54 protein-coding genes and 1 pseudogene (1 of these 55 running past the window's edge) are annotated in these 57,671 nt (G+C 37.9%); 24 read left to right on the top strand and 31 right to left on the bottom strand.

The window, feature by feature from the left end; all coding sequences use genetic code 11:
* Positions 1 to 114: 114 nt before the first annotated feature.
* The 5 genes from SOP96_RS10805 to SOP96_RS10825 form a co-directional block, all read right to left on the bottom strand.
* Positions 115 to 672 carry a DUF4256 domain-containing protein gene (locus SOP96_RS10805; RefSeq protein ID WP_326320947.1) on the bottom strand — a complete coding sequence of 186 codons (558 nt, stop codon included), beginning with the start codon at positions 670 to 672 and terminating at the stop codon, positions 115 to 117.
* Positions 673 to 743: 71 nt separating this feature from the next.
* Positions 744 to 1,211 (bottom strand): SRPBCC domain-containing protein, encoded by a 468-nt coding sequence (locus tag SOP96_RS10810; protein WP_326320948.1) that lies wholly within the window; start codon positions 1,209 to 1,211, stop codon positions 744 to 746.
* Positions 1,212 to 1,213: 2 nt separating this feature from the next.
* A complete protein-coding gene (locus SOP96_RS10815) occupies positions 1,214 to 1,537 on the bottom strand; it encodes an ArsR/SmtB family transcription factor (RefSeq protein WP_326320949.1) in 324 nt (107 codons plus the stop codon).
* Positions 1,538 to 1,797: 260 nt separating this feature from the next.
* On the bottom strand, positions 1,798 to 2,127 hold the full coding sequence (locus tag SOP96_RS10820) for a YegP family protein (protein WP_326320950.1): 330 nt from the start codon (positions 2,125 to 2,127) through the stop codon (positions 1,798 to 1,800).
* A gap of 84 nt (positions 2,128 to 2,211) precedes the next feature.
* On the bottom strand, positions 2,212 to 3,534 hold the full coding sequence (locus SOP96_RS10825; RefSeq protein ID WP_326320951.1) for a phosphatidylserine decarboxylase family protein: 1,323 nt from the start codon (positions 3,532 to 3,534) through the stop codon (positions 2,212 to 2,214).
* A 240-nt stretch (positions 3,535 to 3,774) separates the two neighbouring features.
* Between SOP96_RS10825 and map the strand changes: the two genes are divergently transcribed.
* Positions 3,775 to 4,539 (top strand): type I methionyl aminopeptidase, encoded by a 765-nt coding sequence (gene map / locus SOP96_RS10830; RefSeq protein ID WP_326320952.1) that lies wholly within the window; start codon positions 3,775 to 3,777, stop codon positions 4,537 to 4,539.
* Between the two features lie 58 nt (positions 4,540 to 4,597).
* Here the strand turns inward: map and SOP96_RS10835 are convergent, their stop codons facing one another.
* Positions 4,598 to 5,056, bottom strand: coding sequence for a PA2169 family four-helix-bundle protein (locus tag SOP96_RS10835; protein ID WP_326320953.1), 459 nt, complete (start codon positions 5,054 to 5,056; stop codon positions 4,598 to 4,600).
* Positions 5,057 to 5,217: 161 nt separating this feature from the next.
* Here SOP96_RS10835 and SOP96_RS10840 point away from each other — a divergent pair, with 161 nt between their 5' ends.
* The gene (locus SOP96_RS10840) at positions 5,218 to 6,015 is read left to right on the top strand and encodes a Cof-type HAD-IIB family hydrolase (protein ID WP_326320954.1); all 798 of its coding nucleotides are present in this window, start codon (positions 5,218 to 5,220) and stop codon (positions 6,013 to 6,015) included.
* A 126-nt stretch (positions 6,016 to 6,141) separates the two neighbouring features.
* Positions 6,142 to 6,312, top strand: a complete 171-nt coding sequence (locus SOP96_RS10845) for a lmo0937 family membrane protein (RefSeq protein WP_283422814.1) — start codon at positions 6,142 to 6,144, stop codon at positions 6,310 to 6,312.
* A 151-nt stretch (positions 6,313 to 6,463) separates the two neighbouring features.
* On the opposite strand, the gene SOP96_RS10850 is transcribed toward SOP96_RS10845, so the two are convergent.
* Positions 6,464 to 7,453, bottom strand: coding sequence for an aldo/keto reductase (locus SOP96_RS10850; RefSeq protein ID WP_326320955.1), 990 nt, complete (start codon positions 7,451 to 7,453; stop codon positions 6,464 to 6,466).
* A gap of 175 nt (positions 7,454 to 7,628) precedes the next feature.
* Here SOP96_RS10850 and SOP96_RS10855 point away from each other — a divergent pair, with 175 nt between their 5' ends.
* Entirely contained in the window at positions 7,629 to 8,900 is a 1,272-nt protein-coding gene (locus tag SOP96_RS10855) for an NAD(P)/FAD-dependent oxidoreductase (RefSeq protein WP_326320956.1), read from the top strand.
* A gap of 72 nt (positions 8,901 to 8,972) precedes the next feature.
* Entirely contained in the window at positions 8,973 to 10,817 is a 1,845-nt protein-coding gene (locus SOP96_RS10860; RefSeq protein WP_326320957.1) for a chloride channel protein, read from the top strand.
* A 187-nt stretch (positions 10,818 to 11,004) separates the two neighbouring features.
* Here the strand turns inward: SOP96_RS10860 and SOP96_RS10865 are convergent, their stop codons facing one another.
* Positions 11,005 to 11,811, bottom strand: coding sequence for an anti-sigma factor (locus SOP96_RS10865; RefSeq protein WP_326320958.1), 807 nt, complete (start codon positions 11,809 to 11,811; stop codon positions 11,005 to 11,007).
* A 1-nt stretch (position 11,812) separates the two neighbouring features.
* Positions 11,813 to 12,382 (bottom strand): RNA polymerase sigma factor, encoded by a 570-nt coding sequence (locus SOP96_RS10870; protein ID WP_326320959.1) that lies wholly within the window; start codon positions 12,380 to 12,382, stop codon positions 11,813 to 11,815.
* Between the two features lie 279 nt (positions 12,383 to 12,661).
* On the opposite strand from SOP96_RS10870, the gene SOP96_RS10875 reads away from it, so the two are divergent.
* The 4 genes from SOP96_RS10875 (at position 12,662) to SOP96_RS10890 (ending at position 15,389) form a co-directional block, all read left to right on the top strand.
* Positions 12,662 to 13,231: a fasciclin domain-containing protein gene (locus SOP96_RS10875; protein WP_326320960.1), complete on the top strand. Its 570-nt coding sequence runs from the start codon at positions 12,662 to 12,664 to the stop codon at positions 13,229 to 13,231.
* Between the two features lie 88 nt (positions 13,232 to 13,319).
* Entirely contained in the window at positions 13,320 to 14,030 is a 711-nt protein-coding gene (locus tag SOP96_RS10880) for a ferritin-like domain-containing protein (protein ID WP_326320961.1), read from the top strand.
* A gap of 25 nt (positions 14,031 to 14,055) precedes the next feature.
* A complete protein-coding gene (locus tag SOP96_RS10885; RefSeq protein WP_326320962.1) occupies positions 14,056 to 14,859 on the top strand; it encodes a ferritin-like domain-containing protein in 804 nt (267 codons plus the stop codon).
* A gap of 380 nt (positions 14,860 to 15,239) precedes the next feature.
* Complete coding sequence (locus SOP96_RS10890; protein WP_326320963.1) at positions 15,240 to 15,389, top strand: hypothetical protein; 150 nt, start codon at positions 15,240 to 15,242, stop codon at positions 15,387 to 15,389.
* A 137-nt stretch (positions 15,390 to 15,526) separates the two neighbouring features.
* Here SOP96_RS10890 and SOP96_RS10895 read toward each other — a convergent pair whose 3' ends face one another.
* The 6 genes from SOP96_RS10895 to SOP96_RS10920 form a co-directional block, all read right to left on the bottom strand.
* Positions 15,527 to 16,234, bottom strand: coding sequence for a DUF421 domain-containing protein (locus SOP96_RS10895; protein ID WP_326320964.1), 708 nt, complete (start codon positions 16,232 to 16,234; stop codon positions 15,527 to 15,529).
* Positions 16,235 to 16,301: 67 nt separating this feature from the next.
* Positions 16,302 to 17,564 carry an adenosylmethionine--8-amino-7-oxononanoate transaminase gene (gene bioA, locus SOP96_RS10900; protein ID WP_326320965.1) on the bottom strand — a complete coding sequence of 421 codons (1,263 nt, stop codon included), beginning with the start codon at positions 17,562 to 17,564 and terminating at the stop codon, positions 16,302 to 16,304.
* A gap of 48 nt (positions 17,565 to 17,612) precedes the next feature.
* Positions 17,613 to 18,596, bottom strand: a complete 984-nt coding sequence (gene bioB, locus SOP96_RS10905; protein WP_326320966.1) for a biotin synthase BioB — start codon at positions 18,594 to 18,596, stop codon at positions 17,613 to 17,615.
* The gene (gene bioD, locus SOP96_RS10910) at positions 18,593 to 19,246 is read right to left on the bottom strand and encodes a dethiobiotin synthase (RefSeq protein WP_326320967.1); all 654 of its coding nucleotides are present in this window, start codon (positions 19,244 to 19,246) and stop codon (positions 18,593 to 18,595) included. Before bioD ends, bioB begins: the two co-directional genes overlap by 4 nt.
* A gap of 6 nt (positions 19,247 to 19,252) precedes the next feature.
* Positions 19,253 to 20,362 carry an aminotransferase class I/II-fold pyridoxal phosphate-dependent enzyme gene (locus tag SOP96_RS10915; protein ID WP_326320968.1) on the bottom strand — a complete coding sequence of 370 codons (1,110 nt, stop codon included), beginning with the start codon at positions 20,360 to 20,362 and terminating at the stop codon, positions 19,253 to 19,255.
* Positions 20,355 to 20,978, bottom strand: coding sequence for a hypothetical protein (locus tag SOP96_RS10920; RefSeq protein WP_326320969.1), 624 nt, complete (start codon positions 20,976 to 20,978; stop codon positions 20,355 to 20,357). Before SOP96_RS10920 ends, SOP96_RS10915 begins: the two co-directional genes overlap by 8 nt.
* Before the next feature lie 63 nt (positions 20,979 to 21,041).
* On the opposite strand from SOP96_RS10920, the gene SOP96_RS10925 reads away from it, so the two are divergent.
* The 4 genes from SOP96_RS10925 (at position 21,042) to SOP96_RS10940 (ending at position 27,887) form a co-directional block, all read left to right on the top strand.
* Positions 21,042 to 22,538, top strand: a complete 1,497-nt coding sequence (locus SOP96_RS10925; protein WP_326320970.1) for an aminotransferase-like domain-containing protein — start codon at positions 21,042 to 21,044, stop codon at positions 22,536 to 22,538.
* A 49-nt stretch (positions 22,539 to 22,587) separates the two neighbouring features.
* Positions 22,588 to 23,604 carry a ligase-associated DNA damage response exonuclease gene (locus SOP96_RS10930; RefSeq protein WP_326320971.1) on the top strand — a complete coding sequence of 339 codons (1,017 nt, stop codon included), beginning with the start codon at positions 22,588 to 22,590 and terminating at the stop codon, positions 23,602 to 23,604.
* A 69-nt stretch (positions 23,605 to 23,673) separates the two neighbouring features.
* A complete protein-coding gene (locus tag SOP96_RS10935; RefSeq protein ID WP_326320972.1) occupies positions 23,674 to 25,254 on the top strand; it encodes an ATP-dependent DNA ligase in 1,581 nt (526 codons plus the stop codon).
* A gap of 185 nt (positions 25,255 to 25,439) precedes the next feature.
* On the top strand, positions 25,440 to 27,887 hold the full coding sequence (locus SOP96_RS10940; RefSeq protein WP_326320973.1) for a ligase-associated DNA damage response DEXH box helicase: 2,448 nt from the start codon (positions 25,440 to 25,442) through the stop codon (positions 27,885 to 27,887).
* On the opposite strand, the gene SOP96_RS10945 is transcribed toward SOP96_RS10940, so the two are convergent.
* Both SOP96_RS10945 and SOP96_RS10950 read right to left on the bottom strand, forming a co-directional pair.
* Positions 27,888 to 28,391 (bottom strand): GNAT family N-acetyltransferase, encoded by a 504-nt coding sequence (locus tag SOP96_RS10945; RefSeq protein WP_326320974.1) that lies wholly within the window; start codon positions 28,389 to 28,391, stop codon positions 27,888 to 27,890.
* A 54-nt stretch (positions 28,392 to 28,445) separates the two neighbouring features.
* Positions 28,446 to 29,024: a Crp/Fnr family transcriptional regulator gene (locus tag SOP96_RS10950; protein ID WP_326321143.1), complete on the bottom strand. Its 579-nt coding sequence runs from the start codon at positions 29,022 to 29,024 to the stop codon at positions 28,446 to 28,448.
* 87 nt (positions 29,025 to 29,111) lie between these two features.
* Between SOP96_RS10950 and SOP96_RS10955 the strand changes: the two are divergent.
* A pseudogene (locus SOP96_RS10955) lies at positions 29,112 to 29,800 on the top strand (HAD family hydrolase).
* A 12-nt stretch (positions 29,801 to 29,812) separates the two neighbouring features.
* On the opposite strand, the gene SOP96_RS10960 reads toward SOP96_RS10955, so the two are convergent.
* The 10 genes from SOP96_RS10960 to SOP96_RS11005 all read right to left on the bottom strand — a co-directional run bounded on the left by SOP96_RS10960 (position 29,813) and on the right by SOP96_RS11005 (position 43,351).
* A complete protein-coding gene (locus tag SOP96_RS10960) occupies positions 29,813 to 30,559 on the bottom strand; it encodes a hypothetical protein (protein ID WP_326320975.1) in 747 nt (248 codons plus the stop codon).
* A 63-nt stretch (positions 30,560 to 30,622) separates the two neighbouring features.
* Positions 30,623 to 33,025, bottom strand: a complete 2,403-nt coding sequence (locus SOP96_RS10965; RefSeq protein ID WP_326320976.1) for an alpha/beta hydrolase family protein — start codon at positions 33,023 to 33,025, stop codon at positions 30,623 to 30,625.
* Between the two features lie 103 nt (positions 33,026 to 33,128).
* The gene (locus tag SOP96_RS10970) at positions 33,129 to 33,560 is read right to left on the bottom strand and encodes a DoxX family protein (RefSeq protein WP_326320977.1); all 432 of its coding nucleotides are present in this window, start codon (positions 33,558 to 33,560) and stop codon (positions 33,129 to 33,131) included.
* A gap of 68 nt (positions 33,561 to 33,628) precedes the next feature.
* Complete coding sequence (gene era, locus SOP96_RS10975) at positions 33,629 to 34,504, bottom strand: GTPase Era (RefSeq protein WP_326320978.1); 876 nt, start codon at positions 34,502 to 34,504, stop codon at positions 33,629 to 33,631.
* A 126-nt stretch (positions 34,505 to 34,630) separates the two neighbouring features.
* Entirely contained in the window at positions 34,631 to 35,032 is a 402-nt protein-coding gene (locus SOP96_RS10980) for a hypothetical protein (protein ID WP_326320979.1), read from the bottom strand.
* A gap of 243 nt (positions 35,033 to 35,275) precedes the next feature.
* Positions 35,276 to 35,878 carry a hypothetical protein gene (locus SOP96_RS10985; protein ID WP_326320980.1) on the bottom strand — a complete coding sequence of 201 codons (603 nt, stop codon included), beginning with the start codon at positions 35,876 to 35,878 and terminating at the stop codon, positions 35,276 to 35,278.
* Positions 35,879 to 35,885: 7 nt separating this feature from the next.
* Complete coding sequence (uvrA, locus tag SOP96_RS10990) at positions 35,886 to 38,717, bottom strand: excinuclease ABC subunit UvrA (protein ID WP_326320981.1); 2,832 nt, start codon at positions 38,715 to 38,717, stop codon at positions 35,886 to 35,888.
* A 172-nt stretch (positions 38,718 to 38,889) separates the two neighbouring features.
* The gene (locus SOP96_RS10995) at positions 38,890 to 40,764 is read right to left on the bottom strand and encodes a type VI secretion system baseplate subunit TssF (RefSeq protein ID WP_326320982.1); all 1,875 of its coding nucleotides are present in this window, start codon (positions 40,762 to 40,764) and stop codon (positions 38,890 to 38,892) included.
* Between the two features lie 24 nt (positions 40,765 to 40,788).
* Positions 40,789 to 41,229, bottom strand: a complete 441-nt coding sequence (locus tag SOP96_RS11000; RefSeq protein ID WP_326320983.1) for a GPW/gp25 family protein — start codon at positions 41,227 to 41,229, stop codon at positions 40,789 to 40,791.
* A gap of 259 nt (positions 41,230 to 41,488) precedes the next feature.
* Entirely contained in the window at positions 41,489 to 43,351 is a 1,863-nt protein-coding gene (locus SOP96_RS11005; RefSeq protein WP_326320984.1) for an endonuclease, read from the bottom strand.
* Between the two features lie 192 nt (positions 43,352 to 43,543).
* On the opposite strand from SOP96_RS11005, the gene SOP96_RS11010 reads away from it, so the two are divergent.
* The 9 genes from SOP96_RS11010 to SOP96_RS11050 all read left to right on the top strand — a co-directional run bounded on the left by SOP96_RS11010 (position 43,544) and on the right by SOP96_RS11050 (position 51,597).
* A complete protein-coding gene (locus tag SOP96_RS11010) occupies positions 43,544 to 44,683 on the top strand; it encodes an acyl-CoA dehydrogenase family protein (RefSeq protein ID WP_326320985.1) in 1,140 nt (379 codons plus the stop codon).
* 23 nt (positions 44,684 to 44,706) lie between these two features.
* Entirely contained in the window at positions 44,707 to 45,207 is a 501-nt protein-coding gene (locus SOP96_RS11015; protein ID WP_326320986.1) for a DinB family protein, read from the top strand.
* Positions 45,208 to 45,411: 204 nt separating this feature from the next.
* Positions 45,412 to 48,336, top strand: coding sequence for a reprolysin-like metallopeptidase (locus SOP96_RS11020; RefSeq protein ID WP_326320987.1), 2,925 nt, complete (start codon positions 45,412 to 45,414; stop codon positions 48,334 to 48,336).
* A gap of 99 nt (positions 48,337 to 48,435) precedes the next feature.
* The gene (locus SOP96_RS11025; protein WP_326320988.1) at positions 48,436 to 49,131 is read left to right on the top strand and encodes a dCTP deaminase/dUTPase family protein; all 696 of its coding nucleotides are present in this window, start codon (positions 48,436 to 48,438) and stop codon (positions 49,129 to 49,131) included.
* Positions 49,115 to 49,636 (top strand): dCTP deaminase, encoded by a 522-nt coding sequence (dcd, locus tag SOP96_RS11030; RefSeq protein WP_326320989.1) that lies wholly within the window; start codon positions 49,115 to 49,117, stop codon positions 49,634 to 49,636. The genes SOP96_RS11025 and dcd overlap by 17 nt, the downstream gene beginning before the upstream one ends.
* Before the next feature lie 2 nt (positions 49,637 to 49,638).
* Positions 49,639 to 50,223: a hypothetical protein gene (locus SOP96_RS11035; RefSeq protein WP_326320990.1), complete on the top strand. Its 585-nt coding sequence runs from the start codon at positions 49,639 to 49,641 to the stop codon at positions 50,221 to 50,223.
* Position 50,224: 1 nt separating this feature from the next.
* Positions 50,225 to 50,791: a TlpA family protein disulfide reductase gene (locus SOP96_RS11040; protein ID WP_326320991.1), complete on the top strand. Its 567-nt coding sequence runs from the start codon at positions 50,225 to 50,227 to the stop codon at positions 50,789 to 50,791.
* 3 nt (positions 50,792 to 50,794) lie between these two features.
* Positions 50,795 to 51,400 (top strand): DUF4230 domain-containing protein, encoded by a 606-nt coding sequence (locus SOP96_RS11045; protein WP_326320992.1) that lies wholly within the window; start codon positions 50,795 to 50,797, stop codon positions 51,398 to 51,400.
* 11 nt (positions 51,401 to 51,411) lie between these two features.
* A complete protein-coding gene (locus tag SOP96_RS11050) occupies positions 51,412 to 51,597 on the top strand; it encodes a hypothetical protein (protein WP_326320993.1) in 186 nt (61 codons plus the stop codon).
* Positions 51,598 to 51,749: 152 nt separating this feature from the next.
* Here SOP96_RS11050 and leuB read toward each other — a convergent pair whose 3' ends face one another.
* The 4 genes from leuB to SOP96_RS11070 all read right to left on the bottom strand — a co-directional run bounded on the left by leuB (position 51,750) and on the right by SOP96_RS11070 (position 56,301).
* Positions 51,750 to 52,871 (bottom strand): 3-isopropylmalate dehydrogenase, encoded by a 1,122-nt coding sequence (gene leuB, locus SOP96_RS11055; protein WP_326320994.1) that lies wholly within the window; start codon positions 52,869 to 52,871, stop codon positions 51,750 to 51,752.
* Positions 52,855 to 53,460, bottom strand: coding sequence for a 3-isopropylmalate dehydratase small subunit (gene leuD, locus SOP96_RS11060; protein WP_326320995.1), 606 nt, complete (start codon positions 53,458 to 53,460; stop codon positions 52,855 to 52,857). Before leuD ends, leuB begins: the two co-directional genes overlap by 17 nt.
* Before the next feature lie 272 nt (positions 53,461 to 53,732).
* Complete coding sequence (gene leuC / locus SOP96_RS11065; protein WP_326320996.1) at positions 53,733 to 55,109, bottom strand: 3-isopropylmalate dehydratase large subunit; 1,377 nt, start codon at positions 55,107 to 55,109, stop codon at positions 53,733 to 53,735.
* 28 nt (positions 55,110 to 55,137) lie between these two features.
* Positions 55,138 to 56,301 carry a 2-isopropylmalate synthase gene (locus SOP96_RS11070; RefSeq protein WP_326320997.1) on the bottom strand — a complete coding sequence of 388 codons (1,164 nt, stop codon included), beginning with the start codon at positions 56,299 to 56,301 and terminating at the stop codon, positions 55,138 to 55,140.
* A gap of 148 nt (positions 56,302 to 56,449) precedes the next feature.
* Between SOP96_RS11070 and SOP96_RS11075 the strand changes: the two genes are divergently transcribed.
* A protein-coding gene (locus tag SOP96_RS11075) for a hypothetical protein (protein WP_326320998.1) crosses the window boundary here: on the top strand, positions 56,450 to 57,671 show its 5' portion. 323 nt of this gene lie beyond the right edge of the window; 1,222 of the gene's 1,545 nt are visible here — the first part of the coding sequence; it begins with the start codon at positions 56,450 to 56,452; its stop codon lies off the right edge, out of view.

Consider the following 57,671-nt stretch of genomic DNA (forward strand, 5'->3'; position numbering starts at 1 on the left):
ATTCAAAATTAAATCTTGGTAAACACATCAATTTATGGTCCAATACGAAAAAAGAAATTTATATAACCATAGAAGAAACGAAAGCATTTATTTTATACTTTTGAGAATCATGTTTTAAACTTTTAAACAACCTCTGAATCCTCTTGCTGCATAATAAGATTCAGCGCCGTTGTGATATAAAAATACCGTGTTGTACCTTCTGTCACAAAAAACGGCTCCGCCCATTTCCCTGATTTTTTCGGGAGTTTTAATCCAGCTTGAGGTTTTAAGATCAAATTTTCCGAGCTCCTGGAGTTTTCGGTATTGTTCCTCGGTTAGTATTTCGATGCCCATTTCAGTGGCTTTATCGATGGCATTTCCTTCCGGTTTATTGGCTTTTCTGGAATTCCAGGCCTGATAATCGTAACAAAGGCTTCTGCGTTTCGGGCTTTCGGGGGAACAGTCGAAGAACAAAAACTCGGCGGTGGATTTATCAAGACCGATAACATCCGGTTCGCCTTCCGTGATTTCCATTTCATTCAAAGACCACAGTTTTTCAGGGTTTTCGAGCAGCTTTTTTTCTATTGAATTCCATTCCAGATCCTTATGACGGTTCATGTTTTTTAAAAAGCGGTTGCGTAACGTTTCCAATAGTGTTTCTTTCTGTTCTTTTGATAAGTTTTTTTTAGCCATGATATTTGTTTTATAATTCAATAAATCACTTGCACTATTTTGTTATTTATTATTGTTTTATATTGATGTTATTAAATAGATAACAATATAATTTCCTCTAATCTGTTGTGAGCCATGTTGATTCCCTGAGCAAAAGGTAATTTCAGCATCTGGTCTCTGATTTCTAATGATTTATAAATGGTCTGAATGGCAATTTTGCTTTTGTCATCCCTAATTTTTTCAAAAGTTAAAAATTCGATCTGCGCAGGAAAAGGAGTATTTTGCATCTGGAAAGTTCTGATAATCATCTGGTCCGGAATAATATCGTGAATGCTTCCATGTGCTTTGAAGACGACATCTCCGTTTTTATTTCTGGTTTCAAACTGGTAGCCGCCGTGTTGTTTATTTTCTAATTTTAACACATTAGTTCCCATCCATTGACAGATAATTTCCGCATCTGTATATGCTTTGAAAAGAAGATTTAAAGGAATATCAAATTCTCTTTCAATAAAAATTTCCTGTTTACCGTCTGTGGCAGTGATTTTTGTTTTGAGTTCCATATTTATTTGTTGTTCTGATAGTTTTTCATAATATTTTCAAGCGTATTGAACCGGTCGTCCCACATTTTACGGAATGGTTCGATGAAATCGGCAATTTCTTTCATTTTATCGGCATTGAGATGATAAATGATTTCGCGTCCGTTTTGTTCAGGTTTCAGCAGCTCGCATTCTGAAAGAATTTGAAGGTGTTTTGAGACGGTTGGTCTTGCGGTGTCAAAATTGGAAGCAATGGCACCTGCTGTCATAGATTGTGTTGCCAGCAGCATAAGAATTGATCTGCGTGTTGGATCTGCAATAGCCTGGAAAACATCACGTCTTAAATTCATGTGTAGTTATTTGACTACAAATATAAATGAAGTTATTTAACTACACAAATTTAATCTCTTATTTATCAATAATAAATGAGGAATATGAAAGTCCTATAATTTATATTATGTTAAATAGAATGGGTTTCACAATTTTATAAATGTTCTTAAACCCTGAAAGTTTACAAGAAATTAATCTTCATTATAAGTTGTTTTAAGCTTTAATCCAGATTGTTTTTAATAAATAAGACAGCCAGAAAAGCTGTCTTATTTTAATTATTTTAGGATAAATCTTCAATGATTGCATCGGCTGCATAATTTTTAACTATGTCTGTTGCAGCATCTCTGGCATAAGCTGTTGTGTAAATTTCACTTCTCGCCAATAGTTGATAATTATCGGCAATCTGCGTAAAGTATGGCTCATATTTCCTTGCAGTCATTAACATTTTAAAATTTGAAGCCTTCAGGCTTTCTTTGCTAGTTTGTACTCCGTTTAAACAGCTTTCTTTTGAATTATACGTTTCACTTGTTAATAAATTTTCCCCGTTCGGCGCTTTTAAAACCCACCAGTATTTCCCGTCAAAAGATTTGCGGATAATGTACTTTCCCATGCAATAAATTTATATAGTGTTTTGATTATCAATGTAAAATAGATTAAAGGCTTATTCAGCTTGTTTTTAAAACACAATTGTTGGTTATTCAACAACTCCAATTCTTGCCTTTACCGGAATATTGTAGGTATTCAGGCTTGGTGTCTGTCCGTGGAAATCGAAATTAATATGAACTCCCGGACGGAAAATCAGGCAATGTGTGGATCCTCCAAAATGAAACGTTCCGATCGGATCTCCTTTTTTCACATAATCTCCCGGCGCAACGGTAATTTCACAGCTGGAGACTTCAGCCATTCCGATGGCTACAAAGCACATAAGCCCGATTTTTTCATTATCCGATTTAATGAAAATCAATGCACGGGCGGCAAGCTCAGCAATATATCCCTGAGAATCATTCGGTCCTGCAGGATCATATCCTTCAGCCGGAGCTTCAGAATAATACGTTCCCGGAACATTTTGGATGGCTACAATGGTTCCGTCAACCGGACTATTCCACCGATGGTACGTTTTAGCACATAAAAATGCCTGATAAACCGTACTGTTGTCACCGAATTCCTGTGCCAGTTCATGATTATCCATGATATCCAGAAGCGAATACGGCTGTCCTTTCATCCAGAACTTATCTTTCATCATGGCATTCGTAACACAATTATATGGCGCAGATTCGCAGGCATTAACAATTACCGACGGATCTTTGTCTTCTTCACTCACCTCCCGAACGCCGGGATTGAATTCTCGGGTGAAAAAATCGTCCCAGCTTTTATATCCGAAATGCGGTTGGTCTGGCTGGCATTGGTAGTTATAAATAAAGTTTTGCAGTGCGTCATAGGGGTCATTGCCCTGCCCTCTCAACGGATCCATGCTGGCAATAGCTTCCAGCGCTTCTGGTGAGAACCATCCTACAGGAGCGGTATAATCAGGTTGTGGCTGGTCTATAGGACCGTCTACCAGAACATACGTAGAATCCGGAGATTCAAGGAAGTTTTTCCATTCGTTCAGGATCACCTGGAGCTTTTGGTTGACAAGTGTATTGGTAAATGTAAGATAACCGCCTTCCGTACCCATGGCCCAGTCGAGAATAGCATTGATTGGAAATCCTACCAAACCGATCTGATCTTCAATGGTACTGTAGCAAGGGCCTTCTTTAAGAATCTGATTCATAATCTGAAGCATGGTCTCAAAGTTTTTTACCTGATCATTATATCCCTGAGGAATCTGGTCGTACATGCTGGTGAAGCTCATAAAGAGAAGAGCGTCGTTATAAATAGCATTCCTGAGATCTTCTATTGCAGGATTCAGCGGCTGCGGATATGCATTGACCTGGGCTATTTTTTTTTCAATCCATTTGTTAAGGAAATTCCTGTCGGATGGAAGCCATTTTCCTACCCTGTACTTTACGTGATTCATAATATGGTGTTTTTTAGAACCTTACTCGTATGGCTTTTCAGGATACGCCCCGTTTAAATGGTTTCTGGTCTCCATGGTATTAGCATAGGGTAAAATTACACCGGAAACGGGTATGTGATCAACCGTAATTCTACTCAAAATACAATCTCAGTAGTAATACGGAATGGATAATGATTTTGTCATCTTTTGCAATACTGATTACATAATAATAAGTTATTATCTTTGTATTAAATTATAAATATGTCTATAACCAATGAATCAGAACTGATCGGAATGCAAAAAGTAAGCGAAGCGGCGGCTTTTACTTTGAAAGAAATGTCCCGTTTTGCGAAGCCGGGTATGACAACTAAAGAAGTTGACGATTTCGGGGCTGAAATTCTTAAAAGTTTCGGGGCCAGGTCTGCTCCTGCTCTTAGTTATGGGTTTCCGGGATGTGCCTGCATCAGTGTGGATAACGAATTCTGTCATGGGATTCCATCAGATCAGCGGGTATTAAAAGAAGGAGATCTTATTAATATAGATGTTTCTGCGGAGCTTAACGGATTCTGGGCCGACAATGGAAATTCATTTGTTATCGGGAAAGATCTTAATAACCATACAGCGCTGGTAAATGCTTCTAAAGAAATTTTGCATAAGACAATAAGCAATATTAAAGGCGGCGTTAAAATTTCTGATATCGGACTGCTGATGGAAACAGAAGCCAAAAAGCGAGGGTTTAAAGTCATCAAAAATCTTGGGGGACACGGCATTGGAAGAAGCCTGCACGAAGAACCGGATGAACTGATGAATTATAAAAACCGCTTTGATCACAGGCGGTTTAGAAAAAATTCTGTCGTAGCCATCGAAACATTTATTTCTACCTCTTCGCAAATTGCCGTTGAACTGAAAGACGGCTGGACAATGGTTGGAAATAAAGGCGGATACATGGCACAGCATGAACATACCATTATTATTACCGACGGCAAACCAATGATCCTGACGGAAATGAATGAAATTTTTAATTAATACAAAACGGGACATTTCACAATAAGAAACGTCCCGTTTTTTTGAGTTTAAAGATTATTTATTTATTTTTATACTCACTCATTTTGCTGAACTGCTCATACGAATCTTTAATATGTTTTAAATGTTCAGAAACAATGTCGAGGCTTTTCTGGCTAAGTTTTCCGCTGTCGATGGCATTTTGATAAGCTTCAATCGCTGCTTTTTCTCCAAATATTACATTTTCAATGGTAGATTCTTCTTTATTTCCTAAGGTAAATGAATTTTTAATATCAATCCATGTTCTGTGCAGTGCTCCTGCGACGGAAGCTGAATCATCTGCCTCTTCCCCATCTTCCTGGATAAGATCAATCAGTTCATTTTTCATTACTTTGGAAAGTGAATGTAACTTGGCGTACTCCGGTTTTACATCGGGATAGTTTTCCCATACTTTTCCTTCTACTTTAGCAAAACCTTCAATCCTGTCATTGGTAATATGCAGCAGGTCATTCAATACTGATGCTTCTTCCTTGTTGTTCATAATATTGTAATTTGGTGTGCTGAAAGGTCTACAAGAATTATACCTACTGCAAAAATCATCATACCACATTTTAATATTAAATAATGTAAAACAACATTACATCATTCCAAAAATCCAAAAGAATTGTACGTAATTTGTATTTACATTTCACAAAATTCATTATGAGTTCATTAGGAAAACCGAATATTAAAGCCGTATTTCTTGATATTGACGGCACGCTGATCAGCTTTAAAACCAACAAAATTCCGGAATCTACCCATAAAGCCATAAAAAGCCTCCGCGAAAAAGGGATAAAGGTAATTGTTGCTACCGGCAGATCCATTAATTCTTTAGACCATATCAGACATATTGCTTTTGACGGATTTATCACCTTCAATGGCAGCTACTGCATTACTACGGAAGGTAAAGTGATGTATAAAACATTTATAGAACCTTCTGATATAAAGAATCTGGTTCAGTATGCGGAAGATTTTCCTTTAAGTTATTCATTGATGTATGAAGATAAAGTGGAGATCAACGATGCTACACCGGAAGTTGTCGGAATGTACGCGCATGTCAATCTTCCCGTTCCGCCTGTTCATGATAAAGAAAATATTGATACGGATCATGTGCTTCAGGCTAATATTTTTTTAAATAAAAAAGATGAAAAAACATTTATGGATCATATAATGCCAAAATCTTCAGCATCAAGATGGAGCCCGCTGTTTGCAGATGTTAATCATGGCGGAGTTACGAAAAGCATAGGGATCACGCATTTTTGCGAGTATTTCGGTATTGATATTTCGCAAACAATGTCTTTTGGAGACGGTGGAAATGATATTGCTATGCTAAAGTATACACAAATTGGTGTAGCGATGGGTAATGCCAATGATGATGTTAAGGAAATAGCAGATTACATAACTGAAGATGTTGATAATCATGGTATTGAATCTGCACTGATTCATTTTGGTGTTCTTTAATCTGAAAAGTATTTATTGGTTTTTAATTTATATTTTTAATTTTTGTGGTACATATTTTTAGCAAATTATTTATAAAAAGGCACAATATGTGTATATAGTTAACCGAATCACTTAAAATATTTAGTTATGAGAAGTATATTATGGTTAGTCGCAGTTATCTGTATAGTTGTATGGCTGTTAGGAATGTTGGGTATTGTACCTGGAATGGATACAGGATATTTAGTTCACGTATTGCTTGTTATAGCAATTATTGTAGTTCTTTATAATCTAATATCAGGTAGAAGACCCCTCGATTAGATCTGCAGAAATGAAAATAAAAAGCTGGAAATGGGAAGGTATAACTTCTTAATTTCCAGCTTTTTTTATATAAACTTTGCTTGAATTCCGGATTGGCTAAAGCTGCTGATTCTTAATTAAAAAAGCCTCCTAAAAGGAGACTTTATCGTTATTAACCCGGAACCTGTGCTTTTCCATAAATCAATCCTTCCGATTGAAGCTCCTTCCAAAAATCGGAAGGAATATTTTTCTCAAGAGCTTTCACATTATCTTCAACCTGTTGCGGCTTGCTTGCTCCCGGAATAATAGAAACAAATTCATCCGCCGCCAGCACAAACTGAAGCGCTGCATCTACAATATCGATATCATATCTTTTAGCAATAGCTGAAATCCGGTCGCGCTTTTCTGTCATTCCTTTCGGGATAACATCTTTATAATTATATCTCGGTCTTCCGTTGATAAATCCTGAATTATAACCAGCCCCGGAAACCAGTTTTACCCCTGCTTTTTTTACCGCAGGAAGCAGCCTGTCTACCGCATCCTCATGTTCCAGAATAGAATATTGGGTGGCAGAAAGACAAATATCTGGGTCTGCAGAATCAAGGCAGTCCAGGATTGGTTCTATTTTATTAACGCCCATTCCCCAAGCTTTTATCACGCCCTGAGATCTTAGTTCCGATAAAACTTTAAATGCTCCTTCCCTCGCCTGCTTTAAAAAATAGGGATATCGGTCACCCACCTGGTCTTCCGAAAGGTCATGAACATAAACAATATCAATATGATTCAGCCGCAGTCTCTCCAGACTTTCTTCAATGGATCTTTTAATAGCATCTGCAGTATAATTATGCTCAAAATCAAAATTTAAAGGATCCTGCCACATGGTTGGCGGAACTTCATCTTCAGGAACTTCTGCAAATAATCTTCCTACTTTAGTAGAAAGAACAAAATCTTCCCGGTTCTGACTGTGAAGATAATTCCCGAACCTTCTTTCGCTTTTTGTCAATCCGTACCATGGCGAAGTATCATAATACCGGATTCCTAAGTCCCAGGCTTTTTGTAAAACTTCGTATGATTCCCCATCGGTAAGCGGTTCAAAAGCGGTTCCTATGGCTACGCCTCCTAAACCTAATTTGTGTTTTTCCGTTAAAATGTCTGCTTTCATATAATACTATTTAATATTTGGTGAATAATGAGATACAAACATCGTGCATTTGCATCGTAACCATGGCGTATTGTTTTAATTTAAATTCCTGTTAAACTTAAATTTATTCATACCACAAGCCTTTCTTTTGGCTTTATTATTGGACTCATCAATGACCACTCAATTATAAATATTTATGAAAAAGCATATTGTTATTGTCGGAGGAGGATTTGCAGGGATCAACCTTATTAAATCATTGGTGAATGACAACCGTTTCAGAATTACATTGGTTGATAAAAACAATTATCATTTCTTTCCGCCGCTCATTTACCAGGTGGCAACTTCATTCATTGAAGCTTCCAATATCAGTTACCCTTTCAGAAAATTAATTTCGAATTATAAAAATGTGAATTTCCACATGGGAAGTCTCGTAAAAGTGGATCCCGAACAAAATCTTCTCGAAACAGACAACGGTACTCTGAAATATGATTATCTCGTTCTCGCTTTAGGCACGGAATCGAATTTTTTTGGAATGGAGAATGTTCAAAAATGTGCATTGCCCATGAAAACAATTGATGAAGCACTCTATCTGAGAAATTACATGCTGCTTACGCTGGAAGAAGCAGCAAGAAATAAAAGCGTAAAAGAAGCACAGAAGCTTCAGAATATTGTGATTGCAGGAGGCGGCCCGACAGGGGTTGAGCTTGCCGGAATGATTGCCGAAATGGGAACGTATATCGCCGAAAAAGAATACCCGGAAATCAAGCTTGGGCTTTCCAGTATTTATCTGATTGATGCCTTGCCTACTCTTCTTTCGCCGATGAGCAAAATGGCTCAGCAGGCCGCATACGAAAGGCTTAAAAAGCTGGGCGTAAAAATTATTCTTAATACAGCTGTTAAAGATTATAAAGATTGCAAGGTAATTCTGGGAGACGGGCAGGTTATTGAAACGGAAACCCTGATATGGACTTCTGGTGTAATTGGACGGGAAGTTCCCGGAATCCCTGAGGAAAGTATCGGAAAAGGAAGAAGGCTGCTGGTAGATGCATACAATAAAGTGAACGGAACTGCCAACATTTTTGCTTTAGGTGATATTGCGCTTCAGCTCACCGAAGAAAAATATCCGAAAGGGCATCCTCAATTAGCCCAGGTCGCTATTCAGCATGCTAAAAATTTAGGAAAAAATTTTAAAAGAATTGAAGATGAAAAAGTTTTAATTCCTTTTAAATACAATGATAAAGGAAGTATGGCTATTATATCTAAATTTAATGCCGTTGTAGATTTGCCTAAGTTTTCATTTAAAGGTTTTTTGGCATGGCTTACATGGCTGTTTATTCACATTATTCCTTTGGTAAGCTTCAGCAGCAAAGTGCGTCTTGCATTCAACTGGCTGCGGCTTTTTATCACAAACAACCCCTCAATCAGGTTAATTTTAAGACCGAAAAGAGATACTGCGGACCCTTCATAATTTTAATATTCATGATATATTTCATAAATTTACAGAACTGTAAATATTCTTTTACAGTGTAAAATCTCAAAAGTGAATATCCATCATAAGAAAAAGTTTCTGAGCTTTTTAAAGTTCAAAAGAGACTTTCAAAAATACGGTCTTGAGAAAGCGCGTAGCTATGAACTCATTCTTCATTGGCTCAATAACAGATTAAGCAGGAACCAGTTTCTTGTACTGTCGGGAATTTTGGTTGGCTGTACAGCAGGCCTTGCCGGTGTTTTGCTAAAATCCCTGGTTCATGCTATTCATCATTTTATCACTACGGAAGTTCACTTTGAGTACCAGATTCTTTTTTATATTATTTTTCCTTTTTTAGGAATTGTTTTAACGGCAAGTATAGTTTTAACCATATTTAAAGGTCAGGACAGAAAAGGAATAGGTGCCATTTTATATGAAATTGCACAAAATTCAAGTATTGTTTCTTCCGTTAAAATGTATTCTCAAATTGTTCAAAGTGCCGTAACCGTGGGTTTGGGTGGCTCGGCAGGTCTTGAAAGCCCTATAGCGGTTACCGGCGCAGCCATCGGATCAAATTTTGCGCAAACCTATCGGCTCAGCTATAAAGAGCGTACATTATTGTTGGCGGCAGGTGCCACAGCCGGGATCGCTTCAGCATTCAATGCTCCGATTGCGGGAATTATGTTTGCCTTTGAAATTCTTCTTACGGGAGTAGTTTTTACGGATTTTATTCCGCTTGTTGTAGCTGCCGTTTGTGGAAGCCTGCTCTCAAGAATCCTTCTCCAGGAAGATGTTCTTTTCAGATTTTACACCAGAGAAGCTTTTGATTATAAAAATGTTCCGTACTATCTTATTTTAGGAATTGTAACCGGTTTATATGCAAGATATTTTGTAATTATTTCTCAGAAAGTTGAGCATTTTATTAAAAAGCTAAACATGTCGAGGCTGCGAAAAGCAATGTTCGGTGGTGCGGTTCTGTCGCTGTTGTGCGTTCTTTTTCCTCCTTTATTCGGTGAAGGCTACGACACGGTAAAAGCCTTTACTAATGGTGGTATGCACAGGATCATGGAGAACAGCCTTTTCAGATATTTTGAGATTGGAAACTTCACCATCATTGTCTTTTTGATTCTTGTATTATTATTAAAAGCATTTGCCACTTCATTCACCATTTTCAGCGGTGGAAACGGAGGTAATTTTGCCCCGTCGCTTTTTGCAGGCGGTACCGTAGGATATTTATTTGCTTTAATTTGCCAGCAGATCGGTTTTCAGGAGGTGCCGGTTACCAATCTTGTTCTGGTAGGAATGGCCGGAGCCATGAGCGGTGTAATGTATGCTCCGCTGACTGCCATTTTTCTGATTGCAGAATCCAGCTTCGGATATGATCTCTTTATTCCGCTGATGATTGCTTCCATAATATCTTACCTTATTGCTAAATGGTTTTCCCCGATTTCCCCTGAACTGAAATCTCTGGCAGACCAAGGGAAAATTTTTACCAATAAGCATGATAAAAACATTTTATTTTCTTTAAAGACTGACGATTTTATAGACCGATATTCCCAAGTTGTGAATGAAAATGCGCCTATAACAGAATTGTTCGAAAAAGTAAAAAACAGCAACAAGAATATTTTCGCTGTGATAAATCATGATAAGAGACTTCGTGGAATTCTTACACTGGACGACATTCGTCCGTATCTTTTTGCAAATGACAGCGTTTCAGTATCCATCAGTCAGATCATGAAAGCTCCTCCTGCCGTTATTCATCCTGAAAATCAGCCTTTGGAAATTCTTCAGACTTTTGATGATACCGGAGTCTGGAATTTACCGGTCGTGGATTCTCAGAATATATTTATTGGTTTTATTTCCAAATCAACAATATTAATGAGTTACAGGCAGCTGTTGAAAGAATATTCTGAATAAATAATTAAATTTTAACCAAGCTTAAAACTGTTTAAATTATTTCTGACGGCGGCTTTTTCTGTACAATTAAAATTATTGATTGGCTTTCAGAAAGATTTCATATCGAAAAGATTTCAAGCTCTACATTTTAAACAAGAAAAAAGACCAGCCGATGACTGATCTTTTTATATTCATATTTAAATACCTTTTAAATTTCTCCCATTACATACATGTTTTCCATAGTCGGAACCGGGCTTCCTCCCTGCTTTTCGAGGGTGATGGCAAAAGCCTGGGCTTTCGGTATGTTGGCGAGCGCTATTCTGCTGTCTTTTTCTTCCGTATACATGCCTGCATTTACGGGTTTTCCGTCTTCAATGGCCCACAGCTGGTATTGCATTCCTTCCGGTGCTTTCGGCAGCTTATCGGCATTCAGGTAAACTGCTTTTGTTTTAGTGTCCCAGAAAACCATCGCTTTGGAATCGGCATGCTTCTCTACGCCTTTCAGCATCACCATTTTCATGTCAGGATTGGAAATCATTTCCATTTTCTGATTCATTTTCTGCATGGCCAGCTCCTGGTTTTTCTTTTCAGTGCTGATTCTGGCGATTTCCTGTCTGGTTTCCGCCTGGTCGTTCATCCAGAAAATATTTCCTGCAACGCTTATAAGAAATAACACCGAAGCCGCAACAGCGTATACTTTCCAATTACTATTTCCCTGTATTCTAATTTCTTCCTGAGGTCTTGCTGCGGGAATATCAGCAGCAACAGGCGATCGTTCTTCAACATTTTGTTCCTGCTGAATTTTGTTCCAGATCTTCGTCCGGAGATCATCGGGAGGTGTTACAGCCTGTGCTGTGGCAAGATCTTCCAATGTTTTCTGCGCTTCTTCAAAAGCCGCTTTCACTTCAGCATTATTCTTCATCACACACTCCAAAATGCCTGCTTCCTCAGGAGAAGCAAGGCCTAGAATATAAGATTCTATAATTCCGGATGATATGTATTCTTTCGTGTTCAATTTATTGATAATCTTTTAACAAATCCTTTAATTTCATCAGGGCGTTGCGCATTTTTGTTTTAACCGTTCCCAGGGGGATTTTCAGCTTTTCGGATATTTCGTTCTGGGTGTATCCCTGATAATATGCCAGATCAATAAGTTCCTTTTTGTCGGTTTCCAGGCTTTCCAAGACATTACTGAATCCGATAAAATCTGATGAATTGTTTGTCGTGGAAAGTTCAGCAGAATTATATACGAAATCCGGCAAGGGTTGGTTTTTAAGTTCGTTCTGAAAGCTTTTGGATTTTAAATAATCAATCGCTGTGTTTCTGGCAATATTAATCATCCAGGTATAAAACCTTCCTTTTGATGAGTCGTACTGTTGGATAGAATTCCAGATTTTTACAAAAACATCCTGAATGATTTCTTCGGTATAGTCTTTCGACTGAACGATTCGGAGGATCACACCATAAAGTGCGCCGGAGTAATGGTCATACAAGTAATGAAAACCATTTTCGTTTCTGTCTTTTAGCAAAACGATCAGCTGTTCTTCCGAATACTGTGTTTTAATAGCGAATATTTTTGTTTTCAAATGTAATAAAATAAAACAGATATTAAGCAATACTCACACCAAATTTTAAATATTTAATAAACTTAATCACATGTTTAATAATATTTAAATATAATCATATAATGTTTAAAAATTAATAATAATATTGCTATATATAATATAATTAAGAAAATAATTTATTGGTTATTAGGAAGTTATAAATTATTTTACATTTTTTAAAACTAAAATGAAACCGGCCTCGTAAATGGTTTTAGAGACAGATTATATTTTCAAATACATATTAACTCAAAAATCAAAAAAATGAACACTAGATCAAAAATCGCAGTTTTGGGAATGATGGCTTTATCATTTGCATTCAGTGGTAACGTAGCCGCACAGAGTATGAAAGAAAAAACGGTAATGGTTGGCGGAGCAGCAATGTATCCTTCCAAAAATATTATCGAGAATGCAGTAAATTCTAAAGACCATACAACATTGGTTGCCGCAGTAAAAGCAGCAGGTCTTGTTGAAACTTTACAGGGAGATGGTCCTTTCACGGTGTTGGCTCCTACTGATGCGGCCTTCGCAAAATTACCCAAAGGAACTGTAGAAAATCTTGTAAAACCGGAAAACAAAGCGATGCTTACAAAGATTCTTACCTATCATGTTTTACCGGGCAGATACAATGCCAAACAAATCTGGGCAGCAGTAAAAGCTGGAAACGGGAAAAGCATGATGAAAACTGCAGAAGGCGAAGAGCTTACATTCTGGGCTAAAGGAAAAGACCTTTATGTAAGAGATGCCAAAGGAAATGACGCAAAAGTTACCATAGCAGATGTTAATCAGTCAAACGGAGTGATTCACGTAATAGATACGGTGTTGATGCCGTAGTGGTGTTAGTTTTTAAACAGCATACTTGTTATGCTGTTTTTTTATTCTTTTTTAAACACAAACCTATAACACTTAAACCTATAATATTATGAAAAAAACGATCAATGTGTCTAATCAGGGAGCAACCCTCGATACGGGCAGAAGAAATTTTTTGAAGCTGAGCGGTGTGGGACTGGCAATGGCCGGACTTACCCTGATCGGTTGTGACGATAATGATGTCTACGACTTCATGCAGACCGATGTCTTTGACCTCGGAAAAGGTGATGTGGGTGTTCTCAATTATGCTTATGCTCTTGAACAGTTGGAAGCAGACTTTTACACAAAAGTGGTGAATAATTTTTATTCCGGAATTTCAGCAGCAGAAAAAGAATTGTTTACCGATCTCTATCATCATGAGGTGATACACAGGGATTTCTTTAAAGCAGCAATCAGCGGAGCTACTTCCAATGTATTGCCCACCCTGGAATTTCAGTATCCTAATGTGAATTTTAACGACAGAAATTCTGTGCTGGCTACTGCAAAAGCGTTAGAAGATACGGGAGTTGCCGCATATAATGGTGCCGGAAAATACATTACCAATGCAGACTATCTGGTGATTGCAGGAAAAATTGTATCCGTTGAAGCAAGACATGCATCAGCCATACGAAATCTTATCAATCCCGGAACGGCAGCATTTTCCGGTGATGATATTATTGATAGCAACGGGCTGGATCTTGCCAAAGAGCCTAAAGATATCGTTACTGTGGCCGGAGGATTTATAAAAACTCCTTTCACATGGAAAGAACAGGGAATCGGTTAATTACTCACTTCAAAAAAATTACATTATGAACATTCTTAAATTACTGGATAAGCTTTCAAACGATACATTTTTCAGCAAGGAAGCATCAAGATTAGAAACTCTTACAAGCATTTCCTCTTTCGGGAAAAAAGCAGCTGTTGCTGCTGTTCCTCTGGGATTGGGCGCAATTATGACAACACCTGCAAAAGCAGCAGGCTTTACAGATAATACCTATAAAAATGCCTTAACGGATGCCTTACAACTGGCATTGGTGCTTGAATATCTTGAAAACGAATATTACGCAATCGGGCTTTCAACTTCCGGGTTAATTCCGAATGCAGACAGAACGGTTTTCATGCAGATTGCCAAACATGAATCTGCGCATGTAACTTTTCTTAAAAATACGCTCACATCACTAGGTACAACGCCGGGAGCGAAACCTACTTTTGATTTTACGGCAGGAGGTGCTTTTATGCCTTTTACGGATTACAATCAGTTTTTAGTATTGGCCCAGGCTTTCGAAGATACCGGAGTCCGTGCTTATAAAGGACAGGCAGGGAATGTGATGAGCAATAAAACGGTTCTGCAGGCGGCTTTACAAATCCACTCTGTTGAAGCAAGACATGCATCGCAGGTAAGAAGAATGAGAGCGAATAAAGGTTGGATTGAATTGGCCAACGGCGGAAATATGCCGGCTGCAACAAATCCTGTTTATGCGGGAGAGCAAAATACCAACCAGGCAGGATTTAATACAGCTGCAGCTTTTGGAGCGGCAGCAGGTTCTGCAGCATATGATGAAATTTTAACGGGAAGTGATGCTCAGACCATTGCGTCATTATTTATAGTGTAAAGCATATTTTTATTATCAATATTATCCCTTTCCCTTTCCGGACAGGGATTTTTTAGGTTAAAACGTTACAGGATATTTAGAAATTGGTTAAGAAAAAAAACTTCCCGGTGAAGAGAAGTTTGTTTGCCTTTTAAAACTTGAAATATGAGGTTCATTTCTACTCAAATATAGAAAGTAATACGTAATTATTTTTATGACGGTAATCATAAGCAGCGTATTTTGATTTGTAAATATGATCATTTTATAAAGGGTTTATTCTGAGCCTGCCTAAGTGTCTTTGTGAACCTAAAAAATTATATAATAAAGTCCTCGGAATTTTTGTGTTAAAATAGGCATTAAATTAATAACTGATAATCAATTTTATTTTGTAACTTTAATGTATGAAAGCAATTGCATATCCTTGTATTTTAAAGAAAAGTTTGAAAAACGGGGACGAAATTAAAAAAGCGGCAAAAATTTTTGCTGTTAGTGTTTTGGCACTTCTTGCACTTGGTTTTTGTACCACTTCACAGAAGCTTAATGCAGGTTAATATCCATATTTCTGATAGGAAATTTATAAATAAGTTAAAATTGTTTTTGACTAAGATAAATTTTTTATTATATTTGTGAATCGAAATAATTTTTTTTCATCATTTGTGTTTTTTTAGGCTCCGTTAGGAGCCTTTTTTTATGTAATACGTTTTCTGTTGGTGGCCCGCACCCATTTATCCTTTTTACATTTCTGGCAGTTTCCGGCATTTCCTTTCTGTTTTTCTTCCGTATGTCCGCAGAAAGTACATGAATAATACCCTGCATCTTGTATATATTTTACAGCATTTTTCAAAGAATCTGGCATAATGGGAAGCCCATATTTCACTTTTTCATCTTCAAAATAAAAAACGCTGATCTCTCCTGAGATTTCTTCAATCGCCTGTTCGATCTGGCCCAGCTGTGAAATTCCTTTTAATCTGAGCTCAGCAAAAAACTCATCACTTCCGAGATTTTCTTTTTTAAAATTATCAATCGAAAATTCTCCGTTTTCTATTAAGCATATTGATTTTCCTTCCAGCAATGTTTCAAATTTTTTGCTTTTTCCGATAAGATAGGTGACTAAAGTGTACAATAAAACAATCAGAACAAATACAACAATGGACGAAATGATCCCTACTTCCTTATAAAACATTGGGTCTCCTGCTGCAGAACCCAAGCCGATAATTACCACCAGCTCAAAAAGTGAAAGCTGTTTTACCCCCCTCTTTCCGAGCATTCTCAATCCGATAATGATTGTTAAAAACATAATAACAGTCCTGAGAACGATCTCCAGCAGGAAGGGCCAGTCTTCGGCTCCCAACAAAAGCTCTTTCCAGTCGAATTGTGATAGAAATACGGATAGCATAATGAATAGATTTGCTCTGAAAATTCAAATAATGCGCCAAGAGTTGTTCTGATTTCTTTGTGAAATTTTAAAAATGATCTAAAACTCCAATGATATGATGGTATACACTATCCAATTCCTCACCGGTTATGCAGTATGGCGGAACCAAATACATTACATTTCCCAACGGACGCAGGATAATTCCCCTTTTCAGAAATTCTTTATACAGTAATTTCCCAATATCATTAAAATAAGAAGTCTGTTGATTGCTGACAATTTCCCATGCCAGAATGGTTCCTGTCTGTCGCACCTTCTCAACCTTTGGATGCTTTTCCAATATTTTTACAAATTCTGAATGTTTTTCAGCAATAAGATCAATGCGCTCCAATGTTTCTTCTTTCACTAAAAGTTCCATGCTTGCCAAAGCCGCAACGCAGGACAGTGGATTGGCTGTGAAAGAATGCCCGTGAAATAATGTTTTGTACTGATCATCTGATAAAAAGGCATTAAAAATTTCCAGGGAACACGTAGTGATCCCCATCGGCATAGTACCACCTGTAAGACCTTTGGAAAAACACATAATATCCGGCTGTTCAGAAAGATGGTCTGCTGCAAATAATTTCCCTGTTCTCCCAAAACCGGTAAAGATCTCATCCTGAATCATCAGTATTTTCTGCTCTCTGCAGAATTTCATTAACTCCGAAAGATCTTCTGGCTGATACATTAGCATTCCTGCGGCTCCCTGAACAAGTGGTTCGTAAATGAAACAGGCAATTTCATCTGAAATAGTTTGAATATATTTTTTTAAACTTTCTAAATTTTGTGCAGTCGGGGCATCAATAAAAACAACCTCAAAAAGCATTTCACCGAAAGGTTGCGTCCAGGCGCTTCTTCCGCTTACGGACATGGCACCGAAAGTATCTCCGTGGTAAGCGTTTTTCAGGGCCAGGATTTTTGTTTTCTGATGATTTTGATTATAAGCATATTGAATGCACATCTTTAAAGCTACTTCTACCGCCGTGGAACCGTTATCGGAATAAAATGCTTTCCTTTGGTTTTCAGGAAGAAGCTTCAAGAGATTTTCGGAAAGCTGTACGGCCGGCTCATGGGTAAAACCTGCAAAAATGACCTGCTCTAAAGTATTCAGCTGTTCCGAAACTCTTTTAGCAATATGATGATGGGCGTGTCCGTGAAGGGTAACCCACCACGAAGAAACCGCATCGATATATTTATTCCCTTGATCATCAAAAAGATAAACGCCCTCTCCTCTCATAATCGGAATGATATCGGCCGTTTTCATTTGAGTGTAAGGATGCCAGTTGACAGCTTTGTCACGTTCAGATAAATTCATCAATACTATTTAAAAAAAATTAACAATTAACCATTCATATTTCACTTTTTAGCACATTGTTTTTTCTTTCACCATCGGCTTTAATCCTAATGTTTTCAGAAGCTGCAGATCCTCCGAAACTCCCGGATTCGGCGTCACCAAAAGTGTTTCTCTTTCTCCGGTAAAAATGGAATTTGCTCCTGCCATAAAGCACCAGCCCTGTTCAAAATCCGTCATTTCGATTCTTCCTGCACTAAGGCGGACCATGGAAGAAGGCATGATAATTCTTGCTGTGGCAATCATCCTTACCATTTCCCAGGTATCAGTTTTTTCATTATTTTCAAGAGGGGTTCCTTTTACTCTCGCCAAAGCATTAATAGGAACCGATTCAGGATGTTTAGGCATTGTTGCTAAGGTTAAGAGTATGGAAATCCTGTCGACGTGGGATTCTCCCAATCCGATAATTCCACCCGAACAGACCGTAATTCCTGCTTTTCTTACATTGTTGATTGTATTAATCCTATTGTCGAATGTTCTGGTTGAAATAATCTCTTCATAATATTGCTCAGAAGTATCGAGGTTATGGTTATAAGCATACAAACCTGCTTCCTGCAAACGGATTGCCTGTTCTTCGGTAAGCATTCCTAAAGTACAGCAGACTTCCATTCCGAGTTCATTTACGCCTTTTACCATATCAATAACACGGTCAAAATCCCGGTTGTTGCGCACTTCTCTCCATGCCGCGGCCATACAGAACCTTGAAGAACCTCCTTCTTTTGCTTTTTTAGCGTGCTCAATAACTGTTTCCGTTGGCAACAAAGCCTGCACTTTGATGTCGGTGTGGTATCTTGCCGCCTGTCCGCAATAGGAACAGTCTTCCGGGCATCCGCCTGTTTTTATGGAAAGTAAAGTCGACATCTGTACTTCTTCGGGGTTATGCCATTCACGGTGTACGGTGGCGGCTTTGTAGATAAGTTCAAGAAGAGGCAGGTTATAAATTTCCTCTATTTCTTCCCTTGTCCAGTCGTTTTTTAAAATGGTACGTTCTTTCATATCTTTTCTAATTGTTTTGCAGCAGTTTTTATGTTTTCATTTGTTATCTCGCTTAAAAAAGGAATTCTGATAATTCCGGTTTCAGGTTGAATATTTTTGAGGATAATTCTTTCTGTATCCGGCGCGAAATTTCCGTTCAGAATAATATATTTGAGTTTAATTTTTCTTTGTTCTAAAACTGTAAGCGACAATAAAGTGTGGTTAATGCATCCCAGATAATTCTTCACTACCAATGCAGCGGGAATACCAAGTCTTTGAATCAGATCAATGATCAAATCCTCATCATTTAACGGAACCATAAGTCCGCCTGCTCCTTCTACAATTAAATTATTATTGGTTTCAGGAAGTTTAAATTTATTCAGATCTATGGTAATTCCTTCTTCCTTTGCCGACTGGTGTGGCGATGCCGCCAGTTTGAGACGGTATGTTTCGGGATAGCAGATGGTTTGTTCACCAGTCCAGTTTTTTATTTTCATACTGTCTGAAAAATCCAGGTCGCCGGATTGTACGGGTTTCCAGTAATCAGCGTTAAAATATTTTGTTAAAATTGCGGAACAGACGGTTTTTCCGACTTCGGTTCCGATTCCGGTAACAAATAACATTTTCTGTCCTGAATTTTCACTTTTTTGGGGTTGCATTGTATCATCCATAATTCATCAGATAAATTCATTGATAATTTTTGTGAGTTCTGAGATTTCCGACTCTGTATTAAAGCTGTGCAGACAGATTCTCAGCCTTTCTGTCCCTTCCCGTACTGTCGGACTGAAAATGGGATAGGTTAAAAAGCCATTATCCGAAAGGGTTTTTGATAATTCTTTCAATTGATGATTGTCTGGAATTATAATCGCCTGAATCGGACTGTTTTCTTGAGATCTACTCTTTAAATTTCCTCTTCGAAAAGTGGCAATGTTTTTTTGCAGCTGAACGGATGCTGCTTTATTTTCATTTAAAAATTCATATCCTTTAGAAATGCTTATCCATAAGAAATCATGAGCGGAAGTTGTATAAATGAAAGGTGAGGCAAAATTGATGAGGTAAGCTTTTATCAGATCGTTCGTTAATACAGCAGCTCCGTGCGTTCCCAATGCTTTTCCATACGTCACAACCGTAGCCAAAACTTTTTCATGAAGCTTTAAACTGTTGACAAGCCCATATCCGAAAACTCCGAAAGCATGTGCTTCATCCACAATAAGTCCGGCATTATATTTCGCGGTAAGATCTGTAATTTCCTGAAGCGGACAAAAATCCCCATCCATTGAATACAGGCTTTCAACAGCAATATAAACCGTGCCCGTCTGTCTTTTCAGGATATCTTCTAAATGATTATAGTCATTATGTTTGAATTTTAATTTTTTCGCATTCGACAATTTGCAGGCATCGTGTACCGAGCGGTGAATTTTTTCATCCACGATAACGGTGTCGTGACGGTTTGGAAGTGCAGAAAATAAAGCAAGATTCGCATTATAACCCGATGGGAAAAGCAGGGCTGCTTCACAATGATGTTCTTTTGCAATGTATTTTTCCGTCTGCGTAACGATATCACTGTTTCCGCTGATCAGTCTTGAGCCTGTGCTTCCATTGAGTACATCAGGGTTTTTCTGAATTGCTTCTAAAAGTATATTTTGGAAATTTTCATTCCCTGCAAATCCGAGATAATTGTTAGAATAAAAATCTACGCCCTTTTGTCTGGGACGTAATGTTCTTAAAACTCCTTTCTGCTTTCTTTTTGCTAAAGCTTCTTCAACTGGTAAATAAAGATTATGCATGTTCCGTCTTCAAAATTTCCTCTGAAATACTGTTGATCCATTGCTGGTGAAGTTCATTTTCAATCTTCAAAATATGTTCTGCATGAATTTTCCATTCTTCGCAAAATTCATCAAGCTGATGAATCATTTCTTCTAAGTGGCCCTCTTCTTCAAGAATAATAGATTTCACCATAACTTTCGAACCGTACTTTGTAAGAACTTCCTGGTAAACAGGATATAATTCATCTGCTCTAACTTCAATGGCATAGGTGACAAAAAGATAAGCGGCATACCTTAATTGCTCTTTTGTTAAAGAAAATTTCTGTTGCAGATATTTACAAGTTTTTATATCCAGACTGTGAAGATATTGCCTGGTAAAAGCATGTGCAAGCAAATATTCCTTTCGGTAATTTTCACAATTTGATGAAGTAATTTTAAGAATCTGTTTTTTAAGATAATACGCATGACGGTGTTCTTCTGCTGCATGCTTTAGCTGAATAAGATTTACTTCAGATGGATGTTCGCAGGCTGAAATTTTCCTGGCTCCTGCATTTTCCATGTATGATAATGTATTGAGCCATTTTGCATGAATATCGTTATCATTAACAATTCTTTCCAAAAGATGATAGAGCGTCATTTTATTGTTTTGATTCAAAAGTAGTATATTACCGGATGGTTATAAAGTGCCAGTTTTAAGATAATGAATAGTCCGGTTTTAATTCCATATCAAAGTTTTATTAGTATAGACCGATCTTCAGAAGTTTCTGTTTACATGCAGATATCTAATCAGCTTATTAATGCTATTCAGCGCGGATTTCTTCCTTTCGGAACCAAGCTTCCCGGTACGAGAACATTCAGCAAGCTTTTAGAAGTTCACCGAAATACAATCGTTTCTGTATATGAAGAATTGCTCGCTCAGGGTTGGATAGAGATTTTCCCTAATAAAGGCACTTTTGTCATTGGACAAGAAAAGAATACAACAACAGTACAGGTATTCAAACAAAATAACCTTGAAAATTATCCTAAACAAACCGGATTTTCTTTTAAATCTTCCAATATCCTTGATAATCCTTTTGAGCATTCCGACTGCGACTATATTTTTAATGATGGAACTCCGGATATACGGCTGACACAGGTGGATCAGTATTCCGGGATTTACAGTTCTATATTAAAGAGAAAAGCGCATAAAATCGGACAATACAATTCTGACGGAAGTGAATTTTTTAAGCAGCATCTTTCAGAATATTTAAATTTATCAAGAGGTTTGCCGATTTCAAAAAATAACCTTCTCATTACAAGAAGCACCGAAATGAGTATGTATATTGTTTCTGAGATTCTTTTATCTAAAAATGATACAGTTATAGTAGGGGAATTAAGTTACTTTTCGGTCAATATGATCTTTCAGCGCACCGGTGTCAATATTCGCACTGTTTCTATTGATCAAGAAGGAATTAATGTGCAAGAAGTCCGTAAAATCTGTGAGCAGCAAAAAATCAGGATGCTGTATCTTACACCCCATCACCACTATCCTACAACGGTTGCTTTGAGCGCGAAAAGAAGACTTGAGCTGCTGCATTTATCCCAGGAATTTGGCTTTGTAATTCTTGAAGATGATTATGACTACGATTTTCACTACGATAAAAGTCCGATTCTTCCGTTGGCAAGTGCAGATACTAAAGGGATGGTGATTTATATTGGTTCTTTTGGGAAGCTATTAGCTCCGGGATTTCGTACAGGTTTTATTGTTGCACCCGAAAATCTCATGGTAGAAATGAGGAAATATCTTGGAATCATCGACAGACAAGGCGATATTTTGATGGAACATGTTCTTGGTGAAATGATTGCAGAAGGCGAAATTAACCGTTATCTCAAAAAATCCCTGAAAATTTATAAAGAACGAAGGGATCATTTTGCTTCTTTGCTTAAACATCATCTGGACGATTTTATAGACTTTAAAATTCCTTCAGGCGGACTGGCTTTTTGGACAGAATGGAAAATTTCAGTGAATCTTATGCAGCTTTCAAAAAAATGTGCCCGAAATAATGTATTCATTCCAAAAACATTATTGTATCAGAACAGAAATCTCACGGCCATGCGTCTCGGTTTCGGAAATTTTACCATTGATGAAATGGAAAAAGCGGTCGGAATTCTTTCAGAAAATGTAGAAGATATGTTGATAGCAGATAAAATGCAGTAAAATTATTTTGGTTGGATTTTTGAATATAGCTTTCTAAATACTTACACTATTGAAATTAATTACTTTTACCAACAAAGGGATTTATTGTCCGCAGGGTAAATTTTACATTGACCCTTGGCGACCCGTTGATCTGGCGGTTATCACACACGGACATGCCGATCATGCCCGATGGGGAATGAAAAAATACCTTTGCCATCACTTCACCAAACCGATTTTGTATAAAAGAATAAGCGAAGATATAGAATGCCAGAGCGTGGAATATGGTGAAGTTATCAATATCAACGGAGTAAAAGTCTCATTGCATCCTGCCGGACATATTATTGGTTCTGCACAGATCAGACTTGAATATAAAGGATATGTAAGTGTTGTTTCCGGAGATTATAAAGTTCAGGATGACGGATTGAGTACGCCTTTCGAATTGGTACGGTGTAATGAGTTTGTTACGGAAAGTACTTTCGGACTGCCTATTTACAATTGGCTGGAAGTAGATGATCTAAATAAAAGGCTTCAAAGCTGGGTGCTCCGGAATAAAGAAAATCAGAAAACTTCCGTATTTATCGGATACTCTTTAGGTAAAGCCCAAAGAATTATGAAAGCGGTTGAAGAACTCGGTAAAATTCACGTTCATTATTCCATCGGAAAGCTGAACGAAGCTTTTGAAGCGGTAGGAATTGGTCTTCCGGATTATGAGATCCCCGATTTCAGGGAAAGTGTAAAGCATCTTCAGGATGAAATTGTCATTGTACCGCCTGCTTTATTGGATTCGAATGTCATTAAAAAAATTCCGAATGCGGCAACAGCAATCTGTTCCGGCTGGATGCAGGTGCGTGGCGCAAGAAGGTGGCGAAGCGCAGATGCCGGTTTCCCAATGAGTGATCACGCCGACTGGAAAGGACTTTTACAGGCCATAAAAGCAACGGAAGCAGAACTTGTTCACGTTACACACGGACAGACCGAAGTTTTTTCTAAATATTTAAACGAAATCGGTATTCAATCTGATGTTGTGGAAACGTTGTATGGTGATGATGACGAAGAGGAAAAGGAAAAAGAAATACTAGAAGATTAACGATTATGAAATTAAACCTTCAAGGTTTTTAAAACCTTGAAGGTTTGTATATATAATTAATAAAGAAAAATGAAACATTTCGCAGAACTTATCAACGCTCTGGAAAGCACCAATAAAACCAATGCTAAAATCGATGCCATCATCGATTATCTGGAACGTGCCCCCGATGAAGATAAAGTATGGCTGATTGCCCTTTTTACAGGCAAAAGACCCAAGCGGAATGTCAACACCAATTACATGAAAGAATGGGCGCTGGAAATAACTCAGTTACCATTCTGGCTTTTTCAGGAAAGCTATTCTTCAGTGGGAGATCTTGGAGAAACCATTTCATTGATTTTGCCACCGCCGAAGGAAAAAATAGACCGCTCATTATCTGATTGGATGAATGAGATCATTAGCTTGAAAAATAAAAACGACCATGAAAAAAAAGAATTTGTCCTTACCTCATGGAACGGGCTTGATTATACGGAACGTCTGATCTTTAATAAGTTATTAGGCGGCAGCTTCCGGATCGGAGTTTCAGATAAAACATTAATTAATGCTTTAACAAAGTTTTCAAACCAGGAACCAAGTACGCTGATGCACAGTCTTATGGGAAAATGGCAACCTGATGAGGTTTCCTTTCATGAGCTGATTTCCGCAGAAAATATCAATCCGGATAATTCCAAGCCCTATCCTTTCTGTCTTGCCTATGCTTTGGAAAAAGATCTGGATGAATTAGGAGAACCTCATGAATGGCTTATTGAATACAAATGGGACGGAATCCGCGGACAGATTATTCGCAGAAACGATGAAGTGTTCATTTGGTCGCGTGGTGAAGAGCTCGTTACCGATCAGTTTCCTGAAATAAAAGAAGTGGTTCAGAATATGAAAGGAGACTTTGTAATTGATGGAGAAATACTTGCGGTAAAAGATGATAAGGTTCTAAATTTTAATGAATTACAAAAAAGATTAAACAGAAAAACTTTAACTAAAAAAATGCTTTCCGAAATCCCGATTCAGGTGTTTGCCTATGATCTGCTGGAGCTTGAAAATAACGATCTCAGGGAAAAACCCATCTCCGCAAGAAGAGCCATGCTTGAAGAATTATTACTGAATGAAAATCCGGAAAACATTAAAATTTCAGAAGTCATCGCATTTGAAAACTGGGATGAACTAAACAACATCCGGGAAAATTCAAGAGATATTAACAGCGAAGGATTGATGCTAAAGCAGAAAAGTTCACAATATCATTCAGGAAGAAAAAAGGGCGATTGGTGGAAATGGAAAATCAGTCCGCTCACGATAGATGCCGTTCTAATCTATGCCCAAAAAGGAAGTGGGAGAAGAAGCGCTTATTACACCGATTATACTTTCGCTGTAAAAAATGAAGATAAACTGGTAACTATTGCGAAAGCATATTCAGGTCTTACGGATAAAGAAATTATGGAAGTCAGCAAGTTTGTCAATAAAAATGCCATTGAGAAATTCGGACCGGTACGAACAGTAAAACCTGAACTTGTTTTTGAAATTGCTTTTGAAGGAATCGGGTTCAGTAATCGACATAAAAGTGGCGTTGCACTTCGTTTTCCAAGAATTTTAAGATGGCGAAAAGATAAAACCGTAAATGAGATTGACGACTTGGAAGAAATTAAAAAATTAATACTGTGATTTTTAAACGCTATGAACGCAAGCTTATTTTAAATATCAGAATATTTTCGTTCGCAAGGCGTTTCACTCAGCAGGATTTTCAGCTTTTACTTATTGAACACAAACTAAAATTTTACGAATGTCGTTCAGCCTTTGCGAAAAAAAACTTTTTTAACTATCATAGCGTTTAAACAAAATAGAAAAAATTGACAACATTCGAAAATACCGACGGCTACCAAATCATCCAGAACTGGATGGAAGAAAAAGGCATTTCCCCTTTTAAATTTCAGGTTGAAACCTGGAAAAAATTCGGGAATGGGTACAGCGGAATGGTTGTTGCACCAACAGGTTTCGGAAAAACCTATTCAGTGTTTTTAGCCCTAATTTCAGATTTTCTCAATCGGCCTGAAAAATATGGAAAAGGCCTGAAAATGATATGGATCACTCCGCTCCGCTCGCTTTCAAAAGATATTGCCAAAGCAATGCAGGAAGCCATTGATGAAATCGGGTTAGATTGGACAGTCGGTGTCAGAAACGGAGATACAGATCCTAAAGTTCGTCAGCAACAGGTTAAAAATATGCCTGAAATTTTGGTGGCAACTCCAGAAAGCCTTCATTTGCTGCTCGGACAAAAAAAACATCAGCGGTTTTTTCAGGATTTGCAGACCATCGTTATTGACGAATGGCATGAACTGCTGGGTTCCAAACGTGGTGTTATGGTTGAACTGGGAATCTCACAGCTTAGAAAATATGTTCCGAAAATTAAAATCTGGGGAATAACGGCTACGATAGGAAATCTGGATGAAGCCATGGAAGTCCTGATTCCTTATCACATTAAAAAAACAAAAATTACAGCCAAAGAGAAAAAGAAAATTGATATTCTTTCCGTCTTCCCCGATGAAGTGGAAATTCTTCCGTGGGCAGGGCATCTCGGCCATAAACTGGCAGATAAAGTCGTTCCGATTATCCTGAATTCTAATTCGACTATTGTTTTTACCAATACCAGAAGCCAGAGTGAAATGTGGTACCAGCTTTTGCTGGATGCCTATCCGGATTTTGCCGGACAAATTGCCATTCATCACAGTTCGATTGATGCTCATTTAAGGATCTGGATTGAAGAAAACCTCAGCAACGGTAAACTGAAAGCCGTTGTCTCAACCTCATCACTTGATTTAGGAATTGATTTTAAGCCGGTGGATACGGTAATCCAGATTGGTTCTGCAAAAGGGGTTGCAAGATTTCTGCAGCGTGCCGGACGAAGCGGCCACTCCCCTTTCGAAACCTCTAAAATTTATTGCGTTCCGACCCATTCCCTGGAGCTTATTGAAGTTTCCGCACTGAAAGAAGCTGTGAAAAATAACGTCATAGAGCCCCGTGATCCGCAGGTTCTGTGTTTTGATGTACTGGTACAGTTCCTGATGACACTTGCCATTGGCGACGGCTTTTATCCTGATGAAATGTTTCCGCAGATTAAAGAAACTTTTGCTTTTCAGCAGATGACGGATGAAGAATGGAAAAGTATTCTCGATTTTTTAACCATTGGTGGAAAGGCACTTAAAAGTTATGAAGAATTTCATAAAGTAGTTATTGATGAAACAGGTTTATATAAAGTAACATCCCGAAGAATTTCCATGCTTCACCGGATGAATATGGGAGTCATCGTAAGTGATGCGATGCTGAAGGTAAAGTTTATTTCCGGCGGCTACATCGGTATGGTGGAAGAATATTTTATTTCGAGATTAAAGAAAGAGGATAAATTTATTCTTGCCGGGCGTGTGCTGGAAGTGGCCATGATTAAAGACATGACGGTTTTCGTAAGGGCTTCCAAAGGAAAAGCTTTTGCTCCGAGTTATCTCGGCGGAAGACTGCCTTTAAGTTCTAACCTCGGACAGTTTTTAAGGGAGAAACTTTCGGGTGCTCTTAATCCTAAATCTTCTGAAAAAGAATTAAAATTTTTACATCCTCTTTTGGCTAACCAGGAAGAACGTTCTCACATTCCTGAAGAAAATGAATTTTTGGTAGAATTAATCAAAAACCGCGAAGGGTATCACCTGTTTATGTATCCTTTTGAAGGAAGGCTGGTTCATGAAGTAATGGCGGCGCTTATTGCGTACCGTATTTCTAAATTGGCTCCGATTTCATTTTCGATGGCGATGAATGATTATGGTTTTGAATTATTCAGCGATAAACAAATTCCGCTGAATGAAGATAATTTAGAGCAGATTCTTACGCGAGAAAATTTAATGACAGATGTTATTTCGAGTATTAACGCTGCCGAAATGGCGAGACGTAAATTTCGGGATATTGCTGTGATTTCAGGAATGGTCATTCAGAATTTCCCCGGGCAGCAGCGTTCCAACAAATCGTTGCAAAGTTCCGCAGGGCTTATTTTTAAAGTGCTGGAAGATTACGATCCTGACCATTTTTTGGTGAGGCAGTCTTATACCGAAGTATTTAATATGCAGCTTCAGGAGCAGAGGCTTGTGGAAGCATTTAAGCGTATTGAAAAGTCAAAAGTTATTTTAAAATTTGCCAATTCTTTTACGCCATTGAGCTTCCCCATAAAAGTAGACAGTCTTCGCCAGACACTTTCCAGTGAAGATTTGGATTCCAGGATCAAACGGTTGGTGGAACAGGCAAAAAAAGTCAGGTAATTATCCTATTCTCTTGCCAAGAATGACCAATGTTCTTTCTACGCCATCCAGTACGGCAACATTTGGAAAGGTTCCCCAGTCTTCAAAGCCAAAATGTCTGAAAAGCTTCAGGCTTGGCTCATTATGCAGAAAAATAAATCCTAATAATGTTTTCACCCCGAATTTTCCGGCATTGTCGATACAATATTGCAGAATTTTTTTACCGAACCCTTTTCCGCGGCAGCTTTCATCCATATAAATGCTTACTTCCACTGTTCCATTGTATGCCGGTCTTCCGTAGAATGACGTAAAGCTTACCCATCCCAAAATATGATGTGCTGAATTTTCTACCATCCAGAGCGGCCGGGTTTGAGGATTATGCTCATGAAACCATTGTATTTTGCTCTCCACCGAAACATTTTCGGTATCGGCTGTTACCATCCGGGATGGAATGGTAGAATTGTAAATTTCAACAATTTTCGGCAAATCTTCAAGGGTGGCATTTCTGAAGGTAAGTTCTTCCATAGTGCGACAGCATTTATCTGCAAATATACATGAAGATTTTTCTTTTTTATATGATTATTCTTCGGCGTTGGGATCTTTCAGCTCTTTAAGGCTTCTGTTGAGGCTTCGTACACTGATTCCCAGATAGGCTGCCATATCTTCCTTTGAAATTTCCATTTCTTTAGCTTTTAATTCCAGAAACTGGTTGAGCGTATGTTCTGTCGTGTGAAGCTGCTGGTACGATGCCCTGCTTGAAGTGTTGACAATACGTTCCGCAAAAACATCGAGCAGGAAATTATTCAGACCCAAATCATTTTTAAGCAAATCCTTAAAATACGGGATCGACATCGCATATACGGTAACCTCCGATATCGCTTCAATAGAACACAGACACCGAACATTTTTAATGACCTCTATCTCACCGATAATTTCTCCTTTGCCTAAAAATTCAACGATATACTCTTTGTCATTCTCTTCTATAAAATAACACTTGGTGATGCCGGTTCTGATGAGCATAATCTTTGTGGAAGTCTCATTCTGGGTGAGCAATCGTTCTCCTTTAGCATAAGATTTAACAATGATATTTTCCTTTTCCGGCTGTTTCTCATAAAGCGCTTCCAGGTACTCTAAAAATGGTTGGTTCGTTCTCAGCATGATAATGATCCGGGACAAATGTCCTTTTTTGGTTGATATTTATTTCTGAATTTTGGATCCGAAAATTACAAAATCTAATTTAAACACATTATGAATTCTATCCATACAATAGCTTTTGATGCCGATGATACGCTTTGGATAAACGAAATTTATTTTCAGGAAGCTGAAATGGCTTTTTGCGAGCTTTTTAAAGATGAATTGCCTTATCAGACCGTTACGCAGGAATTATTTGCCACCGAAATGAAGGATCTCCATCTTTACGGTTATGGGGTGAAAGGTTTTATGCTGTGCATGATGGAAATGGCTGGGAAACTTTCAAGCGGATTCAGTAAAGGATCACTCATTGGAAACATTATAGAAATCGGACATGCTCTTTTGCAAAAGCCCGTTGAACTTCTGGATGGCGTTGCCGAAACGCTTGATCAGCTAAAAGACAGATACAGACTGGTGGTTGCCACAAAAGGTGACCTGCTGGATCAGGAACGAAAACTTGCAAAATCGGGATTACATGATTATTTTCACCATATTGAAATTATGAGTGATAAAAAATAACGGATTATCAGAAATTGATCCGACATCTGGATTGTAATCCGGAAAACTTTTTAATGGCAGGAAACTCTATAAAGTCTGATATTCTTCCGGTGTTGGAAATGGGCAGCTACGCAGCTCACATTCCTTACCATCTTACATGGGCTCACGAGCAGCATGAGCATAAGCCGGAATCTGAACGTTTTATGGAGCTTAAAAATATCCGTGAGATTTTGGATTATGTTTAAATTAAAGGTAAATTAATCAAATGAGACGGGTTCTTTGATGCCGTATCTGCAGAATTTAAGGTATTTGTCAATGTATTCCGATTTATATTTTCTTTCGAAAAAAGCTAACTTATCAAAGTAAGGAACTTTTAAACCTTCATATAAATGATATTCTGCAAGGAGTTCTACCATCACTTTCGGACTGTTCGGATTGCTTAGAATAATCTGGTCTAAACGTGAAGTTAATGAATCAATTTCATTCGTTTTCCAAATAGATCTGGTATTCAGCATATCTTTAATATTCTGATATTCTGGTGAATTTTGTTTATGGTTGGCAATCATACTGTCCTTCCATTTTCTTTCCCAATCGGCCTGCTTAATGATTTGTTTTTCGGCAAGTACATTCTGATATAATTCAAAAGCAATAGTTGTCATTCTTATAACACATCCTTTCATTACTTTAAGAGAATCTTTAGTATTTAAATTGTTGATAAAGAATTTTTCAAAAGATTTTGATTTTCTGCTGAAAAGAATATTGAGAGCATATAGTTTTGTGGAAGGATTTCCATTGGATGCTATAAATTTTACTTCATCATCGGAAGCTATCTTTCCGATTTTTTCATTGATTTTATAAACTTCACTTTCATGTCCGTCAATGCTGATATTTTTGGATTCATATCTTTCACTTTGTGATAGTTGCTTATAAAGCTTATTTACTTTTGGTGATAATTGCCCAAAGAACAGTATCGGCAGGAATAAAAGAAAAAAGAAAGTTTTCATCGGTTTATGGTCGTTTAAGCTAAAAAAATCCGTTCAGATCTGAACGGATTTTTATAAAAATTATTATTTTTTCAGGCATTTTTCCAGGAACTGATCCTGCTCCCAGAGCAAATGCAGAATGTTTTCTTTCGCAACATATCCGTGAGCTTCCTTAGGTAAAAGTACCATTTTTACCGGTGCGCCGAGGTTTTTCAATGCCTGGAAATATCGTTCCGTCTGAAGCGTGAATGTTCCCGGATTATTGTCGGCATCACCGTGAACCAGCAATAATGGTGTTTTCATTTTGTCAGCATTCATAAATGGGGACATGGTGTTGTAAATTTCCGGAACATCCCAGTAATTTCTCTGCTCACTCTGAAATCCGAAAGGTGTTAATGTACGGTTATAGGCCCCGCTTCTTGCAATTCCGCAGGCAAACAATTTTGAGTGTGTCAAAAGATTGGCTGTCATAAAAGCTCCGTAAGAATGCCCTCCCACGGCAACTTTTTTACGATCAATGTATCCAAGCTGATCAACGGCGTTAATAGCGGCTTCAGCATTGGCAACCAATTGCGGAATAAACGTATCGTTCGGTTCTGTTTTTCCTTCCCCGATGATCGGGAATGCGGCATCGTCCAAAACAGCGTAGCCTTTGGTCGTCCAATATACGAAGGATCCGTAGTACGGAAAGGTAAAATCATTCGGGTTTTGGGTGTTTTGTCCGGCTGTATTTTTGTCTTTATACTCTGTCGGATACGCCCAGATCAGCAACGGAAGTTTTTCGTTTTTTGCTTTTCTGTCATAACCTGCAGGAAGATAGAGGGTTCCTGTTAACGTCACCCCATCATTTCTTTTGTAGGTAATGACTTCCTTATAAACATCTTTTATGCTTTCAAACGGATTGGCAAACTGAGTTACAGGTTCTACTTTGTTAGATTTGATATTTTTCCTGTAATAATTCGGATATTGGCTGGAAGACTGTTGGGTCGTTAAAATCTCCCCTTTTGAAGGATTCAGGATGTCAACGATCTCTTCTTTTGCATTTTTAAGATTGGAAGTGTAAAGCCTTTTTTTCTTTAATGTTTTCATATCCATCTCATCGAGAAAAGGGTGCTGCCCGTCTTTGGTAAATCCGGCTCCGATCAGGTAGGACTTCCCTCCTTTCATATCGACAACATATCTTCCGTACTGATTTTTGGTGGTGTTAAAATTTCCAGGGTCATTGTATACATCCTGATAATTCCTGTCGTCAATTACTTTAGATTCCCCGTTGTTCAGATCTATGAGATAAGATTTTGTATTTCTGGTATCGTACCATCCTTCTGAAACAATCGCATAATGATCGTTGGTCCAGCTTGTTCCTTCGTATCTTTGTTTTGTTTTAAAAAATGACTTTGGAGCATTGCTGAACGGAGCTTCCCAGGTAAAAATTTCATCCCTGAAATCTGCCGGTTTCGATTGGTCTCCGCCGTCCAATGCTTCAGCATACACCAATGTTGCAGGCATATCGCTTCTCCATCCCATATCTCTTTTTCCTATTCTTACCGATGAAAAACCTTTAGGCATAATTTCATTCAAAGGAATCTCGTTCACCACTTTTACCACGTTTCCGTTGGCATCATAAACGGTTGTAGTCATGGGAAAACGACTCAACGGAACGATGTAGGAAAACGGTTTTTTAATGGTGGTTGCCATCAGATAATTTCCGTCCGGAGAGTAACTCAATCCGGTGTACATATCCTGATCTTTTATTTTTTTCAGGTTTCCCTGAAGATCAACGTTGTAAATTTCGGAAGCGGTAAGAATTTCAAAATTCCTTTCATCCTGAGGATTTTTAAGCAAATCCTGATACGTTCTGTTTTGTGAAACTTTACCGTCGGAAGTAGAAACAATCGGTCCTGTCGGAAGATCTTTACTTGAATCAATCAGCGCAGGTCTGTTTTGAGGAAGAACTTTTATCAATACATTCTTTGAATCTTTATTCCAGGTGTAAGGACTTCCTAAATTGGCATTGAGGTTATCTGAAGTAATTTTTCTTGCGGCTGCAGTTTCCAGATCAACGATCCAGAGCTCAACTCCTTTATTCGTTGTATTGGTAAAAGCAAAAGATTTTTCGTCCGGAGAAAATGAAGTGTACGCAATTTTCGGATTTTGCGGTAAATTTTTAACCTGAATTTCCGTTTTGTCATTCAGTTTTCGGACTTTTAAATTGTTAATGTAGGTAACGGAGCTTGAAATATTCGTAACCGGGTTTATTCTTAGTCCGCCAAGCTTCATTTCCTGCTGATTCAGGTCTTCAAGTGTTTTATAAGTCGGACGGTAGCTAAAAACAATCCAGTCTTTTTTACTGTTCATCAAGACACTCGGAGGTCGCTCGTAATCTGCCAGTTTAAGGATTTCGGCAGATGGTTTCTGATAGGTGATATTTTCCTGCGCTTCGTAAAAATTAAGAAACGCCAGAAGGCAAATGGTTATCTTTATTTTCATTAAATATTCTCTTTCCGACGAAATTAATGAATTTTATGTTAACCTAAATTTTTCTTTTAATGAAAAATAAAAAAGCAGCAAAATTTGCTGCCTGTATGTTAAATTACCAGTCACTGGCTCTTTTTCTTTTTTCGATCATATAGTCGACTGAAATTTTTCCGGGGCCGGAAGCAATAAGGAGAAGATAAACTGAAAGATAAATGAGACTCATTTCCCTTTTTTCAAAAGGATCTGCCCCATGAACCACGAAGGCTGCAATGATCATTGTAAAAATAAGAAAGCCTAATGCAACTCTCGTAAACAGCCCTAAAATAATCAGGATGGAACATACAAACTCTGCAAATACAGTAAGCGTTAAAGATACGGTTGGCCCCAGTCCCAGGAAGTCGAAAAACTCAATTTTCCCTCCTTCAAGAAGCATCTGAAGTTTTGGGAAGCCGTGAGACAGCATGGCGAAACCAATAAAAACTCTCACCACCAATAAAATTATATCTTTAAAAACCGTATTAGAATTTGTAGTGTTCAAATAGTTCATCAAGTTAAAATTTAATTAAAGATAACGAAAATGTTTGTAAATATAACGGCTTTTCAGCTTGTTTTAGTCTATCGGTAACCGAAGTTTTTCAGATCTCTGTCGTTTTTCCTCCAGTCTTTTTTCACTTTTACAAAAAGGTTCAGGTGAATCTTTTTATTGAAAAATTTTTCAAGATCCAACCTTGATTCGGTTCCCACTTTTTTAATGGCTTCCCCTTTATGCCCGATTATAATTCCCTTCTGCGTATCTCTCTCTACATAAATAATGGAATCGATGAAAATAATTCCTTCTTTTTCCTTGAACTGTTCGGTTACCACTTCTACCGAATAGGGAATTTCTTTATCATAATTCAGTAGGATTTTTTCACGGATGGCTTCGTTTACAAAGAATCTTTCAGGCTTGTCGGTATACTGGTCTTTATCGTAATATGGCGGATTTTCCGGAAGCAGTGATTTCAGTTTCGGTAAAATAATATCGGTGTTGAATGCGTTTAGTGCAGAAATCGGCAGAATTTCAGCTTTAGGAATTCGTTCATGCCATGTTTCAACCAGCTTTTCAAGACCTTCCTGATTGGTCTGGTCTACTTTATTCAGCAGCAATAAAACCGGTACGGGAATTTTATTCAGCTTATCAATTAAAAATTCTGAAGGCTCGGCTTTATCGGTAACATCCACAATGAATAAGAAAACATCTGCATCCTGGAGGGAATCTTTTACAAAATCCATCATTTTTTCCTGCAAGCCGTACTTCGGATCAAGAACTCCGGGAGTGTCGGAAAATACGATCTGCAAATCTTCTTCATTATAAATTCCAAAAATTCTGTGGCGTGTGGTCTGTGCTTTCTGGGTAACAATGGCCAGCTTCTCGCCCATTAACTGATTGAGTAAGGTTGATTTTCCGGCATTCGGTTTCCCGACGATATTTACAAATCCTGCTTTGTGCATAAAAAATTATATTGAACTGCAAAGTTAATAAAACAAATCTGGTCTTTGGGCCTATTCCCGGGATTTAAAATGACAAGCCCCCGAAAACACTTTATTTTCAGGGGCTTTTCAATTAAATATATACTTTTATCTGTCGTTTATATCCACTGTTACCGGCATCACATAAGTATAAGCAACCATATTTTCAGTTAATTTTTTCCGGCCTACTTTGTATGGCAAGCCACTTAAAACCGTTTCAATTTCCTTGTTTACATTTTTACAGTCACCACTGGCATGTACATTCACTATTTTACCCTTTTTAGAAATATCAAATTTAACTATGGAGTTCACGACTCCCTGTTTATAATCTGGGTTGGTTAAATCAAAGTTATCCATCAATCGGGTTCTTATATCATTAAAAGTCTGATTCTTAATCAGCTGCACTTCTTCAATCGTATTGTTTGTACTACTTTGTGCTTGGGCTGTATTAAAGATTACTGTGCCTCCACAAATAATTAAAGCAATATATATTTGAATTTTATTTTTCATAACGCTTTGGTTTTAATGTTATTAAACTTGTTTTTTTAGTCTCTCTACCAAAGATATGAAAAAAATTCACATTAAATTAATATTGAATTAACATTAAGTTAATATTAAAAATTAATTTATTGATTGTCAATATTTTAAATTTTAAAAATAATTGATAATTTAATATTAGAAGGTAAATTATGAGCTGAAAAGGCCAAAACTTAATGTTTCAGCCCTCTTTTATATTATAAACCTAAGGTTGTTTTAATATAATCCGTCAATAATTTTTCTACTGTTAATTTCAGCAATGATAAATGTTGCATCACTTTCTGTAATGTATTGATTTTCGTATAACCAGTGAATTCTGGAAATCTGAATATACGATGGAATCAGATTATCTACTTTATAGTAAGTTTTCAGATAGTAATTTTTCTTGCATTCTTTAATTTTTGAAATAAAGGAATCTACCTCTGCCATTTGCTTTTTACCATAAGAAAATATAAGAGGTTTTGCGGAAGCAAGGCTTTTAGAATTATCCTTTTTAAATTCATTATTACACAAAGCAGTTACCAGTAATGACGGAATTATAGCAATTCCAAACACGATCATTCCTGCTGAAAAAGACAGATTATAATTATCATTAATAAAAATTGTTAGTAATATTGAGTTTAAAATAACCGAAACAACAATCCCAATCAATATAGGATCTTTAGATTTTCTAAATACGGATTCATCATCCTGAATATCGTTAAAGTGAACTTTGTATTCATTAAGTTCTTTTGCAAATAACGTCCTTACGAAAACTCCATCTTCCTGAATTTCAAAATACTTTTTGTTTCTTCCGTCTTTTTGATTTAAAATATTCATATACTTTTTACTCCAATTCTCTCTTCAAAAACTTCCCTGTCAGACTTTTCTTCGACTTCACGATTTCTTCCGGCGTTCCCTGGGCAACGATCTGTCCGCCGTGTTTTCCGCCTTCCGGGCCGACGTCGATGATGTGGTCTGCCAGTTTAATGACATCCATGTTATGTTCAATAATAATGAAGGAATTTCCTAATTCTACCAGCTGGTTAATCGCATCCATAAGGATTTTTACATCTTCAAAATGGAGCCCGGTTGTGGGTTCATCCAAAATGTATAACGTATTTCCGGTTTGTCTTTTGGCAAGTTCCGTAGCTAATTTAATACGCTGTGCCTCTCCTCCACTTAACGTCGTCGATTGCTGTCCCAATGTAATATATCCCAAACCAACATCATGCAACGTTTTCACTTTAGCAAAAATTTTAGGAATCGGCTGAAAGAATTCTACGGCTTCATCAATCGTCATATCCAATACATCGGAAATTGATTTTCCTTTGTAACGAACCTCTAAAGTTTCCCTGTTGAATCGTTTTCCGTTGCAGGTTTCACAATGCACATAAACATCCGGCAGGAAATTCATTTCAATCACTTTCAGACCCCCACCCTGACAGGTTTCGCATCTTCCGCCCTTCACATTGAAAGAGAATCTTCCGGGTTTGTAGCCGCGTATTTTACTTTCCGGCAATTCTGCAAAAAGATTTCGGATGTCCGTAAACATTCCGGTGTATGTGGCAGGATTGGAACGTGGTGTTCTTCCGATCGGGGTCTGGTCAACATCTACGATTTTATCGATGTTTTCAAGGCCTTCGATTTTTTTGTATGGCAAAGGTTCCTGAACGGCTCTGTAAAAATGCCTGTTCAATATCGGGTACAAGGTTCCGTTGATCAGGGAAGATTTTCCGCTTCCTGAAATTCCGGTTACGACCACCAGTTTTCCCAGGGGAATATCAAGCGTAACGTTTTTAAGGTTGTTTCCGGTGGCGCCTTTTAAAACGATATTTTTTCCATTCCCTTTGCGTCTTTCGGAAGGAATTTCAATCTTTCTTTTTCCGTTGATGTATTGAGCGGTAATTGTATCTGCCTTCAAAAGATCTTTCGGTTTTCCCTGCCAGAGAATTTCACCTCCGAATTTTCCGGCTCTCGGGCCGATATCCAATACCTCATCAGCTTCGAGGATCATATCTTTGTCATGTTCCACCACCAATACAGAATTTCCTATGTCACGAAGGTTTTTCAGGGAATTGATCAATCTTTCGTTGTCTCTCTGGTGCAGTCCGATACTTGGCTCATCCAAAATATAAAGAACATTCACCAATTGGGATCCGATCTGTGTTGCCAGACGAATTCTCTGCGATTCACCTCCTGAAAGCGTTCTGGAGCTTCTGCTCAGACTTAGATAATCTAAACCAACATCCAAAAGGAACTGGAGCCTTGTTTCGATTTCTTTTAATATTTCGTGGGCAATAATTGCATTTTTTTCGGAAAATTTATCTTTAACGTCAGCCAGCCATTCTTTTAAATCGATAAGGCTTAAAGCATTCACTTCCGCAATATTTTTTCCATCGATTTTAAAGCTCAGGCTTGAAGGCTGAAGACGTGTACCTTTACATTCCGGGCAGGTTTCTTCCGTGGTAAAATGTCTTTCAAGGAGAATGGCTTCGTAGGATTCTCTGTCTTCGATGATTTCTTCCATGAATGCAATAAGACCATCAAAGCTTATCTTGATTTTTTTGGTAATTCCGGCGTATTTCAGGTCTTTGTTGAACTCTTTATGACAGCCATTGTACATATATTCCAAAGCTTCCTGCGGAATATCCTTCATAGGCGTTGTCAATCCCAATCCGAAAATTTCAAGAATGTTTTTGATCTGGGAAAGAATCCATTTGTTGGATTTAAGATCTTCCAGGGGAAGCAAACCTCCCTGGTTGATTGATAATTTGGGATTTTCAATAAAATAATCGGTGTTGATTTTTTTTATAGTTCCCAATCCTTTACAGGTTGGACAGCTTCCTTTCGGGGAGTTGAACGAAAAGGTATTGGGTTCCGGCAAAGCAAGTGAATGGCCTGTTTCGGCATCCATTAAATTTTTAGAGAAATACTCAATATCGGTACTTCCCAGCTTTTGGATTCCGATGAGCCCCTCTCCCATTTCCATTGCCGTACGCAGGGATTTTTCCATTCTGTTTTCCGAGGCGCTTTCCCCGATAATCCAGCGGTCGATCACAATATCAATATCATGGGTTTTGTAACGGTCAAGCTTTAAATCATATTCAATATCCTGCAATTCGCCGTCAATTCTTGCCTGTCCGTATCCTTTCTTGGCCATCTGCACGAAAAGTTCGTGATAATGTCCTTTTCTGGCTCTTACTACAGGAGCCATCAACATAATTTTTTCGCCTTTATAGTTCTCTTTGATGGTTTCGAGAATCTGCTCTTCGGTATAGCTCACCAGTTTTTTACCGGTGGTTTGAGAATAGGCATCCGAAACTCTGGCAAAAAGAAGGCGTAAAAAATCGTATAATTCCGTGACGGTACCTACGGTTGAACGCGGATTTTTGTTGGTGGTTTTCTGTTCGATGGCAATTACGGGAGACAGCCCTTCAATTTTATCAACATCGGGACGTTCAAGCCCACCGAGAAACTGTCTTGCATAAGCCGAAAACGTTTCGATGTACCGGCGCTGGCCTTCTGCAAAAATCGTATCAAAAGCCAGCGATGATTTCCCGCTTCCTGAAAGGCCGGTAATAACCACCAGCTCATTGCGCGGAATTTTTACGTTGATATTTTTTAAGTTATGTTCACGGGCACCGTAAACTTCTATATATTCTGTTGATTTACTCATAATTTGGTGTGATTTTACATGAAAATCACGATGTGCAAAATTACGGAATTTTATGGAATTTTCTGTGTTAAAAAATATTAGGAAATGAGGTTGTTAATTTTGTTTAAAGCTCAAAACGAAAATAACAAAACCGATGAATTTCACCGGCTCACTTTATTGTTTTTTAATAATCTTAAAAATCCGTATCTTCATTGGTGACTTTCACTACATATTCTATGCCGTCGATGGCTTTTAGAATAATCTGATTCCTCAGAATGTTGGACATATTTTCCCAATATAATCTTCCGTAAAATGAATAATTGTTTGGGACGATTTCAACTTCCACGGTTCTTATGAATCCTTCTTTTGGCTTGTTGCTGATCATGGTTCCGCGTTTTACCCGGACTTCCTTCAATTCATCTTTCAGAACCATTCTGCAATAGTTTTTAACATCTTCCAGAGAAATGATTTTATCCCTTGTTGTTAAGGCATATTTATAAGCCTGAATGCTGTCTGTTCCTTTCTGTTCTTCTGCGCCGCCGATGCTCTCACTGAGGAGTATAAGGACCTGGGATTTCAGTTGATTTGATAGTTCTGTTCCGGGACGCATGTGGTTGGCCAGCGTGCAATGTGTTATCCAGAATGAAGCGTAGGTATGATCCGTTTTTTCAACGGGCTCCATGATTACATAGTTCAGCTCCTGTTTAATGCTTCGTTTTGCATTATTTACTTTCTGAATCATCGATTTCATCTTATCAGACATTTCGCTCAGCAAACCTTTTACATTATCTCTGTTTAATAAAGAGAAAGCAGCGATTTCGTCGCGTGTAAGTTCCAGAACATTGGCAATCATATCAACGGCATTTCTGTTCGTAAAGCGCTCCATTCCTCCTTTTCTTACGGTGTACAATCCTTTCTTAAGATTATCATTCGGGGTAAAAGGAATTTCAGTGTAACGCCTTCCATCGCCATCCTGAACCTCATCAACATACAGGAAATGCTCACCTTCATCGGTAACGAGCGGAATGTTATTTCCCATAATATCGAGGCTGTATTCTGTTTTTTTCCAGCCGCGGTTGTAGATTGGAAAGGCATTCAAAACAAAAGAAAAATTATCCAGAATTTCTGCGGAAAACTGTGGAGGAAATTCAAAAGTGAGCCACAGATAAGGCTTATCCTGAATATGTTTTGTGATTTCTTCTTTATAATCCACATACCTTAAATTTTCAGGCAGCTGTCCGGGTTCAGTAAATAATGAATTTGAAATTCCGCTTACTTCGATAAATTTATGGTGATAAATGCTTTTTACATCTTCAATGATTTTATTGCGAATTGATTGCTCGTGGAAGATCTGTTCGTAGCCTTCTGCTTCTGTATTTTTGTAATACGTTAATCCTTCCCTGATGAATAACGGATTCCCATTGCTCGTTACGGTAATGTACGGCAACAGTTTGTAGGTGAAATCCAGATGTTCAAATGCGGGATTTGAGCAGTAAATACTCAAATATTTCGGAAAAGTTTCCTGGGAATATTGACTGACATCAATGCCGATGGTTACCTTTCGGTAGTCTTCCGGTTTTCCCTGAAATCTGGCGATCGGAATTTTGTTCAGCCGCTCATCAATGCTGTAGCAGGTATTGCCAACAAACATAACAGCAGTCTGCACTTTGTTGATCCTCACGTTTCCCACCGGTGTGAAAGGAATATTAATCTGTTTATCCGATTCTGATTTTATGGTGGATGTCATGTGTTTCCTGAAGAAAAACTCCGTGTGTTCCAGCAGGATTTCAGAAGATTCATAAGGCTGGGTAAAAGCAATGGCGTGTGCGGGAACCGGATGGGTATAAATAGATGGCGTTAATAATTTTGCCAATTTTTCCAGGATTCTGGCATTAACCGTCTGTATTTCATTGTTGGCTTTAAAAATTTCTGTGCTGAAAGCATCAATTAATAATTTTACAAAAGGATCAAGCGACTGCGGGCTTTTCAGTCCCCAAACTTTGGTGGCATTCTGAAGCATTCTCGCCTTTACCGATTCTTTGGAATATATATTCTGGTCTAAATTCATAAGTTGTGATTGTGGTGTTAGAAATTAATCAATTGACATCGGGCTGAGAAACAGTTCTGTAGAAAAGCTGAAACGCTCTCCGGTAGCTTCCATTTTCGCATTGATGGCAATTTTTACTTTCTTTTTGATTTCGGTATGTTCTTTTGTATCGTAGGTGTGCTCCACAATCTGAATGTGGGCATCAATCTGGGGATTTACAATCCGGGGTTCGTATGACTGAATCTGCTTTTTAAGGCTTTTAATGAAAACCGTTTCCCAGACAGCGCTGGTAATGCCATTGTCGAATTCAAGGTTCCATACGTCGTTTCCGTAATTTTCGTCGTATCTGTTTTCGCCTTTTTTTGTAGTAATCAGCAACATGATGTTATGGGCAATACTTTCTCCCATATCGCAGGTGTCGATGCTTCCTCCTTCCGTCATTAAGGTAGATGGCACGAAAGGCATTCTGTAATTTGGTGTGTCCATAATTCTGCTTCTATATTGCAATAATTGTCATTTTCAGAAGAGAATACCAATTTAATGATTTTTCACGAAATATAGTACAGTTAAATTCTAAAATTAATGAACGTTTTAAACTGTTTAAACCTTTTTAATTGTCAAGAGTACATACATTAAGATAAATTTTTCGGATGAATAAATTGCTTGATGTTATCTGTTTATAAGTTTTTCGGGGCTTCAAACTTTGTTTGAAGCCCCGAAAAACCATTTAAGAATATCTTTATACTTACTTTTTAATAAACTGATACACCTTATCATCCACCTTAAGAAGATAAGGTCCAGGCGTAAGATTCTGAACCGAAACACTCTTTTTGTTTTTGAAAGGCAGTTTTTCAGAATAAAGCAGTTTTCCTGAGAAATCGAGAATCTGAACCGATCTTACCTGGCCTGTTTTTCCTTCAACAAAAATTTCATTCTGCACAGGATTCGGATAAATTCTGAACGTGTTTCCTGATGAAATCAATTCGGAAACGGAAAGTACTCCGAGATTCTGACAGTAATTGGAAGGATAAGAGTCCCACTCATTGCTGTTAAATACGGTATTCGGCTGGTTGATATTCGCTTTTCTATATAAAGAAACATTTCCCAACACTGAAGAATTATTGGTAGACGAAACACCAATTGCATCAACCGTAGTAGATTTATATCGTAGTTCCAAATACTGGCTTCCGGAAAAGGTCATCTGTGGGGCAGCTGTTACAAACTTTGCCTGGTTGATGGTATAACATGAAAAATTGGCATCGGGATTTAGTACTACAAATGTTTCATTATTTTGTACAATTCCTTCCAGTTCATAAGGATCGGGGAAGTAATAATTCGATCCGCTCGGAAACTGAATAGACAGCCTGTAATCCCTCAGGTTTACGGCATGCCCTGTTTTATTGGTAATTTCAAAGCCTTTATTATTTGAGCTTCCTTCAAGGTATTTTGAAACAAAAAGATCTTTGGCATAAACATCCGATGCTAATGTTGTTGTTGAGACTGTATTGCTGTCGGCAGAAAGCAAATAACCATTATCATAGGCTTTTACGGTAAAATTATACGTTGTGGAAGGTGTTAAGTGATCTGCGCTGAACGTTGAGCTTTTCGTTGTTCCCACCAGATTCCCATCCTGATAAATTTTATATCCGATAACATCGGTGCTTATGCTGGGGGTCCAGCTAAGTGTAGCAAAATAAGCGCTGTTTTGTGTAACGGTTAAATTTGAAGGGCTCTGCGGTGCTATATTATCAGGAGACTGATTCCAGATGGCATTTACCCAGGAAGGATTATCGATAAACGGATTTCTGTTTTTCTGAATAGCATAAACGGCATTGTTTCTGTCAATTTCCTTTTGAGAAACAGGGTCCTGCTGGTGCCACTGAAGCAGCATTGAAATATAGGCAGGATCATACGCTCTTTCTTCGGTTCCGTCCAGCGGATTGGTATCTGAAGCAGGATTGCTATTATTGTTAAAATTAAAAGTTCCCAGCTTTCCTTCGTACCGTACAGCAAAGTAAAGTAAACATCTCGCCACATCACCTTTAAACTCATTAATCGGTTCATAAACCCGGCCTGTATACGCAATTCCCGGAATGGCTGATTTCGCAATTTTCGACGAGTTGCTGAAGGTGTAATAAATTGGGGATCCTGCAATTCCGTACGGATAATTGCTCCGCAGCTGATTAATCCTCGCATCGGTTGGAACTACATAAAATAAATCGGAATACATCGGGTAATTGCTGTAAAAGGTACTTTGGGGCATCATGTGCTCCCTGTTCCAGCCCTGGCCTTCTGCGCTGGCGCTCCCGATGATATTGGCAGTAGTGTATTCATAGGAATCCGGACCGGAAGGAATTTCAGAATAGATATCCAGTAATATGGTTGTATTAGAAACGCCATAATCATAATACCTATCCAGGTCAGTCTGGTTATAATAATCCGTAAGATCACCATAATGCCTGTTGATGTTCTTTTCAGAGATAATATCATGAAGCTTGGATTTTAAAGCATATCCTGATAAGCCTGAAGTTCCGTCATAATATCCTGCCGGCGCCTGAGCTGCCGCATAAGATACTATAAGAATGGTAAGATGTAAAAATTTTTTCATGCTATAAAATTGGGTGGCTAAAATAGTAAATTAATATCCTGTATGTTCAGTAATTTTTATTAATAAAGTATTAAATTTTAGAATATAAATAATTGAAAATTAAAAATTTGCAACGTAAAAAGAATGCGACGAATAATTTTTTTGGACGTTCCGCCATTTTAATTATCTTTGGGAATTAACTATTATATCTATATGAATACAGAGACTATTGACAACATTAAAATGATAGCGGAGACAGTAAGAGAGTTTGCTGAAAAAAATATTAGGCCTAATATTATGGAGTGGGATGAAAGTCAGACGTTCCCTAAAGATTTGTTCCATGAATTAGGAGAAATGGGGTTTATGGGAATTGTTATTCCTGAGCAATATGGAGGTTCAGGTCTTGGATATCACGAATATGTTACCATCCTGGATGAGATTTCTCAGGTTGACCCTTCTATCGGTCTCTCCGTAGCAGCGCACAATTCACTTTGTACGAATCATATCTATGAATTCGGGAACGAAGATCAGAGACATAAATGGCTTCCACAACTGGCGTCAGGAAAAGTAATCGGAGCATGGGGGCTTACCGAACACAATACAGGTTCCGATTCCGGAGGGATGTCAACCACAGCAGTAAAAGACGGTGATGAATGGATTATCAGCGGAGCTAAAAATTTCATTACCCATGCAATTTCAGGTGACATTGCCGTGGTAATGACCAGAACAGGAGAAAAAGGAGCTAAAAATAATTCTACCGCTTTCGTTTTGGAAAAAGGAATGCCTGGGTTTAGTTCCGGTAAAAAGGAAAATAAATTAGGAATGAGAGCTTCTGAAACAGCAGAACTTATCTTCGACAATGTTCGTGTTCCTGATTCTCACCGATTGGGAGAAGTAGGAGAAGGTTTCAAACAGGCTATGAAAATCCTTGACGGAGGCAGAATTTCTATTGCAGCTTTAAGTTTGGGAACGGCAAGAGGAGCTTACAAAGCGGCTTTAAAGTATGCTAAAGAAAGACACCAGTTCGGAAAATCAATTTCAGAATTCCAGGCCATCAACTTTATGCTGGCAGATATGGCTACGGAAATTGATGCGTCAGAATTGCTGATCCAGAGAGCGGCTACTCTTAAAAATGCAAAACAAAAAATGACCAAAGAAGGGGCAATGGCAAAATTATATGCTTCAGAAGCCTGTGTAAGAATTGCTAATAATGCCGTTCAGATCTTCGGAGGATATGGATACACCAAAGATTTCCCGGCAGAAAAATTCTACAGAGATTCAAAGCTTTGCACCATCGGAGAAGGTACTTCTGAAATTCAAAGACTGGTAATCGGAAGGGATATTACAAAATAAAAAACATTTTAAAATAAATACAAATGATTAAGCAAGCACTTTTAGGTGAATTCCTGCATGAGGCAGAGAATACAAGAAAACTTTTAAATGCAATCCCGGACAGCGCATTAGAATGGAAGCCTTCCGAGAAAAACTGGACAACAGGTCAGCTGGCTTCACATATTGCTGAAGTTTACAACTGGTACTCAGATACCTTTAACAAAGATGTCTTTGATATGGGGACTTATCATTATGATAAAGGAGATATTTCAAAGGCTCAGACTATTGTGGAAAAGTTCGAAGAAAATGTAGCCAAAGCTCATCAGACCCTTGAAAATTGGGACGAAAGTACTGCAATGAATGAGTGGAGAATGGAAATGCACGGGAATGTAATCTTCCCTCCTACACCAAAAATCCATGTCGTTCGGGGTTTTTTGTTTAATCATTTATATCATCACAGAGGCGAGCTGATTGTTTACCTGAGATCAACCGGGAATCATGTTCCCGGAATGTATGGTCCCACCGCTGATGATAACTCTTTTTAAAAAATTAGAATTATATCATTAAAAAGTGAATAGTACACGTGTTTTGCGTGTACTATTTTCTTTTTATGAGTAAATATAAAAATAAGAATATTTAATGTATTACATAATTATTTAAATGAAATATCTAAAAATTCCTTAAAAAATTTTATTTTTCGTAATGATATTTTTATTAGATTTGGTATTCCACAATCAAATAAAAATTATATGAAAAAACAATTAACGTTGTTGGGAATGCTGTTTCTATCCGGCATTTCTTTCGCGCAGACCGATCGTCTATGGTCTTCAGGCTCAGGAAAAATAACTTCCGACATCTTCGAAAACAAAAGCAACATTATCAATCCTAAAATTTACAGCCTTGATATTAACGGATTGAAAAATGTTCTTGCCAAAGCTCCTGGAAGACTCGCAGCAGGAGAAAAATCAGAAATCATTATCTCTTTTCCTAATGCAGAAGGAAAAATGGAAAATTTCAAAGTACGCGAAAATTCCAATTTCGATCCTCAGCTGGCTGAGAAATTTCCCGATATAAAATCTTACGTCGGTGAAGGCCTTGAAAATTCTGCTTCAACAATCTATTTCAGCGTCTCGCCTTTAGGACTTTCATCCATGGAAATCTATGGTGACAAATCTGCGGTTTTCATTGAGCCGTACACCAAAGATCTTTCTACATATATTGTTTATAAAAAATCGGATAAAAAGGACAATCTTAATAAATTTGAATGTACCGTGCTGGATGTTGCCCAGAAAGGAGCTGCAACAAGTGATGTAACTGCAAGACCCAATGCAGACGATGCAAAGCTGAGAACATTCAGACTTGCACTATCCTGTACGGGAGAATATACTGCTTATTTCGGAGGAACAAAAGCCAACGCTTTAGCCGCAATGAATAACACCATGACCCGTGTGAACGGAGTTTTTGAAAAAGATTTTTCAGCGAGAATGGTGTTGATTTCAAATAATGATGCGGTAATTTATACCAGTGCATCCTCAGATCCCTACTCTCCTGCGTCACAGTTGAACAACTGGAACTCACAGCTTCAGTCTACGTTAACATCGGTTATCGGTGAAGCCAACTACGACATCGGTCACTTGTTCGGAGCTTCCGGAGGTGGTGGAAACGCTGGCTGCATCGGCTGTGTATGCACCAACGGATCAAAAGGGAGCGCTTACACCTCTCCGGCAGACGGAATTCCTTCCGGAGATAATTTTGACATCGATTATGTAGCTCACGAAATTGGGCATCAGTTCGGCGGAAACCATACCTTCTCCATGAGCAATGAAGGAACCGGAGCCAATATGGAACCGGGATCAGGATCTACCATCATGGGATATGCCGGAATTACGAGCCAGGATATTCAGCCTCACTCTGATGCTTTCTTCCATGCAATCAGTATTCAGCAGATTACCAATAATATTAAAGCTAAAACCTGCCCTGTAAGCACCAATACCGGAAATTCAATACCTACGGCCAATGCAGGATTGGATTATACCATTCCTAAAAGTACTCCGTTTATGTTAACCGGTACCGGAACAGATGCCAACGGAGATTCTTTGACTTATATCTGGGAGCAGATGGATAATGCTTCTTCATCTCAAACGGGGGCGAGTTCGGCAGCAAGTGCTACCAAAGCTTCAGGGCCTACTTTCAGATCATTTACACCAACCGCTTCGCCGGTGAGATATTTCCCGAGAATGGCTTCTGTTTTAGCCGGAGCCACAACAACGGCCGGTTCGGAAATTACAGTGGAAGCTTTATCCAATGTCGCCAGAACCTATAATTTCAGATTTACGGTTCGCGACAACAGAGCAGGCGGTTCCGGAAATAATTCAGATGATGCGGTGATTACAGTAAACGGTACGGCAGGGCCTTTCAGTGTAAGTTCGCAAAATTCAGCCACAACATATACCGGAGGAACTTCTCAAACCGTAACATGGAACGTGGCAGGAACTACGGCAAACGGAGTAAATGCAGCCAACGTCGACATTCTTTGGTCTACCAACAGCGGAAATACATGGACCACTCTTTTAGCAGGAACTCCAAACGATGGCTCTCAGGCGGTAACGATTCCTAATTCATCTACTACAACAGGAAGAATTATGGTAAAAGGCTCCAATCATATTTTCTTTGATGTGAATAATGCCAATATCACGGTAAATGGAGGATCCGGAGTAGATACAACGGCTCCTACGGCTCCTACTCTTGCCGCTTCAGGTACAACTTCTACAAGCACCAATCTGTCATGGTCCGGAGCAACGGATAATGTTGCGGTAACAGGCTATGATATTTACCAAGGTTCATCATTGATCGGTTCTACAGCTTCTACATCATATACCGTAACCAGTCTTAGTCCTTCCACAACATATACTTTCTCGGTAAGAGCTAAAGATGCAGCAGGAAATGTTTCATCCTCAAGCAATTCGGTAAATGTTACTACATTGGCTGGAAGCACGGTTTCTTATTGCTCGGCTTCTGCAAACAATACGGCAGATGAGAGAATCGGAAACGTGAAATTCGGTACGATTAATAATACGTCTACAGGAACTGCCGGTTATGAAAACTTTACATCAATTTCTACCAATGTAACGAGAGGAGCAGCTTATACCATTTCTGTAACTCCGGTTTGGACTTCGACTGTTTACAGCGAAGCTTACGCAGTGTATATTGATTACAACGGGGATGGAGATTTTACAGACAGCGGAGAACTGGCGTGGACGAGAACGGGATCTACCACAAGTCCGGTGACAGGTTCTATTACGATTCCGTCTACAGCAACGCTCGGAAGCACAAGAATGAGAGTGATGATGCAGTACAGTTCTGTGCCTTCATCTTCGTGCGGAACATATACGTACGGACAGGTGGAAGATTATACCTTAAACATCTCATCCTCCGGAAAAGGTGAAATCGGCACGAAAGATCTGATCACAGATGTTAAACTGTATCCTAACCCTGTAAAAGACATTTTATATATTTCGAATACGACGGCAGAAGATTATAAAATCTTCGATATGGGTGGAAAACTAATCAACACTGGAAAACTCGAAAGAGGCTCTGTTAATGTAAGCAGCCTTATTAAAGGAGCTTATATAATCCAGATCGGGGAAACCTCCAAGAGATTCATTAAAAACTAATAACTGATTCAATTAAACTGAAAGGCTGTCCGGAAACGGGCAGTCTTTTTTTATGAATTTTAATTTTATATATTTGCCATAATAAAACAACTTTTTGCTATGTCTGTAATTGATCTATCTACAAGAATTTGTAATGACTGGAATACTTATAACAATAATAAAAGATCAAGCGACAGTTACATTTATGTTGACCATGAAATCAATCTTGAAGATGGACCATCCTCAATTGATTTATGCGTTGGTGAGAATTGGTATCAACCAAATGAAGAAAAGCCGTATCTAATAACAGATGAGGGTATACAATTAGCTCCATTTCAATCAATTTTGTTAGAAGTAAAACAGGAAATAGCAAATCCCTATAATGTATTTGGATTAGTAACCGGTAAAGGACTAAAAATATTTGAGGGAGTTTTTATATCTACTGGTAAGATTAATCCAGGTTATGTGGGAAAACTTAAAATAGGAATCTATAATGGAAGTAAGAAGAAAATAATATTCAAAAAAGATATGCCTTTATGTACTTGTGTATTTTTTGCAATGGAGTCAAATTTACAAATTCCATTAAAAAACAGAAGTGATAACTCTAATACTAACGCTAAACCTATTGGTAAAGCAAAATATTTAAAAAATAGAATAAAGGAAAATAAAGAATTTTTAGCAATTTTAATATCAATCATAGCTTTACTTGCTTCTTTTGCTAATGTATTTTTAAATCGAAATTTTATTCTTTATAATAAGCAGAATGTTGAAAATAATAAAGTAACTAAAACAATCAATAATGGTAATAGTAAGTGATAATTTAAAAGAGCTCATCAAACAGCATAATATTGTTAATGAAACTTGTTTTGATGAAACTTCAATATCATTAAGTTTAGATAATAATATAACATTCTTAAAATTTCCTGCTAACTACGAATTTATTTATGGCAATACCATACCTCAAGAATTTATACAGGAATCATTTATAGAAGATGGAGAATATTTGGTGTTAAAACCAAAATCTACAGTTTTAGCATGTTCTCATGAAGTTATAAATATTCCATTAGGATATTTTGGACTTTTACAAACGAAAGGATCATTAGCAAGATTGTTTGTATCAATACATTGTAGTGATGGTCAAATTGAACCAGGTTTTTCTGGGAAAATAACTTTTGAAATTATAAATTTTTCAAACTTTTGTATTAAGATTAGACCTAAACAAATAATAGGTGATTTGTTTTTATTAAAAACATCTACAAAACAAGTAAAACCATATTCTGGTAAATATAATAAATCAGACAAACCCACATTTCAAAAATAACAATGCAAGAAGAAATTGTACTAGGAGTATACAGAGAGAAAATTGATAAATATTTAATCAAAAATTTTATAGAGGATGAAAATCTCTATAATATAATATTGGATAATATTTCTTCGATGGAGAGACATATTGCTGAAGAAAATAAATCCTTTAAACAGATTATTCCATATCTATTTATAAAATGTAATGACGAATATTTAGTTTATAGAAGAACCAAAAAGCAAACGGAAGGAAGGTTACATGAAAAATTATCGCTTGGAATTGGAGGACATATTAATCCTATTGATACAGAATCACATAATATAATTACTGGCGGGCTTGAAAGAGAGCTTATCGAGGAGCTGGGACTTAATACTAATGACTCTTTAAAATTTATCGGTTTTATAAATGATGACAGTAATGAAGTAGGAAAAGTACATTTGGGAGTTGTTTTTAAAATGGAGATTGATAATAAAATTGATGATGTTGTCGAAAAGCAAAAGATGACATTGGATTGGTATTATATAGATCAAATATATACAGATATTGATAGATTTGAAACTTGGTCTCAAATTTTATTTCGAAATCTAATAAGTACTGAAAAATAGAATGAAAAAAATTATTAAAAGTATCCTTACGTTCTCCGTATTGTTCCTTACTGTTCAGCAGTTGGATGCGCAGAAAATCATCGTGGGCCGCGAAGTGGAAACCACCAGCGACGGCAAAATGCTGTTGGGAAGCCAGCTGAAATCAAAATTCCTGGAAGCTCCGTATTCCGAATGGTATGTGAAAGAGCATGACGAGTATGCACTGGATCAGAAAGCAATCAGCGAACTTAAAAAACACAAGATCAATTCTTACAATATGGTTGTTTTCATGGGAACATGGTGCGAAGACAGCCACAGGGATTTTCCACGCCTAATGAAAATTCTGGAGGAAGTAAAATATCCGGAAAGCAGACTTACCATTATCGCCGTAAACCGTAAAAAAGAATCGCCTACCGGGGATGAGGTACGGTACAATGTTCAGAGAGTGCCCACGATAATTGTAGAAAGATACGGTAAGGAAATCGGAAGAATTATAGAAATGCCGACGACAGGATATGTCGAAAGAGATCTTGTTGAAATATTGAAAAAAGACGACCAGTCCGTAATCAAAGAAATTTTTAATAAATAAATCTTGAAAAATTTAAAAGTAATAGTACCGTTTCTGGCAGGAGTTATTTTGATGATGATCCTGTTTTTCAGTTTCAGATCCTGTTTAAATCCGGCTGAGAAAACCGAAAAGTCAGATTATTATATTCTGACCAATCAGATCTCAAAAATGAATAAAATGGTGGTTCTGGAACAGAATACTTCTTCCATGCAAAAGACAAAAATGGGCTACGAATTTTTCGGAAAAGAAGTATCCAGCAACAGTATTATTACCTATACTAAAACCAATGCGCAGGTTTCCTATGATCTCAACAAGATGAAAATGGAAGTAGATTCCGTTAATAAAAAACTGATTATTACAGAACTGCCGGAACCTGAAATAAGAATTACGCCAAGCGTGGAAATCCAGTCGCTGGATGATTCTTTCTTCAACAGGATTTCAGAAAAAGACATTAAGAACGTTACGCAGAAAGCCAAAACCACAGCCATTAATTCCATTGATCAAAACAGGCTGAAAGGCGAAGGCAAGCAGCAGCTCATGGAAAATCTCAATAGCATTTTCGTTTTGGCAAAGGCTTTGAATTATACAATAGAAGACCAGACAGGAAAGCTGGGCATTCTAAAACTGTAAAATTTAAAGCAATGAACTCAGAAGAAAACAAAAAACAGGAATCTGCAAATACCGCAGAAACAAAAAAGCAAAACGAGGATTTTCCGAATATCCCGGCATCATCAAAGAAAACAAACCCTTCTGATGTAGACAAGGAAGACGTTCAGAAATCTTCAAAGAATAACAAATCCGGCAAAACGGATAATATCGAAGAATAAATAAAAAGGTTCCGCTTCTCAGAAGCAGAACCTTTTTTTAGAAAAAATATACAAATAAAAATCAAACCGTATAAAAATTCGCTCCGCCGTATGAATTTTATGGACTGTTGACTATTTTATCTAATTTTCAGCGAAGCGAAATTATTTTTAAATCAGACAATCGTCGATTTTCCGATTTTTACATTTTCAAAATTATAATAAGACTTTTCAGAATATTTGATGTAATCCGCAATAAAACTTCCCACTTCACTTGTTGAATAATATAGATCAGCATTCAGATCCACTGTTACATATTTATTTTCAATGGCATATTCTACAGATTGCCTTAGCCTTTCTGCAGCCTGCTCCAGTCCAAGATAATCCAGCATCATCGCTGTGCTTAAAACGGAAGCTACAGGATTCGCGATTCCCTTCCCTTTTGCCTGAGGATAAGACCCATGAATCGGCTCAAACAGAGCATTTTCATTTCCGATGGAGGCTGATGGAAGAAGACCGATAGAGCCTCCGATCACGCTCGCTTCATCCGAAATAATATCGCCGAACATATTTTCCGTTACAATAACATCAAATTGTTTCGGGTTTAAAATCAACTGCATCGCCGCATTATCCACGAACATAAAATCAAGTTCCACATCCGGATATTCCTGTGCAATTTCCTTACAGACTTTTCTCCATAATCTGGAAGTATCTAAAACGTTAGCTTTATCAATTAAAGTTAATTTCTTTCTTCTTTTTCTTGCTTCCTGAAAAGCCATATGCACAATAGGAGCAATTTCATCACGGTGATATGTACAGATATCGTAGGCATATCCTGATTCTTCATCGGTAAATTTTTCACCAAAATAAATTCCGCTCACCAGCTCCCGGAAAATCTGGATATCGGCTCCTTCAATAATTTCTTTTTTCAAAGGGCTTTTATCAATCAGGGAAGCATATGTTTTTAAAGGACGGATATTGGCAAAAAGCCCGAGTTCCTTGCGAAGTTTCAGAAGTCCCTGTTCAGGCCGAACTTTTGCATCCGGATTATGATCAAAAGAAGGATCTCCGATGGCTCCGAAAAGCACCGCATCAGATTCTTTACAAATCTGGAGCGTTTCATCCGGCAGAGGATTTCCTGTCTTGAAAATCGCTTCTGCGCCCATCAATCCGTACCTGAATTCAAAGGTATAATTAAAAGCTTCGCCAACTGCATTCAAAACTTTAGTGCTTTCATTCACTACCTCTGGTCCGATTCCGTCTCCGGGAAGAACGGCAATGTTAAAACTTGTTTTCATAAATTTTCTGTGTTTTCAATTCAAAATCCTCAATCGCCTTTTTCCTGCTGATCAGAAAATCAATATCATCATACCCGTTCATCAGGCAGATTTTCTTGTAGGAATCAATTTCAAAACTTTCTGTTTTATTATTAAAAGTAATAGTCTGTTTTTCAACATCTACAAAAATTTCTTTTTCAGGATTTTCTGTAATGCCGACCAAAATTTCCCGTAAAAAATTCTCGGAAACTTTTACCGGAAGCAACCCGTTATTCAACGCATTTCCTTTAAAAATATCCGCGAAAAAGCTGGATATAACTACTTTAAAACCGTAATCCGTCAACGCCCAGGCGGCGTGTTCCCGACTGCTTCCACAACCAAAATTATTTCCCGCCACCAGAATTTCACCCGAATATTTTGAATTATTCAATACAAAATCAGGATTCGGCTCATTCGTATGAACACTGTACCTCCAGTCTCTGAAAAGATTTTCGCCAAACCCTTTCTTATCAATACTTTTTAAAAAGCGGGCCGGAATAATCTGGTCGGTATCTATATTTTCTGCCGGCAACGGGATTGCCCGGGATTGTATCATGACTAATTTTTGCATTTTGTGCTAAATCAATTATAGTTGTAATTATTTTGTTAATTTTTAGAAGCTATTTCCCGCTATCCACTCATACTCCTCGCTCCATCGCTTTTGCCTTCACATGCTCCGGGGTAACCGTTTCTATCGGGGCTAAAAAAGTGAATGGTTAATTTCTAAAATTCACTATTCGCTATTGACAATTCACTTACTAAAAGCTTAAAAAACTAAAGTGTGTAAATCTTTGCATCTTTTGTGGTAAAAAAGTTTAGACAAGTTTTAGTAAAATTCATCAATCAGTTTTCAAAAGCCGAAATTTTCCCTTCCACGGCAACTTTAGCAGCGGTTAGCGGACTCGCAAGAATCGTTCTCGCGCCCTGTCCCTGTCTTCCCTCAAAATTCCTGTTGGAAGTCGAAACGCAGTATTCACCCTCCGGAATTTTATCATCATTCATTGCCAGACAAGCCGAACATCCCGGCTGCCTGATCTGGAATCCGGCTTCCGTAAAAATTTGGTCGAGGCCTTCCTCATATATTTGTTTGGCTACCTGTTGGGAACCCGGCACAATTAATGCGTGAACATGCTCCGATTTTCTTTTTCCTTTAATATAATTGGCTGCCGAACGGAAATCTTCGATTCTTGCGTTGGTACAGCTTCCGATGAAGACATAGTTCACTTTAATGTCAGAAAGTGCCTGTCCGGCTGTTAATCCCATGTATTTCAAAGCTTTTTCTTCGGAATCATTTTGCGGATGAGGAATGTTCTGGCTGATCGAAATTCCCATTCCGGGATTGGTTCCGTAGGTTACCATCGGATAAATGTCGGAAGCATCAAAGGTAAATTCCGCATCAAAAACGGCTCCATCATCAGATTTAAGTGTCTTCCAGTATTCCACCTTCTCTTCCCATTCTTCTCCTTCCGGAGCAAATTTTCTTCCTTTAACGTAATTGAAAGTCGTTTCGTCCGGAGCGATCATTCCGCCGCGCGCACCCATTTCGATGCTCATGTTGCAGACGGTCATTCTTCCTTCCATCGACATTTCTTCAAAGACATTTCCGGCATATTCGCAGAAATATCCCGTTCCGCCATCGGTCCCGACTTTTGAAATGATATAAAGAATTACGTCTTTCGGCTGAACATTTTTATTTAAGGTTCCGTTTACGGTAATTCTCATCGATTTAGGTTTATTCAGCAATAAGCATTGGCTGGCAAAAACCTGCGCAACCTGGCTTGTTCCGATTCCAAAAGCAATAGATCCGAAAGCGCCGTGTGTAGACGTATGGCTGTCGCCGCAAACGATGCTCATTCCCGGTTGGGTAATACCCAGCTCCGGGGCAATGATGTGAACAATTCCTTGATAAGGATGTCCCAAACCGTACAATTCGATGTTGTTTTTTCTGCAGTTTTCTGTAAGCTGCTCAACCTGGTTTCTGGAAGATTCATCCCGTATCGGCTTATCCTGATCCCATGTCGGAACATTGTGATCGGCAGTTGCCACAATCTGTTTCGGCCTGAAAACCCCTAAATTCCTGGACTCAAGTTCTGCAAAAGCCTGCGGACTTGTCACTTCATGGATCAAATGTTTATCGATGTATATAATCTGAGGTCCGTCCGGAATCGTTTCCACCACATGAGCATCCCAGACTTTGTCAAAAAGTGTTTTTTTATTCATTGTATTGCTGCAATTGAAATCCAATTCCCTATCCTATTTTTCTCGTTATCCTTTCGATAATAGCAGTTAAGTCATTATTATCGATTTCTTTTTTACGGTCAGCCATTTTTAGAAATTCCTGATATAAGAAATCAAGCTCGTTTTTAGTAACTTCAAAGCCGATATTCTTGAACCGGTAAGCCAGTGCAGAACGCCCGCTTCTGGCAGTAAGTACAATAGTTGAAGCGTTGACCCCAACTTCCACAGGATCAATAATTTCATAGGTTTCCCGGTTTTTGATCACCCCGTCCTGATGAATTCCTGAACTGTGTGCAAAAGCATTGGCTCCCACAATCGCTTTGTTAGGCTGTACCGGCATTCCCATCAGATCAGACACCAAAACACTCATGTCATTGAGCATTTTGGAGTTGACCTCTGTGTATAATTTTAATTTTTTATGTTGTTTCAAAATCATAACAACTTCTTCCAAAGCTGTGTTGCCCGCTCTTTCTCCAAGACCGTTGATGGTACATTCGATTTGTCGTGCTCCATTAATGACACCTGAAATAGAGTTGGCAGTCGCGAGTCCAAGGTCGTTATGGCAATGGCATGACAATACCGCTTTTTCAATTCCTTTTACATTTTCTTTCAGGTATTTTATCTTTTCTCCATATTCTTCAGGAAGGCAATAGCCTGTTGTGTCAGGAATATTAAGGACCGTAGCTCCGGCTTTAATAGCTTCTTCGCAGACTCTCGCGAGATAGTCATTAGCTGTTCTTCCGGCATCTTCGGCGTAAAACTCTACGTCTTCTACAAAACTTTTAGCATATTTTACTGCCTGCACCGCTCTCTCAATAATATCTTCCCTGTTAGAATTGAATTTATATTTGATATGCGAATCCGAAGTTCCGATTCCTGTATGAATTCTTGGCCTCTTCGCAAACTTAAGTGCTTCCGCCGCTACCTCAATATCTTTCTGATTGGCTCTTGTCAGTCCGCACACTTTTGAATTTTTCACCAGCTTTGAAATTTCGGAAACCGAATGAAAATCCCCCGGACTGGAAATGGGGAAACCTGCCTCAATAATATCTACCCCAAGTTCATCAAGCTTTTCCGCAATAGCCAGTTTCTGTTCCGTATTCAGTTTACAGCCGGGAACCTGCTCTCCATCCCGCAGCGTGGTATCAAAAATTTCAACTTTTTCGGAATTCATAATGAAGTATTTTACTTAATTTTGATTCAAAACTAAAAAGATGAAACGTTTATTCATTTTCGGTTTTTATAAAAATTACAATATTCAAAATATAGAAAATTGAATTTAAATTTCTGTTTATCAGCACTTTAAAATTTAAAAATTTACAATGGCAGAATTGCATAAAGATTTTTTATTCATCCTGATTAAGTCGCTTACGACTTCGGAAAAAAGGCAGTTCAGGCTGTATGTAAACCGGCTCGGGATCAATGTGGATGCAAAATTCCTGCTTCTTTTTTCTGAAATGGATAAGATGAAAGAATATGATGAAAGCATTATCATTCAGAAAAAAATTTCAACAAAACAGCAGTTATCCAATCTTAAAGCGCATCTTTACAAACAGATTCTGGTAAGTTTACGAATGAATCCAAGCCACCAAAATTACAGGATTCAGCTGCGTGAACAGCTGGATTTTGCCAATATTTTGTACCAGAAAGGATTGTATAAACAGGCTTTGAAAATTTTAGATAAAACAAAACAGACAGCTCTTGAGCTTGACGAAAAAACCATTGCTTCAGAAATTATTGATCTGGAAAAAGTAATTGAATCACAATTTATTACACGAAGTATTGAAGGACGGGCGGAAGAACTGATCCGGCAGTCTACTGAAATCAGCAGGCAAAATCATTATGCGACCGAACTGTCTAATCTTTCTTTGAAGCTGTACAGCCAAATGCTGACGCATGGTTATGTGAAAACTGATGAAGAGCGTGCTGAAATCATGAAAATTTTTGATGTGCAAATTCAGAAAATAGTTTTTGAAAAACTGAATTTTACAGAAAAATTATGGTATTTTAAGGCTCATGTCTGGAAGAACCAGCTGCTCCAGGAATATAAATACACGTTGAAATATGCCTTTCTCTGGGTAGATCTTTTTCACAGCAATCCGGAAATGATTACGAGCCATCCCGTGTGGTATATTAAAGGAAATACTTACCTCCTGAAAATCCTTTTTCTGTACGGGAATATTGATATTCTGGAAGACCGTTTTATGAAGTTTAACGAAGTGGTACATTCTTCAAGTTTTGCTCAAAATGAAAACCTGCAATCGCTTATTTTTCTGACACATTATAATACTTTGATGAATATTCACTTTGTAAAAGGTGAATTCTTTTCAGGAACTAAAATAATCCCTGAAATCGAGCTTAAAATGGAAAAGCTGCGTGATAAAATTGATGAGCATCATTTTATGATTCTGTATCTTAAAATGGCAGCTATGTTTTTCGGGAGTAAAAAGTTTAAAGAGTCGATAAAGTACGCGTTGAAAGTCATTGAATCAAAAGGAAATGTTCAGGAAGACCTGCTGTTTCATACCAGAATCCTGATTTTAA

Source organism: Chryseobacterium salviniae, assembly GCF_035819015.1.
GTDB classification, from domain to species: domain Bacteria; phylum Bacteroidota; class Bacteroidia; order Flavobacteriales; family Weeksellaceae; genus Chryseobacterium; species Chryseobacterium salviniae.

Bases quoted from the DNA above. Each gene is read 5' to 3' on its own strand.
- SOP96_RS10805 (WP_326320947.1), bottom strand. From the start codon at position 672: ATGGCTAAAAAAAACTTATCAAAAGAACAGAAAGAAACACTATTGGAA.
- SOP96_RS10810 (WP_326320948.1), bottom strand. From the start codon at position 1,211: ATGGAACTCAAAACAAAAATCACTGCCACAGACGGTAAACAGGAAATT.
- SOP96_RS10815 (WP_326320949.1), bottom strand. From the start codon at position 1,537: ATGAATTTAAGACGTGATGTTTTCCAGGCTATTGCAGATCCAACACGC.
- SOP96_RS10820 (WP_326320950.1), bottom strand. From the start codon at position 2,127: ATGGGAAAGTACATTATCCGCAAATCTTTTGACGGGAAATACTGGTGG.
- SOP96_RS10825 (WP_326320951.1), bottom strand. From the start codon at position 3,534: ATGAATCACGTAAAGTACAGGGTAGGAAAATGGCTTCCATCCGACAGG.
- map (WP_326320952.1), top strand. From the start codon at position 3,775: ATGTCTATAACCAATGAATCAGAACTGATCGGAATGCAAAAAGTAAGC.
- SOP96_RS10835 (WP_326320953.1), bottom strand. From the start codon at position 5,056: ATGAACAACAAGGAAGAAGCATCAGTATTGAATGACCTGCTGCATATT.
- SOP96_RS10840 (WP_326320954.1), top strand. From the start codon at position 5,218: ATGAGTTCATTAGGAAAACCGAATATTAAAGCCGTATTTCTTGATATT.
- SOP96_RS10845 (WP_283422814.1), top strand. From the start codon at position 6,142: ATGAGAAGTATATTATGGTTAGTCGCAGTTATCTGTATAGTTGTATGG.
- SOP96_RS10850 (WP_326320955.1), bottom strand. From the start codon at position 7,453: ATGAAAGCAGACATTTTAACGGAAAAACACAAATTAGGTTTAGGAGGC.
- SOP96_RS10855 (WP_326320956.1), top strand. From the start codon at position 7,629: ATGAAAAAGCATATTGTTATTGTCGGAGGAGGATTTGCAGGGATCAAC.
- SOP96_RS10875 (WP_326320960.1), top strand. From the start codon at position 12,662: ATGAACACTAGATCAAAAATCGCAGTTTTGGGAATGATGGCTTTATCA.
- SOP96_RS10880 (WP_326320961.1), top strand. From the start codon at position 13,320: ATGAAAAAAACGATCAATGTGTCTAATCAGGGAGCAACCCTCGATACG.
- SOP96_RS10885 (WP_326320962.1), top strand. From the start codon at position 14,056: ATGAACATTCTTAAATTACTGGATAAGCTTTCAAACGATACATTTTTC.
- SOP96_RS10890 (WP_326320963.1), top strand. From the start codon at position 15,240: ATGAAAGCAATTGCATATCCTTGTATTTTAAAGAAAAGTTTGAAAAAC.
- SOP96_RS10895 (WP_326320964.1), bottom strand. From the start codon at position 16,234: ATGCTATCCGTATTTCTATCACAATTCGACTGGAAAGAGCTTTTGTTG.
- bioA (WP_326320965.1), bottom strand. From the start codon at position 17,564: ATGAATTTATCTGAACGTGACAAAGCTGTCAACTGGCATCCTTACACT.
- bioB (WP_326320966.1), bottom strand. From the start codon at position 18,596: ATGAAAGAACGTACCATTTTAAAAAACGACTGGACAAGGGAAGAAATA.
- bioD (WP_326320967.1), bottom strand. From the start codon at position 19,246: ATGGATGATACAATGCAACCCCAAAAAAGTGAAAATTCAGGACAGAAA.
- SOP96_RS10915 (WP_326320968.1), bottom strand. From the start codon at position 20,362: ATGCATAATCTTTATTTACCAGTTGAAGAAGCTTTAGCAAAAAGAAAG.
- SOP96_RS10920 (WP_326320969.1), bottom strand. From the start codon at position 20,978: ATGACGCTCTATCATCTTTTGGAAAGAATTGTTAATGATAACGATATT.
- SOP96_RS10925 (WP_326320970.1), top strand. From the start codon at position 21,042: ATGAATAGTCCGGTTTTAATTCCATATCAAAGTTTTATTAGTATAGAC.
- SOP96_RS10935 (WP_326320972.1), top strand. From the start codon at position 23,674: ATGAAACATTTCGCAGAACTTATCAACGCTCTGGAAAGCACCAATAAA.
- SOP96_RS10945 (WP_326320974.1), bottom strand. From the start codon at position 28,391: ATGGAAGAACTTACCTTCAGAAATGCCACCCTTGAAGATTTGCCGAAA.
- SOP96_RS10950 (WP_326321143.1), bottom strand. From the start codon at position 29,024: ATGCTGAGAACGAACCAACCATTTTTAGAGTACCTGGAAGCGCTTTAT.
- SOP96_RS10960 (WP_326320975.1), bottom strand. From the start codon at position 30,559: ATGAAAACTTTCTTTTTTCTTTTATTCCTGCCGATACTGTTCTTTGGG.
- SOP96_RS10965 (WP_326320976.1), bottom strand. From the start codon at position 33,025: ATGAAAATAAAGATAACCATTTGCCTTCTGGCGTTTCTTAATTTTTAC.
- SOP96_RS10970 (WP_326320977.1), bottom strand. From the start codon at position 33,560: ATGAACTATTTGAACACTACAAATTCTAATACGGTTTTTAAAGATATA.
- era (WP_326320978.1), bottom strand. From the start codon at position 34,504: ATGCACAAAGCAGGATTTGTAAATATCGTCGGGAAACCGAATGCCGGA.
- SOP96_RS10980 (WP_326320979.1), bottom strand. From the start codon at position 35,032: ATGAAAAATAAAATTCAAATATATATTGCTTTAATTATTTGTGGAGGC.
- SOP96_RS10985 (WP_326320980.1), bottom strand. From the start codon at position 35,878: ATGAATATTTTAAATCAAAAAGACGGAAGAAACAAAAAGTATTTTGAA.
- uvrA (WP_326320981.1), bottom strand. From the start codon at position 38,717: ATGAGTAAATCAACAGAATATATAGAAGTTTACGGTGCCCGTGAACAT.
- SOP96_RS10995 (WP_326320982.1), bottom strand. From the start codon at position 40,764: ATGAATTTAGACCAGAATATATATTCCAAAGAATCGGTAAAGGCGAGA.
- SOP96_RS11000 (WP_326320983.1), bottom strand. From the start codon at position 41,229: ATGGACACACCAAATTACAGAATGCCTTTCGTGCCATCTACCTTAATG.
- SOP96_RS11005 (WP_326320984.1), bottom strand. From the start codon at position 43,351: ATGAAAAAATTTTTACATCTTACCATTCTTATAGTATCTTATGCGGCA.
- SOP96_RS11010 (WP_326320985.1), top strand. From the start codon at position 43,544: ATGAATACAGAGACTATTGACAACATTAAAATGATAGCGGAGACAGTA.
- SOP96_RS11015 (WP_326320986.1), top strand. From the start codon at position 44,707: ATGATTAAGCAAGCACTTTTAGGTGAATTCCTGCATGAGGCAGAGAAT.
- SOP96_RS11020 (WP_326320987.1), top strand. From the start codon at position 45,412: ATGAAAAAACAATTAACGTTGTTGGGAATGCTGTTTCTATCCGGCATT.
- SOP96_RS11025 (WP_326320988.1), top strand. From the start codon at position 48,436: ATGTCTGTAATTGATCTATCTACAAGAATTTGTAATGACTGGAATACT.
- dcd (WP_326320989.1), top strand. From the start codon at position 49,115: ATGGTAATAGTAAGTGATAATTTAAAAGAGCTCATCAAACAGCATAAT.
- SOP96_RS11035 (WP_326320990.1), top strand. From the start codon at position 49,639: ATGCAAGAAGAAATTGTACTAGGAGTATACAGAGAGAAAATTGATAAA.
- SOP96_RS11040 (WP_326320991.1), top strand. From the start codon at position 50,225: ATGAAAAAAATTATTAAAAGTATCCTTACGTTCTCCGTATTGTTCCTT.
- SOP96_RS11050 (WP_326320993.1), top strand. From the start codon at position 51,412: ATGAACTCAGAAGAAAACAAAAAACAGGAATCTGCAAATACCGCAGAA.
- leuB (WP_326320994.1), bottom strand. From the start codon at position 52,871: ATGAAAACAAGTTTTAACATTGCCGTTCTTCCCGGAGACGGAATCGGA.
- leuD (WP_326320995.1), bottom strand. From the start codon at position 53,460: ATGCAAAAATTAGTCATGATACAATCCCGGGCAATCCCGTTGCCGGCA.
- leuC (WP_326320996.1), bottom strand. From the start codon at position 55,109: ATGAATAAAAAAACACTTTTTGACAAAGTCTGGGATGCTCATGTGGTG.
- SOP96_RS11070 (WP_326320997.1), bottom strand. From the start codon at position 56,301: ATGAATTCCGAAAAAGTTGAAATTTTTGATACCACGCTGCGGGATGGA.